General features: G+C 72.4%; 39 protein-coding genes and 1 pseudogene (1 of these 40 only partly in view). 15 read left to right on the forward strand and 25 right to left on the reverse strand.

The window, feature by feature from the left end; genetic code table 11:
• The first annotated feature begins 117 nt into the window (after window positions 1-117).
• Window positions 118-1,461 (forward strand): hypothetical protein, encoded by a 1,344-nt coding sequence (locus ACIGWZ_RS06795; protein ID WP_400061541.1) that lies wholly within the window; start codon window positions 118-120, stop codon window positions 1,459-1,461.
• On the opposite strand, the gene ACIGWZ_RS06800 is transcribed toward ACIGWZ_RS06795, so the two are convergent.
• Together ACIGWZ_RS06800 and ACIGWZ_RS06805 are read right to left on the reverse strand one after the other, a co-directional pair.
• Entirely contained in the window at window positions 1,418-3,565 is a 2,148-nt protein-coding gene (locus tag ACIGWZ_RS06800; protein WP_400061543.1) for a tetratricopeptide repeat protein, read from the reverse strand. The genes ACIGWZ_RS06795 and ACIGWZ_RS06800 overlap by 44 nt on opposite strands.
• Before the next feature lie 384 nt (window positions 3,566-3,949).
• The gene (locus ACIGWZ_RS06805; RefSeq protein WP_400061545.1) at window positions 3,950-5,260 is read right to left on the reverse strand and encodes an FAD-dependent monooxygenase; all 1,311 of its coding nucleotides are present in this window, start codon (window positions 5,258-5,260) and stop codon (window positions 3,950-3,952) included.
• Window positions 5,261-5,468: 208 nt separating this feature from the next.
• Between ACIGWZ_RS06805 and ACIGWZ_RS06810 the strand changes: the two genes are divergently transcribed.
• The gene (locus tag ACIGWZ_RS06810; protein ID WP_400061547.1) at window positions 5,469-6,251 is read left to right on the forward strand and encodes a TetR/AcrR family transcriptional regulator; all 783 of its coding nucleotides are present in this window, start codon (window positions 5,469-5,471) and stop codon (window positions 6,249-6,251) included.
• Window positions 6,252-6,516: 265 nt separating this feature from the next.
• Here the strand turns inward: ACIGWZ_RS06810 and ACIGWZ_RS06815 are convergent, their stop codons facing one another.
• On the reverse strand, window positions 6,517-7,641 hold the full coding sequence (locus tag ACIGWZ_RS06815) for a rod shape-determining protein (protein ID WP_400061549.1): 1,125 nt from the start codon (window positions 7,639-7,641) through the stop codon (window positions 6,517-6,519).
• Between the two features lie 151 nt (window positions 7,642-7,792).
• Window positions 7,793-9,916 (reverse strand): FUSC family protein, encoded by a 2,124-nt coding sequence (locus tag ACIGWZ_RS06820; RefSeq protein ID WP_400061551.1) that lies wholly within the window; start codon window positions 9,914-9,916, stop codon window positions 7,793-7,795.
• Between the two features lie 326 nt (window positions 9,917-10,242).
• Between ACIGWZ_RS06820 and ACIGWZ_RS06825 the strand changes: the two genes are divergently transcribed.
• Window positions 10,243-11,271 carry an alpha/beta hydrolase gene (locus ACIGWZ_RS06825; RefSeq protein ID WP_400061553.1) on the forward strand — a complete coding sequence of 343 codons (1,029 nt, stop codon included), beginning with the start codon at window positions 10,243-10,245 and terminating at the stop codon, window positions 11,269-11,271.
• Window positions 11,272-11,312: 41 nt separating this feature from the next.
• Here ACIGWZ_RS06825 and ACIGWZ_RS06830 read toward each other — a convergent pair whose 3' ends face one another.
• The 9 genes from ACIGWZ_RS06830 to iolC all read right to left on the reverse strand — a co-directional run bounded on the left by ACIGWZ_RS06830 (window position 11,313) and on the right by iolC (window position 23,290).
• Complete coding sequence (locus ACIGWZ_RS06830) at window positions 11,313-11,786, reverse strand: hypothetical protein (protein WP_400061554.1); 474 nt, start codon at window positions 11,784-11,786, stop codon at window positions 11,313-11,315.
• A 120-nt stretch (window positions 11,787-11,906) separates the two neighbouring features.
• On the reverse strand, window positions 11,907-12,767 hold the full coding sequence (locus ACIGWZ_RS06835; protein WP_400061556.1) for an ABC transporter permease: 861 nt from the start codon (window positions 12,765-12,767) through the stop codon (window positions 11,907-11,909).
• Window positions 12,764-15,472 (reverse strand): alpha/beta fold hydrolase, encoded by a 2,709-nt coding sequence (locus ACIGWZ_RS06840; RefSeq protein WP_400061558.1) that lies wholly within the window; start codon window positions 15,470-15,472, stop codon window positions 12,764-12,766. Before ACIGWZ_RS06840 ends, ACIGWZ_RS06835 begins: the two co-directional genes overlap by 4 nt.
• Window positions 15,473-15,620: 148 nt before the next feature.
• Window positions 15,621-16,748, reverse strand: a complete 1,128-nt coding sequence (locus ACIGWZ_RS06845; protein WP_400061560.1) for a hypothetical protein — start codon at window positions 16,746-16,748, stop codon at window positions 15,621-15,623.
• A 186-nt stretch (window positions 16,749-16,934) separates the two neighbouring features.
• On the reverse strand, window positions 16,935-18,428 hold the full coding sequence (locus tag ACIGWZ_RS06850; protein ID WP_400061562.1) for a CoA-acylating methylmalonate-semialdehyde dehydrogenase: 1,494 nt from the start codon (window positions 18,426-18,428) through the stop codon (window positions 16,935-16,937).
• Between the two features lie 37 nt (window positions 18,429-18,465).
• Window positions 18,466-20,349: a 3D-(3,5/4)-trihydroxycyclohexane-1,2-dione acylhydrolase (decyclizing) gene (iolD, locus tag ACIGWZ_RS06855; RefSeq protein ID WP_400061564.1), complete on the reverse strand. Its 1,884-nt coding sequence runs from the start codon at window positions 20,347-20,349 to the stop codon at window positions 18,466-18,468.
• Window positions 20,346-21,284: a 5-deoxy-glucuronate isomerase gene (gene iolB, locus ACIGWZ_RS06860; protein WP_400061566.1), complete on the reverse strand. Its 939-nt coding sequence runs from the start codon at window positions 21,282-21,284 to the stop codon at window positions 20,346-20,348. The genes iolD and iolB overlap by 4 nt, the downstream gene beginning before the upstream one ends.
• A gap of 57 nt (window positions 21,285-21,341) precedes the next feature.
• Entirely contained in the window at window positions 21,342-22,229 is an 888-nt protein-coding gene (locus ACIGWZ_RS06865; RefSeq protein ID WP_400061567.1) for a deoxyribose-phosphate aldolase, read from the reverse strand.
• Window positions 22,230-22,297: 68 nt separating this feature from the next.
• Window positions 22,298-23,290 (reverse strand): 5-dehydro-2-deoxygluconokinase, encoded by a 993-nt coding sequence (gene iolC / locus ACIGWZ_RS06870; RefSeq protein ID WP_400061569.1) that lies wholly within the window; start codon window positions 23,288-23,290, stop codon window positions 22,298-22,300.
• A 351-nt stretch (window positions 23,291-23,641) separates the two neighbouring features.
• Here iolC and ACIGWZ_RS06875 point away from each other — a divergent pair, with 351 nt between their 5' ends.
• The 5 genes from ACIGWZ_RS06875 to ACIGWZ_RS06895 all read left to right on the forward strand — a co-directional run bounded on the left by ACIGWZ_RS06875 (window position 23,642) and on the right by ACIGWZ_RS06895 (window position 28,776).
• Entirely contained in the window at window positions 23,642-24,562 is a 921-nt protein-coding gene (locus tag ACIGWZ_RS06875; protein ID WP_400061571.1) for a sugar phosphate isomerase/epimerase family protein, read from the forward strand.
• Window positions 24,563-24,792: 230 nt separating this feature from the next.
• Complete coding sequence (locus ACIGWZ_RS06880) at window positions 24,793-25,812, forward strand: Gfo/Idh/MocA family protein (RefSeq protein ID WP_400061573.1); 1,020 nt, start codon at window positions 24,793-24,795, stop codon at window positions 25,810-25,812.
• Between the two features lie 2 nt (window positions 25,813-25,814).
• Window positions 25,815-27,224, forward strand: coding sequence for a sugar porter family MFS transporter (locus ACIGWZ_RS06885; protein WP_400061575.1), 1,410 nt, complete (start codon window positions 25,815-25,817; stop codon window positions 27,222-27,224).
• Between the two features lie 329 nt (window positions 27,225-27,553).
• Complete coding sequence (locus ACIGWZ_RS06890) at window positions 27,554-27,760, forward strand: helix-turn-helix transcriptional regulator (protein ID WP_400061577.1); 207 nt, start codon at window positions 27,554-27,556, stop codon at window positions 27,758-27,760.
• A gap of 89 nt (window positions 27,761-27,849) precedes the next feature.
• Window positions 27,850-28,776: a 2-dehydropantoate 2-reductase gene (locus ACIGWZ_RS06895; protein ID WP_400061579.1), complete on the forward strand. Its 927-nt coding sequence runs from the start codon at window positions 27,850-27,852 to the stop codon at window positions 28,774-28,776.
• A gap of 58 nt (window positions 28,777-28,834) precedes the next feature.
• Here the strand turns inward: ACIGWZ_RS06895 and ACIGWZ_RS06900 are convergent, their stop codons facing one another.
• On the reverse strand, window positions 28,835-29,908 hold the full coding sequence (locus tag ACIGWZ_RS06900) for a LacI family DNA-binding transcriptional regulator (protein WP_400061581.1): 1,074 nt from the start codon (window positions 29,906-29,908) through the stop codon (window positions 28,835-28,837).
• 288 nt (window positions 29,909-30,196) lie between these two features.
• Here ACIGWZ_RS06900 and ACIGWZ_RS06905 point away from each other — a divergent pair, with 288 nt between their 5' ends.
• Complete coding sequence (locus ACIGWZ_RS06905) at window positions 30,197-31,255, forward strand: Gfo/Idh/MocA family oxidoreductase (protein WP_400061583.1); 1,059 nt, start codon at window positions 30,197-30,199, stop codon at window positions 31,253-31,255.
• A pseudogene (locus ACIGWZ_RS06910) lies at window positions 31,252-32,038 on the forward strand (TSUP family transporter). The gene ACIGWZ_RS06905 and the pseudogene ACIGWZ_RS06910 overlap by 4 nt, the downstream one beginning before the upstream one ends.
• A 116-nt stretch (window positions 32,039-32,154) precedes the next feature.
• On the opposite strand, the gene ACIGWZ_RS06915 reads toward ACIGWZ_RS06910, so the two are convergent.
• On the reverse strand, window positions 32,155-32,724 hold the full coding sequence (locus tag ACIGWZ_RS06915) for a GNAT family N-acetyltransferase (RefSeq protein WP_400061586.1): 570 nt from the start codon (window positions 32,722-32,724) through the stop codon (window positions 32,155-32,157).
• Window positions 32,725-32,764: 40 nt separating this feature from the next.
• Complete coding sequence (locus tag ACIGWZ_RS06920) at window positions 32,765-33,481, reverse strand: DedA family protein (RefSeq protein ID WP_400061588.1); 717 nt, start codon at window positions 33,479-33,481, stop codon at window positions 32,765-32,767.
• Between the two features lie 257 nt (window positions 33,482-33,738).
• Between ACIGWZ_RS06920 and ACIGWZ_RS06925 the strand changes: the two genes are divergently transcribed.
• Entirely contained in the window at window positions 33,739-34,059 is a 321-nt protein-coding gene (locus ACIGWZ_RS06925) for a heavy-metal-associated domain-containing protein (RefSeq protein WP_400061590.1), read from the forward strand.
• Between the two features lie 666 nt (window positions 34,060-34,725).
• On the opposite strand, the gene ACIGWZ_RS06930 is transcribed toward ACIGWZ_RS06925, so the two are convergent.
• From ACIGWZ_RS06930 to ACIGWZ_RS06950, 5 genes are all read right to left on the reverse strand, one after another.
• Window positions 34,726-36,015 (reverse strand): citrate synthase, encoded by a 1,290-nt coding sequence (locus ACIGWZ_RS06930; protein ID WP_400061592.1) that lies wholly within the window; start codon window positions 36,013-36,015, stop codon window positions 34,726-34,728.
• 176 nt (window positions 36,016-36,191) lie between these two features.
• Window positions 36,192-38,399, reverse strand: a complete 2,208-nt coding sequence (locus tag ACIGWZ_RS06935) for an ATP-dependent RecD-like DNA helicase (protein ID WP_400061594.1) — start codon at window positions 38,397-38,399, stop codon at window positions 36,192-36,194.
• Between the two features lie 246 nt (window positions 38,400-38,645).
• Complete coding sequence (locus tag ACIGWZ_RS06940) at window positions 38,646-39,530, reverse strand: sugar phosphate isomerase/epimerase family protein (RefSeq protein ID WP_400061596.1); 885 nt, start codon at window positions 39,528-39,530, stop codon at window positions 38,646-38,648.
• Window positions 39,527-40,612 carry a dihydrodipicolinate synthase family protein gene (locus ACIGWZ_RS06945; RefSeq protein WP_400061598.1) on the reverse strand — a complete coding sequence of 362 codons (1,086 nt, stop codon included), beginning with the start codon at window positions 40,610-40,612 and terminating at the stop codon, window positions 39,527-39,529. The genes ACIGWZ_RS06940 and ACIGWZ_RS06945 overlap by 4 nt, the downstream gene beginning before the upstream one ends.
• A complete protein-coding gene (locus tag ACIGWZ_RS06950) occupies window positions 40,609-41,760 on the reverse strand; it encodes a Gfo/Idh/MocA family protein (RefSeq protein ID WP_400061600.1) in 1,152 nt (383 codons plus the stop codon). Before ACIGWZ_RS06950 ends, ACIGWZ_RS06945 begins: the two co-directional genes overlap by 4 nt.
• Before the next feature lie 287 nt (window positions 41,761-42,047).
• Between ACIGWZ_RS06950 and ACIGWZ_RS06955 the strand changes: the two genes are divergently transcribed.
• Entirely contained in the window at window positions 42,048-42,887 is an 840-nt protein-coding gene (locus ACIGWZ_RS06955) for a sugar phosphate isomerase/epimerase family protein (protein WP_400061602.1), read from the forward strand.
• Between the two features lie 214 nt (window positions 42,888-43,101).
• Window positions 43,102-44,940, forward strand: a complete 1,839-nt coding sequence (locus tag ACIGWZ_RS06960; RefSeq protein ID WP_400061604.1) for a glycoside hydrolase family 3 protein — start codon at window positions 43,102-43,104, stop codon at window positions 44,938-44,940.
• Window positions 44,941-45,117: 177 nt separating this feature from the next.
• On the opposite strand, the gene ACIGWZ_RS06965 is transcribed toward ACIGWZ_RS06960, so the two are convergent.
• From ACIGWZ_RS06965 to ACIGWZ_RS06975, 3 genes are all read right to left on the reverse strand, one after another.
• A complete protein-coding gene (locus ACIGWZ_RS06965) occupies window positions 45,118-46,554 on the reverse strand; it encodes a S28 family serine protease (RefSeq protein ID WP_400061605.1) in 1,437 nt (478 codons plus the stop codon).
• Between the two features lie 106 nt (window positions 46,555-46,660).
• Window positions 46,661-50,659, reverse strand: a complete 3,999-nt coding sequence (locus ACIGWZ_RS06970; RefSeq protein WP_400061607.1) for an ABC transporter ATP-binding protein — start codon at window positions 50,657-50,659, stop codon at window positions 46,661-46,663.
• A gap of 353 nt (window positions 50,660-51,012) precedes the next feature.
• A complete protein-coding gene (locus ACIGWZ_RS06975) occupies window positions 51,013-53,832 on the reverse strand; it encodes a discoidin domain-containing protein (RefSeq protein WP_400061609.1) in 2,820 nt (939 codons plus the stop codon).
• A 346-nt stretch (window positions 53,833-54,178) separates the two neighbouring features.
• On the opposite strand from ACIGWZ_RS06975, the gene ACIGWZ_RS06980 reads away from it, so the two are divergent.
• Together ACIGWZ_RS06980 and ACIGWZ_RS06985 are read left to right on the forward strand one after the other, a co-directional pair.
• A complete protein-coding gene (locus tag ACIGWZ_RS06980; protein ID WP_400061611.1) occupies window positions 54,179-55,000 on the forward strand; it encodes an ATP-binding cassette domain-containing protein in 822 nt (273 codons plus the stop codon).
• Window positions 54,972-57,173 (forward strand): YhgE/Pip family protein, encoded by a 2,202-nt coding sequence (locus ACIGWZ_RS06985; protein WP_400061613.1) that lies wholly within the window; start codon window positions 54,972-54,974, stop codon window positions 57,171-57,173. Before ACIGWZ_RS06980 ends, ACIGWZ_RS06985 begins: the two co-directional genes overlap by 29 nt.
• Window positions 57,174-57,316: 143 nt before the next feature.
• Here the strand turns inward: ACIGWZ_RS06985 and ACIGWZ_RS06990 are convergent, their stop codons facing one another.
• Window positions 57,317-57,671, reverse strand: the end of a protein-coding gene (locus ACIGWZ_RS06990) for a thiamine pyrophosphate-binding protein (RefSeq protein WP_400061615.1). 1,313 nt of this gene lie beyond the right edge of the window; only the last 355 of its 1,668 coding nucleotides appear in the window; its start codon lies off the right edge, out of view — the gene reads right to left on this strand; the stop codon is at window positions 57,317-57,319.

The following is a 57,671-nucleotide window of genomic DNA, read 5'->3' on the forward strand; positions in this document are numbered from 1 at the left end:
CGGGGGCCGGGGGCCGGGGGCCGGGGGCCGGGGGCCGGGGGCCGGGGGCCGGGGGCCGGGGGCCGGGGGCCGGGGGCCGGGGGCCGGGGGCCGGGGGCCGGGGCGCCCGTGTTCGGGATGTCGAAGGAGTGGCTGCTCAGGGAGGACGGCACGCCCGTCGCGGACGCGATGGTGCTCTCGCACCCCGAACAGCTGGCGCGGCTGCGCATCGCCTGTCCGCCCGCCGTCCCCACTGCCGTACTCGCCGGCGACCCCTGCTTCGATCGGATGCTGGCCGCCCGCCCGCACCGCGACCGGTTCCGCCGGGCGCTCGGCGTACGTGACGGCCAGCGGCTGCTGGTCCTCAACTCCACCTGGAACCCGGAGTCGCTCTTCGGGGACGGCGGCGCCGAGGACCTGCTGCCCTCCCTCCTCCCCCGCCTGACCGGCGAACTTGCCGCGGACGAATACCGCCTCGCGGCCGTCCTCCACCCCAACATCTGGCACGGCCACGGCCCCGGCCAGATCAGGGCGTGGCTGCACCGCGCGCGGCGCGGCGGCCTGACCCTGCTGGACCCCCTGGAGGGCTGGCGGCAGGCGCTGATCGCCGCCGACGCGGTCATCGGGGACCACGGCTCCGTCACGTACTACGCGGCCGCGCTCGGCGCCCCCGTCCTCCTGGGCGCCGCACCGCTGACGGGGCTCGACCCGCGCTCCCCGGTCGCCGATTTCGTCCGCACGGCGCCCCGCCTCGATCCCCGTGCCCCGCTGGCCCGGCAGATCGAGACGCTGATCGCCCGGCACAGCCCCCTCCCCGGCCCCGCGGAACTGACCACGTCCTTGCCCGGCAAGTCCGCGGCGCTGCTGCGGGAGATGTTCTACGACCTCATCGAGATACCCGAGCCCCCCGAACCCGCGCTGCTCGCCCCCCTGCCCCTCCCCCCGTACGAACCACCGCTGCACACCGCCCCGCTGCGGGTCCTGACCTGGCCGCTGGCTGACGGCGGTATCGCGGTACGCCGGTTCGCCGAACCCGCCTACGAGCCGGACGACGACCCGCGGGACGGTGACCCACTGGGGACGGGCGGGGCGGTGCATCTGGCCGTGCACGAGGACCAGGCCGGTCATGACGCGGTGGCGCCGGCCGATGTGATCTTCCGCTACGGGGCGTCCGACGATCCCCGGCTGGGCCCGCCGGAGCGCTGGGGCGCGGAGGTCCTGGCGCAGTGGCCGCACTGCGCGCTCGCGGTGTACATCACGCACCCGGACGCCTGCACCGTACGCACCCGGGCGGGCGCGGTGCTCCGCCTTGCCGGGGCGCCGTCCGCCCCCGACCCGGCCGCCTGCGCCTCCGCGCTGGCGGGCGGCGCCGCGCTCGACGGTCTGGTGGCGGGCGGGCTGACCGTGCGCACCGGCCGGACCACCCACCGCGTGACGGTCACCCCGCTTCGCAGCGCCGGCGCAACGCCTCCAGGTGGGTGAGGTGGAAGGCGGCCCGCTCGTCACGGAGCAGGGATATCGCCTCGTCGACCGGCGGGCGCGCGGCGGTTGGATCACCGGCGTCGAGGTGCAGCTCGGCGAGGTCGGTGAGGGTGCGGGCGGTGTTGTACGCCTCGGCGCTGTCGCGGAAGAAGCGCAGGGCCCGCTCCAGCCGTTCCTGGGAGTCGGCCCAGCGGCCGAGGCCCCGGAGCGCCCGGCCCCGATGACGCTCCAGCAGCGCGCGGGCGCGCGGCACGTCGGCGGCGCCCTCGCCGTCCTCGCCGATGGCTGCCAGCAGGGCATCGGCCTCGTCGAACCGCTCATGGGCGTCCTGGAACCGCCACTGTCGCAGTCGTAGCAGCCCCAAGGTCTCCACGGCGGTGGCCCGGCCGCGGAGATGCCCGGCGCGCTCCTCGGCACAGGCGGCAGCGAGCAGCTCCGATTCCGCCTCCTCGTACCGGCGCACTTCCAGCAGTGCCAGGGCGAGTTGGGTGTGCATGCGGCCGGCCATCCGGAAGGCTTCGGCCGAGACGATGTCCGTGCCGGTGCCTGTGCGGGTGCCGGCGTCGGCGTCGGCGGCGCGGGTACCGGACCGGAGCGCGGGCAGCAGCTCGTCGTGGCGCCCGGCCTTGAGCTGCACCGACCACAGCGCCTCGCACAGCTGGACCACGGAGTCTCGGTCCTCGAACTCCTCGGCTGCGCGGACCGCTTCGAGGATCTGGCCGAGCTCGTCGCCGAGTGCGGCCAGTGCCTCGCCGGGGCCGGCGTACGGGCCCGGCTCCAGCTGGGCGTACAGCGGGCCGAGATGCCAGCGCTGGGGGAGCACGGCGCGGTCGGCGCGTACCGCGAAACGCAGGGCCCAGGCCACGCCGCGCGATACCGCGGCGGAGCAGGCGCCGATGCCGTCCTCCTGGGCGGCGGCCGTTTCGGCATGCCGCCGTACGGAGGGGCGGAAGCGGTAGCGGCCGGCGGCCGTGGTCTCCAGCAGCCGACGGTCGGCCAACTCGGTCAGCAGCGCCTCGGCTTCCGGCTCGCCGATCGCCGCGATGGCGGCCGCCGATGCCGCGCCGATGGCGGGCCAGGGACGCAGCGCCAGCAGCCGGTAGAGCCGCGCGGCGCCGGCCGCCAGCTCCTGGTAGGCGTCCTCGGCGGCATTCCGCACCGCGTCGACGGCGGGTTCGGTGGTGGGGTCGTCGGCGGGGTCAGTGGCGGGACCGTGGTGAGACACGACGGGCTCCTGGTCCGGACGGGGAGGCTCGGTCAGCCGCACCGCGGCGGCGCGCAGCGCGAACGGGGACCCGGCACACCTGGTCAGCACCCGTGGCAGTTCGGCGCCCGCCGCGGTCAGGGCTTCCTTCCCGGCGATCCGGCCGAGCAGAGCGCGGGCATCCTGGTGGGCCAGCGGCCCGACCGCGACCGGCACCGCATCCAGGCCGCTCAGCGGCCGCCGGGCCACGACGATCGTGAACACCCCGGGCGTCGACGTCAGCAGCGGCTGCACCTGCGCCGCGGACCGCGCATGGTCAAGGACAACGAGCAGCCGACGGTCCGCGACGGTGGTGCGATACAGATCCGCCCGGTCCTCGACGGCCGGCGGGATCTCCTCGTCCGCGAATCCCAGCTGCTGGAGCAAGCTACGCAGCACCGTGCCCTGGTCCAGCGTGCCGACCGCCGAGGCGCCGCGCAGATCCATGTACAGCTGCCCGTCCGGGAACCGGCCCGCATGCGCACTCCCCCAGTGCACGGCCAGCGCACTGGTCCCGATCCCCTCGGGGCCGTGAATCAGCACCACCCGCGGACGCCCGTCGGCCTTCCGCCTCGCCTCGCGGTCGAGATGCTTCAGCAGGTCATGACGGTCCGTGAAAAACCGTACGGAGCTGGGCAGCCGACGCGGCACCGCAGTGCCGCCGCCGAGCCGCGGGGCACCACGCACCCAGGCGTCCAGCGCTCGGGCATGCATCTGGTCGCGCCGCGCACCGTCCACCAGCAGCGCGGCCAACGCCTCACGCTCGACGCTCCCGACGGGCGCCGCCACCTCCCGCCCGGCGATCCGCCGGGCCAACGCCCCTACCGATTCCCAGGCGCGCTTCCCGGCTTCATTGGCCATGGAAGCCGTCACCGCCCCAAGAACCGCCGTAACCGCCCCTATCGATATGGGATCCACCATGCCGCCGCTCCCCCTTGGCTCCCGCCCGATCGCCGACCGCCCGGCCGCCTGACAGCCCAACTGCCCGGCCGCCCGTGCCCTGCCCCGCCGTCCACCCCACCGGTGGGATCAACGCTATCGCTCCCCTCCAGGTTCCGACGAGGTCGCAGGCGGCCGCCTCCCCGCGAAGGCCGATCCACTCCGATCCGTATCCCCTGATCCGCCCCCTCCCCCTGATCCGCCGCCTTCGCCCCCGTCCCGTCGGCGTCCCGTCCTCCCTCCTCGCTTGCGCGACTGATTTCCACGCCGATCAGGTCGGGGCAGGGCGCGGTCCGACACGATCGATCACGGGTGGCCGCTGGACCCGGAGGAGGCGGCGAGCAGGGACGGGTAGTCGGGGAGGGATATGGCGGCGGAGAGGGTGTTGCCCTGGTCGAGCATGGCCTGGACGGTGGCGGGGTCGTTCAGGGCTGCGTTGCGTGCGTTGATCGCCTCCTGGGTGGTCGGGGCCAGGAATTCGCCCGTTCCCCGGCCGCCTTCCTGGCAGGGGGTGACGTACGGGCGCATCCGTTGTTCGTAGCGGGCGAAGGCTTCGGTGTGGTCGCCGTCCGCCAGGGCCAGTTCGCCCGCCAGCACATAGGCGCCGACCAGCGCGGAACCGGTGCCCATGCCTCCTACCGTGGCGCCGTGGGCAGCGTCGCCGAGGAGCACGGTCCGGCCGGTCGACCAGTGCGGCACATCGACCCGGCTGATGGAGTCGAAGTAGAGGTCGTCCGCGGCCCAGAGGGTGTCGATGAGCTCCGGTGTCCGCCAGCCGGATCCCGCGTACGCCTCGGCTATCGCCTTCTTCCGGGAGTGCGGATCGCGTCGGTCACAGGGCAGTTCCCGGCCGGATGCAAAGACGCAGAAGGCCTCGCCCGCGTAGCCCGGGTCGTCCGCACGCCTGGGGGTACGGCCGACCGTTGCCAGTCGGCCTGGCTCCGAGTAGCCGACCGATCGGGCGCCGAGGTCGGAGGCGTCCTCGGGCAGGTCCCAGCCGGCCACGTAATAGCCGAGATGGCTGACGAAGTCCTCCTCCGGGCCGAAGGCCAGGCGACGGACCGTGGAGTGCAGGCCGTCCGCGCCGACCACGAGATCGAAGGTGCGCGGTGCCCCGTGGTCGAAGGTGACATGGACGCCGTCGTCGCCCTCGGTCAAGGACCTGATGGAGTCGCCGAAGACGTACTCGGCTGGGGACGCGGTCCCGCGTCCGGGAGGGCCGGCTTGGGCGGCGGGGGCGTGCAGGCTGTGGCCGTGGAGGATGCGGGAGAGGTCCGAACGGAGGATCTCGAGCTCACCACCCGCGAACTCCGGTGGCAATGCGGCCAGTTGGCACCCCTCTGCATCGATGAAGGTCATGGGGCTGCCGCCGGCGGCCCGGCGCCTGACGGCGTCCAGGACGCCCATCCGGTCCAGTACGGACACATGCGCCGCCCCTCGGAAGTCGACCGCGAAACCGCCGCCGCGCAGGGCCGGGGCCACCTCGATCACGGTCGGCCGGTAGCCGTAGCGCGCGAGCCAGTAGGCCAGGGCCGGGCCCGCCACGCTGGCACCGGAGATCAGGACCGTCCGCCGTCGCGCCGCGACCGCCCCGCGCCCGGTCGCGGTCCCGGTCATGGCGACGGCGGCAGGAGCAGTGGCTGCGGTCGTGGTTGCGGCTTCAGCTTCGGATTCGGGCGTTCGTTGCGCCATCACATACCCCCGTGCATGCGCCGGCCCTCGGCGGCCGACCTTCGTTCACGACACCGACAAGAAAAACTGTATCCGACGGACACTGATATGTGTACCTCGGAGACAGTTTTCCGCGCGGATCTAGTATGCGGAGGTGGCTGGAAACGAGGAGAAGCGCAGCGTATTCGGGGCTCAGGCGGGCAGCGTGGAGCTGCTGTGGGGTGGGCGCGAGCGACCCAGTCGCGGCCCCAAGCCGGCGCTGAGCCTGGAACGGATCACGCGTACGGCCATGGCCATCGCCGATATCGGCGGGCTGGGGGCAGTGTCCATGCAGCGGGTCGCGGGCGAACTGGACTTCACCAAAATGTCCTTGTACCGCTACGTCCCGGGCAAGATGGAGCTGGTGGCGCTCATGATCGACACGGCCATGGGCGAACCGCCGGCCCCGGCCCCGGCCGGGGGCGACGGCGGCTGGCGGCCCGCGCTGCGCGAGTGGGCCGAACAGCTCGCGGCGGCCTTCCGGCGACACCCCTGGCTGCTGAATGCGACCATCGGCCCGCGCGTCATGGGGCCCAACGAGCTCGGCTGGACCGAACGCGCCCTCAGCGCGCTCGCGGACACCAACCTCAACGGCGGCGAGCAACTGGACGCCGTGGTCGTCGTGGCCGGCCATGTCCGGGCCATCACACAGGTGTCGGCGTCGCTGGGGCTGGGCAGCGCGCAGGCCAAGGAGCCGGAGCAGGTGATGAGCGCGGCCCTGAACGAACTGCTGGTCGGGCGCTCCGACCGGTTCCCGGCCCTCACCGCCGCCCTCGCCTCCGCCGAGGAAACCGACTCCCGTGACCAGTCCCTGGAGTTCGGACTGGAGCGCATCCTGGACGGCCTGGAGGCGCATATCGCACGGCGGGCGGAGGCGGAGGCGGAGCGACGGCGCTAGGTGGTGTCCGCAAAGTCCCGCCTGGCTGGCGGCGCCTGGCACGCACGCTCGCTGCGTTGTCGGGATCGTCCACGTAGCCCGCTACGAGGACGACCCTCCGCCTTGCGATCGCACGCACCAGACGCCGCCAGCCCCGCCCTCCGGGCGGACGACGGGACTTTGCGGACACCACCTAGGAGCGCTGCACCACCGCCGGGGCGCGCCCGACGCCCCTCGGCGGTGCCGCGCTGCCGCAAGCCCGCAGCCCCCGTATCGCCCTGACCTCCTACAGCCGCACCGCCTTGCGCGGCCGTTCCTTTGCTCCCGTCAGCAGGCCATGCAGCGAGGCGAATTCGTCGACGCACTTGGCGGTGCCGTTGACGACGCAGTCCAGTGGCTGGTCGGCGACCGTCACCGGGACGCCCATCTCCTCCTGCAGCCGCAGGTCCAGGCCGCGCAGCAGGGCGCCGCCACCGGTCAGGGCGATGCCGCGCTCGATGATGTCGCCGGAGAGTTCCGGCGGGCAGGCGTCGAGGGTGTGGTGGACGGCGCGGACGATGGCGTCGACGGGTTCGGTGAGGGCTTCGCGGATCTCCTCCTCGGTGATCTCCTGGATGCGGGGCAGGCCGGTGACGTGGTCGCGGCCGCGGACGGTGAAGGAGTCGCGGCGATCCGGTTCGCCGTCCTCGTCGATGACGACCGGGGTCCAGGCCGCCGAGCCGATGGCGATCTTGATGTCCTCGGCGGTGCGTTCGCCGATGGCCAGGGTGTGCTTCTTCTTGATGTACGCGGCGATGGCGGCGTCCAGGGCGTCGCCCGCGATCCGTACGGACCGGGCGGTGACCAGGCCGCCCATGGAGACGACGGCGACCTCGGTGGTGCCGCCGCCGATGTCCACCACCATGCAGCCGATGGGTTCGTCGACGGGGAGGCCGGCCCCGATCGCGGCGGCCATCGGCTCCTCGATGAGGTGGACTTCGCGGGCGCCGGCGCCGCGGGCGGAGTCGATGACGGCGCGGCGCTCGACGCCGGTGATGCCGGAGGGCACGCAGATGACCACCCGCGGCCGGGCGAACCGGCGGCTGGGCAGGGCCTTCTTCATCAGGGCGCGCAGCATCTGCTCGGCGGCGTCGAAGTCGGCGATGACGCCTTCCCGCAGGGGGCGCATCGCGGTGATCCCGGAGGGGGTGCGGCCGATGGTGCGTTTGGCCTCCGCGCCGACGGCGATGACCTCGCCGGTGCCGTTGACGGCGACTACGGACGGCTCGTTCAGCACCACGCCCTTGCCGCGGGCGTACACCAGGGTGTTGGCGGTGCCGAGGTCGATTCCGATGTCGTAGGTGCCGGAGGAAACGGCGGACCTGTCGGCGGTCCTGCCGGACGACGTTCTCGTGGAAGTGCTGGACGCCATGGGGAGATCGGGTGCTCTCTCTCGACTGGACGACGATCGGCTGGATGCCGATCGACGGGTGACGATCTTCGGGCATTGTGGCGCAGAAGGAACCATTGACTCACCAGAGGCAAAGGCGTCCATCGGCATGCATTGCGGGCACTCAACAAGACTACTGGGCGGGCGGAATGGTTCCCTGCGCGCCCCGGCGAGCCGCCCGGTTCCGGCCGCCCCGGCCCCTGGAGAGCGCCTCGGCGAGCTCGTCGAGGGCGTCCAGCAGCAGATCCGAGGCACGCAGGGCGACGCCCTGGCTTGCGGATTCGGCGTCCCACCGCTCCCAGACGGTGCGCAGCGCGCTCCACTCCAGCCGTTCCCGTCGGCGTACGGCGTGGGCGGCGCGCTCCAGGGAAGGGCGCAGTTCGGCGGCGAAGGCGGCGGCGCCGGGGGACGGTTCGGCGTCCTTGTCGGGGAGATGGGCCTCCATGATCATCGTGACCCGGCCCATGGTGGCGAGGGCGGCGCCGGCGGCGGTGGCCGAGGTGCGGGAGAGGCCGCGGTGGCGTACGGGTTCCTTCTCGGCGCGGGCCTCGCTCGCCTCCCAGGCGGCGCGGGCCGCGCGGGCGTCCAGGAGGGCCTCGCGGACGTGCCGGGGACGGCGTTCGGCGGGCCGGGCGTGGCGGTCCAGGACCGCCAGCGCATAACGCCCGTTGGCCTCCAGCCATTCCGCGAGGCGGTCGCGCAGCCTGGGCGTTTCCCAGGCGGGGAACAGGGCGTAGGAAAGCATGGCGAGCAGTCCGCCCAGAAGGGTGAGTACGACCCGTTCCTCGACGGTCTGGGTCCACCCCTCCCCGGCGATGCCCAGCAGGAAGATGACATAGCCGGCCACGCAGGCCGAGGTGACCGAGACGCCGGTGCGCATCAGCAGATACATGAGGAAGACGAAGACGACGGCGAGCCCGGCGCAGACATAGCGGTCCGGGTGGGCAAGCGCCATGAGGGCGCCGCTGACGGCGACGCCGACGAGCGTGCCGCTGAAGCGGGCCACGCCGCGGGAGTAGGTCTGGCCGAAGTCGGGGCGCATCACCATGACGGAGGTGAGCGGCGCCCAGTAGCCGTGGCCGAAGGGGAGGGCGGTGCCCAGGAGATAGCCGAGGCAGGCGACGGCGCTGACCCGCAGGGCGTGCCGGAAGAAGCGGGAGGACCAGCGGGCCTCGCGGTGCAGGGCGCGCAGGGCCACGGGGACGAGCCGGGGGACGCTGGGGCGCAGCAGATGGCCGCGTTCGGCCGCGGTGGTGGGGCGGGTGGCCCGGACGGGCTCGTCGGTGAGTTCGACGGCATCGGCGAGCAGGGAGATCAGGCGGTAGGCGGAGCGGCGGGCGGCGCCGGTGAGCATCGGGCCGGAGGCGGGGACCTCCAGGGTGGCCATCGCCTCGGGCGGCAGGCGCACGGGGCCGGCGTGCCGGACGGCGTGCGCGACGGCGTCGAGGACCGCGCCCGCGGCCTGGAGGAGGTCGCGGACGCGGTCGCGTTCGGGGCCCTCGAGCGGGGCGCCGACGACGGGATCGGCGAGTGAGGCGAGGACGGGCCGGACGCGTTCGGCCAGGCCCCGGGGGCCGTGCAGCTGGACGGGGCGGCGCCTGGCCTGACGCGGCGTCATTTCGGAGGCGAGGCGGGCGTCCATGAGGGGCGCCGGGTCGAAGGGCGCCACCGGGTCGTGGCGCAGGCGGCGGGCGTAGTCGGCCTCGGCGGCCAGCGCGTCGGCGAGGGCGTCGCGCTGCACTCCCCAGGGGCGGACCGGGAAGACGATGATCAGCGCGGCTTGGACGAGGCCGCCGCAGAAGATCAGGGCGGCGTGTTCCAGGGCGCCGAGGACGGAGGTCGGCAGGGTGACGGTGACGAGCATGATCGCCACGGTCTGGGTGCCGGCCAGGCCGGAGACCGGCCCGATCGCCCAGGCCATGCCGGCGAGCAGGGTCCAGCCGGCGAGGAGCAGGACGAAGGCCAGGAGGTGGGCGGCGGCCAGGTAGCCGAGGAAGGTGGAGACGGCGAGCGCGGCGGCCACGGCGAGCGCCAGGACGGGGCGGGGCCGCATGCTGCGCTGGAAGGTGACGAGGCCGGAGGCGAAGGCGCCGAAGGCGGAGGAGACCGCGAGGGCGGGGTCACCGCGCCACAGGCACAGGCCGATGACGACGGCGACACCGGCCGCGCCGCGCACCGCGATCACCGGAGTGAGCTTGGCCCGCTCGATGGCCAGCCCGGAGCGGGCGGTCTCCTTCAGGGCGCGCGACCAGGTCATATCGAGAGAATACGGTCAGCGGGACGGGGGTTCCGGAAGGTCGCCACCGGGTCGCTCCCCGGGCTCGGACGGCCGCCGCCGAGGCGGCTGCGGGCGGCCCCGAAGGCCGGCCTCAGGCCCGTGCACACCACCCCCCGTATCGGGAAAATGACGGTAAACCCGGCTTCCGCTGTACGTAAACATCCCAGGTCAGGGCGGTGTGCCCGGATTCCGGTCGTCCGGTGCGACGAATCCGACACGTCGTACAGGAAACCTTCCCGTGGCGCCGTCCCCTCTTGGCGGACAGGCCGGGGCCTTCCCGGCCTGTCCGGCAAGGAGAAGGCGTCGTGCGCAAAGCCCTGTTCACCCCGGTGATCACCCTGATCACCCTGACCTCTCTCGCCCTTACGGCCGGCTGCGGCACGAGCGCGGCGACCAAGGCGGGGCCCGTACGGTTCGCCGACCCCGGGCCGGGCACCGCCTCGCACGCCTCCGCGCCGGAGAAGGAGAAGCGGTCGCTGGTGCGTTTCCCCACGCGTCCGATCAGCTTCGCGGAGGAGAGCCGGGTCGGCGGGGCCGGGGAGAACACCCCGATAGGCGTGACCACCCTGCACGGCCCGAAGTCGGGCTTCACCGGGAAGGTGTGGGTGTGGGCGCCGCCGGAGTACTACGACAAGCGCAACGCGAACAAGGGCTTCCCCGTGATGGAGGCGCTGCCCGGGTCGTACGGCTATCCGGTCAACTACTGGATCGGCTCGGACCTGAAGCTGGAGGAGAGCCTCGCGCAGTGGTCCAAGAACGGCACCAGCCTGCCGTTCATCCTCGTCATGCCCGTGCTCAACCCCAACGACAGGCAGTACTACGACGGCAGCGACATCCCCGGCCAGCCGAAGATCGGCACCTGGCTGAGCAAGGACGTGCCCGATCTCGTACGGCAGAACTTCCGCACCCTCAACACCCGTGACGCCTGGGCGATCATGGGTTCGTCATCGGGCGGGTTCGCGGCGCTGAAGAACGTGCTGCAGAACCCGGGCACGTTCAAAGTGGCCATCCCCAACGGGCCGGACATCGTGCCCGACTCGCCGCTGTGGAACGGCCACGCCCGGGAGGAGGCGGCGAACAACCCCGAGGTGCTGGCCCGGCGGCTGATAGCGCGCGGCGGACCGGAGGTCCTTCTGGCCTTCCAGGACGGCTCGAAGGAGAACACCGTGCTGCCCAAGGTGCGCAGGTTCATCGCGCAGTACGGGCACGGGCCGATAAGGACGCGGCTGGGGATCGTGCCGGACGGTACGCACAGCGCCGCCACCTATGTGCAGGGACTGGGCGAGGGCACGATGAAGTGGGTCAGTGACCATATGCAGGGGCCGACCGCCTGAGGGCCGGCCCCGGCGCCCGGCCCCGATCCACCGCACCGGCCCTACGACGCGCAGTCGACGTCCTGGAGCTCGATGGGCTGCGAGTCGAGGCCCACATAGGCGGTGAAGGACTCGCGGGCCCCGCCGTCCCAGAAGGTGGTGACGGTCGCCCAGCCGACACCGGCGGACTGGGCCGTGGTCACCTTGCCGACGGAGATCTCGCGGGGCGCGTTCTGGGCGCACAGCAGCAGGTCGTAGCCCTCGGTGTGGGCGGCGCGGTCCTTGAGGTAGTCCGAGACCTGGTGCTCGCGTGCCCAGCCGGTGGGGCCGTGGTGGCCGTAGAAGGCGGTCAGGAAGCGGCGGATGTCGGTGGCGTCGTGCCGGCCGTTGGGGTCGGTACGGACGGCGCCCGCGGCCGGGCCGGCCGATTGCCGGGCGGCGGCGGGAGCGGCGGTGGCCGGGACGGCGGCGAGGGTCAGGGGCAGGGCCACCCCGAGGGCCGCGACGGCGGCAGCACGCGAAACGGTACGGAGCATGTGATGTCCTCAACTTCCGGAATTACCGCTGTATGAACGCTGTGCACGTCTAGACACCGGTGCCCGCCGAATGGTTGCAACACCTCGCCGCAGGACGGCCGTCCGCCGCTCCGTACGCCCCTACGACACCACGTCCTTGCGCGCGAACCCCCGGAACGCCACCGCCACCAGCACCAGCGCATACGCCACCGACACCGCCGCCCCCTGCACCATCCCCGACCACTCCATCTGGGGCTGGAGGGCATCGGCCCAGGAGAACTGCCAGTGGGCGGGCAGCACCTCGCGCCAGGCACCCAGGGCGGTGACCTGGTCGAGGACGTTGCCGACGATGGTCAGTCCGACGGCGCCGCCGACCGCGCCCAGCGGCGCATCGGTCACCGTCGACAGCCAGAACGCCAGGGCCGCGGTGACCAGCTGGCTGACGAAGAGATAGCCGACCACCACCGCCAGCCGGGGCACCGCATCGGCCGCCGACAGCGCGCCGCCGGTGGGCAGTTGGAGCGGCCCCCAGCCATAGGCGGCGGTGCCGACACCGAGCGCGACCAGCGGCAGCAGCACCATCGCGGCGGCGCTGAACGCCAGCCCGACGGTGAGCTTGCTCAGCAGCAGCCGCGCCCGCGGGACCGGCGCGGCAAGCAGATAGCGCAGCGAGGACCAGCTCGCCTCGGAGGCGACGGTGTCGCCGCAGAACAGCGCCACCGGGACGACGAGGAGGAAGCCCGCGGAGACGAACAGGACGGTGGCGGCGAAGTTCGCGCCGGAGGCGGTGGCCGTGTCCATCAGGGTGATCCGGCCGTTGCCGCGGCCGGCCGGGTCGCCGCCGATCGCGAACGCGGCGACCAGCACGAACGGCAGCAGGGTCAGGATCGCGGCGATCACCAGGGTGCGGCGGCGCAGCAGCTGGCGCCGGGCCTCGACCCGGAGCGGGAGCGTGCGGCGCGGGCGGTAGCCGGGCGCCGCCGCCGTGGGGGTGGCGGTCATCGGGCGTCGCCTCCGATCAGGGTGAGGAAGGCGTCCTCCAGGCGGCGGTGCGGGCCGATGCGGTTCACCGGGATCTCCAGCTCGATGAGGCCGGCGAGGAGCGCGGGGGTGCCGTCCGGGTCGGTGACGCGGATCAGCAGGCCCTCGTCGGCGCGGACGGCGGAGGCGACGCCGGGCAGCGCGGCGGCCTTCTCCACGAGGGCGTCGGAGAGCGGCAGGGCTCCCGCGACGCCGACCAGCAGGGTGTCCCCGGAGCCGATGATCTCGGCGACCGGACCGGCCTGGACGAGCCGCCCGCGGTCCATGACGACCAGATGCGTACAGCTCTGTTCGACCTCGGACAGCAGATGGCTGGAGACGATGACGGTGCGCCCGGCCGCCGCGTAACGGATCATCACGTCGCGCATCTCGCGGATCTGCGGCGGGTCCAGGCCGTTGGTGGGCTCGTCGAGGATCAGCAGATCCGGCAGGCCGAGCATGGCCTGGGCGATGGCCAGGCGCTGCCGCATGCCCTGGGAGTAGGTGCGCACCGCGCGCTGCAGGGCGTCGCCGAGGCCGGCGATCCGAAGGGCCTCGGCGAGGTGCGCGTCGGCGGCGGGGCGGCCGGTGGCCTGCCAGTACAGCTCGAGGTTGGCGCGGCCGGACAGATGCGGCAGGAATCCGGCGCCCTCGACGAACGCGCCGACCCGGGACAGCACCGGCGCGCCGGGCCGGACGGCCTGTCCGAAGACCCGGATCTCGCCCTCGTCGGGCCGGATCAGCCCCATCAGCATCCGCAGCGTGGTGGTCTTGCCCGCACCGTTGGGGCCGAGCAGGCCCAGGACCTGCCCCTTCTCGACGCGGAAGGACAGCTCCCGTACCGCATAGCGGTCGGTGGACCCGGCGTAGCGCTTGCTCAGGCCGCCGATCTCCAGCGGGACATCGGCGAGCGCCGGGTCGGGGGCGGGCGCGGCGGTGCGGCGGCGGGCGGTGAGCAGCAGCAGCGCGGCGAGGACGGCGGCCGCGGCGGGCAGCGCCCAGGTCCAGGCGGGCAGGGGGGCGGCGGCGCTGCGTACCTGGGGTGCGGTGGGCACGGCGAGCGCGCTCTCGAGGGAGACGGTGTACGTGGCGGGCCGCGCGGGTGAGGCGTAGCCGAGGTCGGTGGCGGCCAGCACCAGCCGCATGCGGTGCCCGGCCGCGAACTCGTGGTCCACGGCGGGAAGTCGGAGGCGTACGGTCCGGCCGTCCCGGGCGTCCTGGATGCGGTACGGGGTGACGAGCTGGGACGGCAGCACCTGGCGGCGGCCGTCGGGGGCCACGTCGTAGACCTTGGCGAAGAACACCGCGTCCGGGGTGGTGGACCGCACCCGGACGGTGGCGGTGGGGCTGCCGGTGAGATGGACGGGGGCCGGCAGCGGCTTCGAGTCGAAGCGGGCGTTCTGGCCGGGGAAGTCGAGGGAGAGGCCGGCGCCCGCGGAGGACAGGCCGCCGAGCGCGCCGATGCCGGGCACCGTGGAGATGGCGGGCGGTCCGGCGCCGGCCGGGTTGGCGAAGCGCTGGGTGCGTCCGGCCAGTTGGACGCGCCGGGGGTCGTTGTCCAGGCCGGGGTAGCGGTCGCCGCTCGCGCCGCGCAGCCGCAGGGACCCGTTGGTGGAATCCACGCCGCCGCTGCGGCTGATGCGGAACGCGGGCCCGGTGTCGGCGCCCTTGTCGCCCTTCAGATAGCGGTCGAACCAGGCCTTCGTACGGGCCGCGACCCGCGCGCTCTCGCGGTCGCCGCCGTCGTGCCCGCCGGCGATCCAGTCGATGTCCACCGGCGCACCGTTCCTGCGGATCGCCTTCGCCATGGCGTCGGCCTGGCCGAGCGGGAAGAGGGAGTCCTGCCGGCCCTGGATGATCAGGGCCGGCACCTTGATGCGGCCGGCCACGGCGGACGGGCTGCGGGCGGCGAGGAGCCGTCGGGCGGCGGCGTCCGGTTTGCCCGCGACGGCGACCCGCTCGTACATCGCGCACAGTTCCGCGTCGAACTTCCCGCAGCCGCCGGACGCCCCGGTTGCCGTGCCGGGTGCGGCGGGCGTGCCGGGCGTGGCGCCGGCCGCGCCGGTGGTGAAGAAGATGCCGGCCCACAGCTTCTTGAAGACACCGTTGGGGAAGAGGGCGTCGGCGAGGTTCCAGTAGGTGATCGCCGGGGCGATCGCATCCACCCGACGGTCGTATCCGGCCGCGAGCAAAGAGATCGCGCCACCGTAGGAGGCACCGGCGACGCCGACCCGGGGATCGCCGGCCGCATCGAGCCGGACCTCGGGCCGCTTCGCCAGCCAGTCGATCAGCCGGCTGACATCGGCGACCTCGCGGTCCGGGGCGTTCAGCCCGATCTTCCCGGTGGACCTGCCGAAGCCGCGGGCCGACCAGGTCATCACCGCATAGCCGTCCCGGGCCAGTTGCTCGGCCTGGGTGCGGACATCGGCCTTGCTGCCGCCGAAGCCGTGGCCCAGCAGGACCGCGGGGCGGCGGCCGGACGAGGAGCCCGCCGTGAAGAAGGAGGTGTCGATGCGCGCCTCCTTCGCCTTGCTGCCCGGCTTGCCGTGCACCGTCACGAACCGGTCCTCGCGGTGCACTGCGGGCGCGGCACCGGAGGAGGCGGCCGCCCAGGTGCCGCCTCCTATGAGGACGGCCAGGGCGCCCGCGGTCGCGTACAGGCGCCGCCCGCGCAGTCGGAGATCCATGGTCGAATCCTAGGCAGGGCACGCCCGCGGGCGCCCCGTCCCCCGGGCGGAACCCCGTGACCTCCCAGGGAAGTAGACAGGCCGGGGCCCGTACCACGGCTGCGGTACGGGCCCCGTGCGCAGGGCGGGGCGGTCGGCCCCGGGCGGCTCAGTACGGCGGGGGGCCGAAGCCGCCCTGGGGCGGCGGCATCGGCGGGTTCTGCTGGGGCATCGGCGGGCCGGGCGGCGGTGCCATGGGCGGGCCGGGCGGGGGCTGCCAGCCGGCCGGGGGCGGACCCTGGGGGCCGGGCGGCATGAAGCCGGGGGCGGCGAACTGCGGTGCCTGGGCGGGCGGGTACCAGGCGGGGGCGACGGGCTCGCCGCGGCCCATCAGGGCGAGCAGGGCCAGCGAGCCGAGCAGGTCCAGCAGGAGCTGGACGTGGTTGAGGACGTCCATGCCCGGCATGTCGTCGCTGAACTTGAACAGCCTGTCATGGCTCGCCATCGCGATGACGGTCAGCAGGGCGCCGGGGAACAGCACGATGCCCAGGCCGATGCCGAGGCCGCGGGCGGCGCTGCCCCGCATCAGGCTGTTGAGGCCGGCCGCCGCGGTCAGCAGGAGGAAGACGAGGGAGGCCCAGCCGCCGGCCAGGGCCGTCAGGGAGGTGAGCGTTCCCCGGCCGAGGTAGTACGCGGTGAAGAAGTCGCCGTCGAACTGCACCAGCACATAGACGTGCCCGATGACGTAGCACAGCGCCATCGCGCCCAGCAGCAGTCCGCCGACCGCACCCGCCGCCTTGAGCGGCCGCTTGGGCGGATCGCTGGGCCTGCGCTGTGGCCAGGCGCGCATCCCGGCGAGCAGCACGATCCCCGCGATGACGGCGAACAGGGTCAGCAACAGACCGCTGAGGAAGACGCCCTCGAACGTCGACGAGGAGTTGTCGGCGTTGACGAACCAGCGGTCGTCGCTGGTGTGCTGGCCGACGCTGACCAGGATCTGCACGGCGGTGGCGAAGGTGAGGGCGGTGGCGACCGCGAGCAGTCCGCCGGCCGACCGCCGCCCGGCGAAGGCCGCGAAGACCGCCGTCAGCTGCAGGACGGCGAGGCCGAGCTGAAGGGGATTGGTGACCTGGTCCTGGCCGGGGGCGTGCCGGCCGGTCCAGGCACCCCACAGGCCGTCGATGCCGAATGCGCCGAGGTCGACGACGATCCAGGTGGCGGTCCACAGGAAGAACAGCAGGCAGAAGATCCCGCCGGTGATACGGGCGCCCTTGGCGAGCGCCATGGATTGTCGCATGTGGGTCCCCCGTTGTGTCGGCGCTCCGCCGGTTGTGTCGGTGCTCTGCCAAGGGAGCACGGTAGCAACGGGACCGTCCGCGGTCTCCCCCGCACCTGGGCCGGACCTGCGCGAACACGGCGGCCCCCCGGACGGCGAGGAGCCGTCCGGGGGGCCGTACGGGGCCGGGCGGATCCCGGCGCGGTGTCAGTGGTTGCTGGGGAAGCCCAGGTTGATGCCGCCGTCGGACGGGTCCGGCCAGCGGGTGGTGACGACCTTGCCGCGGGTGTAGAAGTGCACGCCGTCGTTGCCGTAGATGTGGTGGTCGCCGAAGAGCGAGTCCTTCCAGCCACCGAAGGAGTGGTAGCCGACGGGGACCGGGATCGGGACGTTGACGCCGACCATGCCGGCCTCGACCTCCAGCTGGAAGCGGCGGGCCGCGCCGCCGTCCCGGGTGAAGATCGCGGTGCCGTTGCCCCACGGCGAGTTGTTCATCAGGGCGATGGCCTCGTCGTAGGTCTCGACGCGGACCACGGACAGCACCGGGCCGAAGATCTCGTCGCGGTAGGCGTCCATCTCGGGCGTGACGTTGTCCAGCAGCGAGACGCCGATCCAGTGGCCGTCCTCGTAGCCCTCGACGGTGTAGCCCGTGCCGTCGATGACGACATCGGCACCCTGGGCCGCGGCACCGGTGACGTACGAGGCGACCTTGTCGCGGTGGACCTTGGTGATCAGCGGGCCCATCTCGGAGGCCGGGTCGTCGCCGGGGCCGATGCACAGCTTGTCGGCGCGCTCCTTGATCTTGCCGATCAGCGGGTCGGCGGTGTCACCGACCGCGACGACGACGGAGATCGCCATGCAGCGCTCGCCCGCCGAGCCGTACGCGGCGTTGATGGCGGAGTCCGCGGCCAGGTCGAGGTCGGCGTCCGGGAGGACCAGCATGTGGTTCTTGGCGCCGCCCAGCGCCTGGACGCGCTTGCCGTTGGCGGTGCCGGTGGTGTGGATGTAGCGGGCGATGGGGGTGGAGCCGACGAAGGAGACCGCGGCGATGTCCGGGTGCTCCAGGATGGCGTCGACGGCCACCTTGTCGCCGTTGACGATGTTCAGCACACCGTCGGGCAGGCCCGCCTCGGCCGCCAGCTCGGCCAGCTTGAAGGCGGCGCTGGGCACCTTCTCACTGGGCTTGAGGAGGAAGGTGTTGCCGCAGGCGATGGCGAGGGGGAACATCCACATCGGCACCATGGCGGGGAAGTTGAACGGCGTGATGCCGGCGACCACTCCCAGGGACTGACGGATGGCGGCCACGTCCACCCGCGTCGACACCTGGGTGGACAGCTCGCCCTTGAGCTTCTCGGGGATACCGCAGGCCAGCTCGACGATCTCCAGACCGCGGGCGACCTCGCCGAGCGCGTCGGAGTGCACCTTGCCGTGCTCGGCGGTGATCAGCGCGGCGATCTCGTCGCGGTGCGCGTCGATCAGCTCGCGGTACTTGAACAGCACCGAGGTGCGCTTGGCCAGGGAGCTGGTGCCCCAGCTCTTGAAGGCTTCCTTGGCGGCCTTGACCGCGGCGTCGACCTCGTCCACGGAGGCGAAGGCGACCTGCTTCTCCTGGGCGCCGGTGGCCGGGTTGTAGACCGGACCGTAGTTGCCGGAGACACCCTCGACGGGCTTGCCGCCGATCCAGTGGTTGATGGTCTTCATAACGAGGGCCTTTCGTACGTGAAGCGGCGAGCGGAGGTCAGAGGTGGCGACGGCGGCCGGCGGCGTGGCGGTCGTACGCTGCGCGGGCGGCGACCGCCGCCGGACGCGTCGCGGTCTCGGCAACAGGTACATCCCACCAGGCCTGGGCCGCGGGCGCGCCCGGCACAGTGTCGGCCGTTTCGGTCTCGACATAGACACATGTGGGCCGGTTCGCGCCACGCGCCTCGGCCAGCGCGGCACGCAGCTCGGCGACCGTGGCGGCGCGGATGACGTGCATGCCGAGCGAGGCGGCATTCGCGGCGAGATCCACCGGCAGCGGCGCGCCGGTGTACGCGCCGTCCTCGGCGCGGAAGCGGTACGCCGTGCCGAAGCGCTCGCCGCCCGTCTCCTGCGACAGGCCGCCGATGGAGGCATAGCCGTGGTTCTGGACGAGGACGATGTTGATGTTGATGCCCTCCTGGACCGCGGTGACGATCTCGGTGGGGTTCATCAGATAGGTACCGTCGCCGACGAGCGCCCACACCGGCCGGTCGGGGGCGGCGAGCCGGACGCCGATGGCGGCCGGGATCTCGTAGCCCATGCAGGAGTAGCCGTATTCGAGGTGGTACTGCCGACGGGACCGGGCGCGCCACAGTTTGTGCAGGTCACCGGGGAGGGAACCGGCGGCGTTGATCACGATGTCGGTGTCGTCGACGAGGGCGTCCAGGGCGCCGAGGACCTGCGTCTGGGACGGCCGCACGGACGCGTCCGCGGCGCCGTACGCCGCGTCCACCCGCCGCTCCCATGCCTCCTTCGCCGCCCCGTAGGCCGCCTCGTACGCCTCCTCCACGCGGTGCCCGGACAGCGCCCGGGTGAGCGCTTCGAGTCCCGTGCGGGCGTCGGCGACCAGGGACGTGGCGCCGAGCTTGTGGGAGTCGAAGGAGGCGATGTTGAGGTTGAGGAAGCGCACGCCCGGGGCGGCGAAGAGGGTGGCGGAGGCGGTGGTGAAGTCGGTGTGGCGAGTGCCGACGCCGATGACGAGGTCGGCCTCGCGGGCCAGGGCGTCGGCGGTGGCGGTGCCGGTGTGGCCGATGCCGCCGATGTCGGCGGGGTGGTCGTGGCGCAGCGAGCCCTTGCCGGCCTGGGTGGAGGCGACGGGGATGCCCGTGGCCTCGGCGAACACCCGCAGCGCGTCCTCGGCCTCGGAGTGGTGGACGCCGCCGCCCGCGATCAGCAGGGGACGGCGGGCCGTACGGACGGCGTGCACCGCCTCGGCGAGGGCGCCGGTGTCGGGGGCGGGCCGGGTGACGCGCCAGACCCGGTCGGCGAAGAACTCCTCCGGCCAGTCGTACGCCTCGGCCTGCACGTCCTGCGGCAGGGCGAGGGTGACCGCGCCGGTCTCCACCGGGTCGGCGAGCACCCGCATGGCCTGGAGCGCGGCCGGGATCAGCGCCTCGGGGCGGGTGACCCGGTCGAAGTAGCGGGAGACCGGGCGCAGTACGTCGTTGACGGACACATCGCCCGCGGAGGGGACTTCGAGCTGCTGGAGGACGGGGTCGGCGGGCCGGGTCGCGAAGACGTCGCCGGGCAGCAGCAGCACCGGCAGGCGGTTGACCGTCGCGAGGGCGGCGCCGGTGACGAGGTTCGTGGCGCCGGGCCCGATGGAGGTCGTCACGGCCTGCGCGGAGAGCCGGTCGCACTGGCGGGCGTACCCCACAGCGGCGTGCACCATGGCCTGTTCGTTACGGCCCTGGAGGTAGGGGAGCGCGTCGCCGGACTCCAGGAGGGCCTGGCCGATGCCGGCGACGTTCCCATGGCCGAAGATGCCCCAACAGGCGTTGATCAGCCGCTGCTGCCGGCCGTCCCGCTCCGTGTACTGGTGGGCGAGGAACTCGATCAGGGCCTGCGCGACCGTCAGTCGGCGTGTCGTCGGGGCATTCATCGGGCGTCTCCTGCGGGTGCTTCGTAGAGGGGGAGGCGGGGGTCGACGGGCTGGTCGGGCCAGGTGTCGCGGATCCAGCCGTGGTCGGGGTGGTCGCAGATCAGCCACTCGCGCGTCGCACCGGGCCCGGCCATGACGTTGAGGTAATACATGGTGTGCCCGGGGACGGCGATGGAGGGGCCGTGCCAGCCGTCGGGGATCAGGACCGCGTCGCCGCTGCGCACCTCGGCGAGGACGTCCGTGCCGCGGCCGTGGCCCGACGGCGTGACGCGCTGATAGCCGACGCCTTCCTTGCCGTGGGCGGCGTCGATCTCGTAGTAGTAGATCTCTTCGAGCTCCGACTCCTGCCCCGGGCGGCACTCGTCGTGCTTGTGCGGCGGATAGGAGGACCAGTTGCCGCCGGGCGTGAGGACTTCCACCGCGATGAGCCGGTCGCACGCGAACGTCCCGGCGGCGGCGAAGTTGTTGACCTGGCGGGAGCAGTTGCCGGAGCCGCGAAGCTCCACGGGGACGGCCGGGGCGGGGCCGTAACGCGCCGGCAGGCGGCGTTCGCAGCGGGCGCCGGTGAGCGCGAAACGGCCGCCCGCCCCGCTGGTGATCTGCACCTGCGCATCACGGGGCACATACGCGAAGTCGGTGACGCCGCTGAACACGCTCTCCCGTCCGGCCAGTTCAAAGGTCTCGGCCGTATCGGTGACGACCGTGCAGCCGCCGGACAGCGGCAGCACGATCCATTCGCTGCCGCCGGTGGCGAAGGAGTGCCGGCCGCCGGGCGGCAGGTGGAGGACCCGCAGCGAGGAATATCCCCAGCCGGCCCGCTCCGGGTCGATGTCCAGGGCGTACGGGCCCCCGGCCGCGCGCCCCGCCTCGAGATGGAAATCCGTGAAAGCCGGGCGGCCCGGCGCCTTCGCGTCATCCGTGAACTCGTCGCTCATGACTGCAAGTCTCCTCCTCGCCACTGACAGTTACCCGAAACCGGCCCCGACCGGCCGCTACAGCAGGCCGACGGCGGTGTCGACGGCCGCCGCCACGTCCCCGTCGGCCGGGTAGAGCAGCGAGCGGCCCACGACCAGGCCCTGCACGGTCGGCAGCCGCAGCGCCTTGCGCCACTTCTCGTACGCGGCCTCCTGGTCCTGGACGGTGCGGCCGATGTCGCCGCCCAGCAGGACGGTGGGCAGCGTCGAGGTCTCACAGACCCGGGCCATCGCTTCGGGGTCGTCGGTGACCGGGAGCTTGAGCCAGGTGTAGGCGGAGGTGCCGCCGAGGCCGGAGGCGATGGCCACGGATGTGGTGACCGCCTCGGGGCTCAGGTCGTTGCGGACCTCGCCGTCGATCCGGCGGGAGAGGAACGGCTCGACGAAGGTGGGCAGTTCCAGGGCGGCCATCGCGTCGATGGCGCGGGCGGCGGACTCCAGGGTGGTCAGCGAGCCGGAGTCGCCGTAGTCGATGCGCAGCAGCAGCTTGCCGGCGTCGAAGCGGAGCCGGGCCAGGTCCTGGGGACGGTGCCCGGTGAACCGGTCGTCCATCTCGAAAGAGGCGCCCGCGATGCCGCCACGGTTCATCGACCCCATCACGACCTTGCCGTCGAGGGCGCCGAGGAGCAGCAGGTCCTCGAGGATGTCGGCGGTGCCGAGGACGCCGTCCACGCCGGGCCGCGAGAGCGCGAGGACGAGGCGTTCGAGCAGGTCGAGGCGGTTGGCCATGGCGAGCCGCCGGTCGCCGACGGCGAGCGCGCCGCGGGCGGGGTGATCCGCAGCGACGATCATCAGCCGGCCGCTGTCGCCGAGGAGCGGGCGGCGGGTGCGGCGGGCGGCGGCCTCCGCGACGGCTTCGGGATGCCGGGCCCGCAGCGCCGGGAGGTCGCTGATCCGAGGAGTCAAGGCTCAACTCACCTTCTTGAGTGCACACATGGGACGGGATGGCCGCGGGGCGGACGCGGCCGAGGGGGTCATCTCTCGGCGAGGAACGTGTCGACCTCGTCGGCCGTCGGCATCGCGGAGGAGCAGGCGAGGCGGGAGGCGACGATGGCGCCGGCGGCGTTGGCGTAGCGCATCATCGGCTCCAGGTCCCAGCCGGCCAGCAGGCCGTGGCAGAGCGCGCCGCCGAAGGAGTCGCCGGCGCCGAGGCCGTTGACGACCTCGACGGGGGTGGGCGGGACCTCGGCGGTGCGCCCGTCCCGATGGACGGCCAGCACCCCCTTGGGGCCCTGCTTGATGACGGCCAGCTCCACGCCCTTCTCCAGCAGCGCCCGGGCGCAGGCCTCGGGGTCGCGCAGGCCGGTGGCGACCTCGGCCTCGTCGACGTTGCCGACGGCCACAGTGGCGTGCCGCAGGGCTGCTTCGTAGTACGGGCGGGCGGTGGCCATCGCCGCGGCGCCGCTCGCGCCGCCGTCCCCGGAGGCGCCGCCTTCGCCGCCCCAGAACATCGGCCGCCAGTCGAGGTCGAAGACGGTCGCGCCCGCCTTGGCGCGGGCCTCCAGCGCGGCGAGGGTGGCGCCGCGGCTGGGCTCCTCGCACAGCCCCGTACCCGTGACCCAGAAGATCCGGGCGGCCGCGACGGCGTCCAGGTCCAGTTCCTCGGCGTGGATGACCAGGTCGGGGGCCTTGGGGCGACGGTAGAAGTACAGCGGGAAGTCGTCCGGCGGGAAGATCTCGCAGAAGGTGACGGGCGTCGGGTAGGCCTCCACCGGGCTCACCCAGCGGTCGTCCACGCCGAAGTCGCGCAGCGCCTGGTGGACGTAGTCGCCGAACGGGTCGCGTCCGGTGCGGCTGATGACGGCGCTGCGGCGGCCGAGCCGGGCGGCGGCGACCGCGACGTTGGTGGCGGAGCCGCCCAGAAACTTCCCGAAGGTCTCCACTTGGGCCAGCGGCACGCCGGTCTGGAGCGGGTAGATGTCGACCCCGATGCGGCCCATCGTGATCAGGTCGTACGGCTCGGTCATGAGCGCCCCTTCGGGTCGGCCGGCGCGGCGGGTTGGGCGGTCGGGCTCTGAGGAAAGGTCTAACGGTGAGCATCAGACCCTGTCAACAGTTTGTCCTTACATTCTGACGTCAACGGAGCAAGGTGGCCGATATTCCATGGAACGGCGAGCGGCGAGCCGACGGCCGGGCCGCCACGCGCACCCCGGCGCACACGCCGGACGCACGCCCGCTCTCGCTACAAAGTCATTAAGTCCTTATGTCAGGACGAAGTCTTGACACTCTCCGGGACGCCAGAGAGGCTGTGCCCCACAACTCCCCGACCACCCCAGCGCCTCCCGGTCACCGCCGACCGGCGAGAGGAGAGCCGCAGCATGTCCACACCCCGTGCCGCCTCGCCCGTTCTGGACCGCATCCGCGTCGGTTCCGCCCCCGACTCCTGGGGAGTCTGGTTCCCCGACGACGACCAGCAGGTCCCCTGGCAGCGCTTCCTGGACGAGGTCGCCGAGGCCGGCTACGAGTGGATCGAACTCGGCCCGTACGGCTACCTGCCCACCGACCCCGCCGTCCTCCGCGACGAGATCGCCCGGCGCGCCCTCAGCGTCTCGGCCGGCACGATCTTCACCTCCCTCCACCACGGCCCCGACGTGTGGGACAAGACCTGGGCGCACGTCAGCGAGGTCGCCACCCTCACCCGGGCGATGGATGCGAAGCACCTCGTCGTCATCCCCTCCTTCTGGCGGGACGACAAGACGGCCGAGGAGCTGGAGCCGCGCGAGCTGACCCTCGAGCAGTGGAAGCACCTGACGACCGGCATGCAGTGGCTGGGCAAGCGGGTACGGGACGAATTCGGCCTCGACATCGTCGTCCACCCGCACGCCGACACCCACATCGACACCGAGGAACACGTCGCGCGCTTCCTGGACGGCACCGACTCCGACCTGGTCAACCTCTGCCTGGACACCGGCCATTACGCGTACTGCGGCGGCGACAGCGTCAAGCTGATCCGCACCTACGGCGAGCGGATCGGCTACCTCCACCTCAAGCAGGTCGACCCCGACATCCTCGCCGACGTCGTCGCCAAGGGCACGCCGTTCGGACCGGCCGTCCAGCAGGGTGTGATGTGCGAGCCGCCGCTCGGCGTGCCCGCGCTGCCGCCCGTACTGAAGGCCGCCCAGGAGCTCGACGTCGACCTCTTCGCCATCGTCGAGCAGGACATGTACCCCTGCCCGCCCGACCGGCCCTTCCCGATCGCCGAGCGCACCCGGCGCTTCCTGCGGTCCTGCGGCGCCTGAGCCGCGACGCCCCCGCCGCCCGACCGGCGTCACCCGGACGGCCGGACGACCACCGCGCCGCCAAAGCTCCGCGTGTGCCCACCTCCTGACACTTCGTGGCGCCTCGTGACGCCTCCTTGCCTCCCGACAACGATCACGGAGAGTAATTGATTCCCGGCGTACATCACACTCTGCAGTACGTACTCCGAAGCACGTGACCCACGTGCAGCGCGTAAGGACTTGAGGACGACATGACTTCGTACGGAACCCTGGGCGTGGCGGTCATCGGCACCGGCCGGATGGGCGCCGACCACGTACGCCGGATCAATGAGGTGATCAGCGGCGCCCGGGTGGCGGCCCTGGCCGACCTCGATGCCGACCGGGTCAAGCATCTCGCCGACGGCATCGAGGGATGCACCGCCTACATCGACCCGGCCGCCGCCATGGCCGACCCCGCGGTGGACGCCGTGCTGATCGCGTCCCCCGGCCCGGCCCACGAGGCGGCGCTGCTGGAGGCCTTCGCCCGCGATCTGCCCGTCCTGTGCGAGAAGCCGCTGACCCCGGACCCGGCCTCCGCGCTGCGCGTCGTCCGGGCCGAGCAGGCGCTGGGCCACCGCCGCGTCCAGGTGGGCTTCATGCGCCGCTACGACGCCGACTACCGCACCCTCAAGTCGCTTCTGGACCAGGGGACATACGGCCGCCCGCTGATGCTGCACAACAAGCACCGCAACGCCGACACCCCGCCCGGCTTCACCGACGCGATGACCATCCACGACTCCGTGGTGCACGAGATCGACGTGACCCGCTGGCTGCTGGACGAGGAGATCACGGCCGTACGGGTGGTGCGCCCGACCCCTTCCGGGAAGGCGCCCGAAGGGCTCAGTGACCCGCAGCTGATCCTCTTCGAGACGACCGGCGGCCAGGTCGTCGACACCGAACTCTTCGTCAACTGCGGCTTCGGCTACCAGGTCAGCTGCGAGGCGGTCTGCGAGGGCGGCACCGCCAGGATCGGCGACGACCACGGCGTGTTCACCAACACCGCGGGCCGCTGGGGCGGCGCCATCACCCCCGGCTTCGTGGAGCGCTTCGAGGAGGCGTACGACCGGCAGGTGCAGCGGTGGGTCGACGCCACCCGCCGCGGCGAGGTCGAGGGCCCCAGCTGCTGGGACGGCTATGCGGCGGCCGCGGTGTGCGCGGCGGGCGTGCGTGCCCAGGAGACCGGCGAGCGAGCGGCCGTGGAACTCGTCGAGCGGCCGGCACTGTACCGCTGACGATGACGACCCCGACCCACCAGGCGGCGTCCGCCGGGCCGCGCGCAAGCGCCCCGGCCCGCACCGCCCAACGCTTCCTCGTCGGCATCGCTGCCATAGCCGCCCTCGGCGGCGCCCTCTTCGGCTACGACACCGGAGTCGTCTCCGGCGCCCTTCCCTTCATGGAGCGGCACTTCGGCCTCAGCTCCCTGAGCGAGGGCGTCATCACCAGCGCGCTGCTGATCGGCGCCGCCTTCGGGTCGCTGGCCGGCGGCCGGATGTCCGACGCGCTCGGGCGGCGCAACTCCCTGCTGTGGGCGGGCGCGGTGTTCATCGGCGGGGCGCTGGCCGTCGCGCTCGCCCCCACCGTGCCCGTCATGGTCGTGGCCCGCTTCGTCCTGGGCCTGGCCGTCGGCAGCGCTTCGGTCATCACCCCGCTGTATCTGTCGGAGATCGCGCCGCCGGCCATCCGCGGCCGGCTGGTCTCGTTCAACTCCCTGATGATCGTCAGCGGCCAGCTGCTCGCCTACCTCGTCAACGCCGTCCTCGCCCACTGGGAGGCCTGGCGCTGGATGCTGGGCCTGGCCGCGCTGCCCGCGGTGGCCCTGTTCGCCGGTCTGTTCTTCCTGCCGGACACCCCGCGCTGGTATCTCAGCAAGGGGCGGCGGGACCGGGCGGCCGAGGTGCTGCGCCGTACGCTGCCCGCCGACGACATCGACGCCGAGCTGGCCCGTATCGACCACGCCCGCAGCCTGGAGGCCGATGTCCGGCGGGGCGCCTGGCAGGAACTGCGCACCCCCTGGGTGCGGCGGCTCCTCCTGGTCGGCGTCGGGCTGGCGATCGTCCAGCAGATCACCGGCGTCAACGCCGTCATCTACTTCGCGCCCAAGATCCTCGCCGCCACCGGCCTGGGCACCGACGCCGCGATCACCGCCACCATCGCCATCGGCGCGATCTCCGTGCTCGCCACCGCCCTCGGCATGTCCCTGATCGACCGGGTCGGCCGCCGCCCCCTGCTGATCTCCGGCCTGGCCGGCATGGCGCTGGCGCTCGCCCTGCTCGGCGCGGCCTTCCACCTCCCCCACTCCCCCGCCGTCAGCTTTCTCGTCCTCGGCCTGATGGTCCTCTACATGGCCTTCATGCAGGCCACCTTGAACACCGGCGTCTGGCTGCTGCTTGCCGAAATGTTCCCGCTCAGGGTCCGCGGACTGGCCATGGGCACCGCGGTGTTCGCGATGTGGCTGGTCAATTTCGCGGTCGCGCTGGCCTTTCCGGTACTGCTCGATGCGATCGGCGCGGGCACCACGTTCTGGTTCTTCGGGGTGATGTGCGTACTGTCCCTGCTCTTCTGCAAGCGGTACGCGCCGGAGACCAAGGGGCTGGCACTGGAGGATCTGGAGACGGAGCTGCGGCGGGCGGCGACGGCCCGCTGATCGCCGGGCTGCTCACCGGTCCGGCATCCGCGGCCGAACACCGTCCGCGGTCGGCGCGGCGCCCGCATGTCGCAGGTGCAGTGCCCGCCGGCGAACCGCCGCTGCGCCGCGCCGCCCTTGCCGCCTCACCACCCTTCCGTCACAGCCGTTCCGTCACCGTCACGGCTGTCACCGTTACGCGGGTCTTCCGTCACAGCCGATCAACAGGCCCTCCCCGCCGCTCACTGGCTGTCGTTGACCGGGCACAGGCTGAGTAGCCGTCAAGCCGTACGCAGCCCCCGCCGGCTTCCGGGCCGACCCTGCAGACGGCGCCAAGGAGGTGCGCAGAGATGACCGACCGAAGGCTCTGGTCGTACAAGGAGATCGCCGCACATATCCAGGTGCAGCCGGACACCGTGCGCTCGTACCGCAAGCACGGACTGCTGCCGGAGCCGGACCTGGTGGAGGGCGGCAAGCCCTACTGGTTCGCCGATACGGTCAGAGCCTGGGTGGCGCGCCGGCCCGGTCACCGGGGCCGGCGCGAACGGGCGGAGTGAACCGCCCCTGCCACCACCTGTGGTGACGGCGGGTCCGACACGGATCCGCGGCTCGTGGGCCCCGCCGGCGCGGGGCCTACGATCAGGGGATGACCCGCCCGATAGCGCAGGATCCGCAAGGCCCCTCCCCCGCCCGGATCGCGGTGATCGGCGCCGGTGCGATCGGCGGCTACACCGCCGCCCTCGCCCGGTGGGCCGGCCTCGACGTCACCGTGTGCGTACGCACCCCCCTGGACGTCCTCACCGTCGAGAGCGGCGGGGAGACGCGCACCGCCCCGGTACGGATTGCCACCGAGCCCGCGCAGGTCACGCCCGTCGACTGGGTGCTGCTGACCACCAAGGCGCAGGACACGGCGGGCGCCGAGGGCTGGCTGCGGCGGCTGTGCGGCCCCGGTACGGCCGTCGCGGTGCTGCAGAACGGCGTCGGTCACCGTGAGCGGGTCGCGCCGTACGCGCCGGACGGCACGGAAATCCTGCCCGTCCTGGCGTACATGTCCGCGGAGCGCACCGGGCCCGGCCGGATCCGGCATCACGTCGCCAGTGAACTGCACGTGCCCGAGGGGCCGTTGGCCGACCGGTTCGCGGCCCTGCTGGCGGACAGCGAACTGACGGTGCGGTCGGTCGGTGACTTCACCACGGACGCCTGGCGCAAGCTGCTCGTGAACCTTGCGGCCAACCCGATCACCACGCTGCTCCAGCAGCGCATCGGCGTCTTCGCCGACCCGGAGATGGCCGCGCTGGCCCGCGACCTGCTGCGCGAGGCGGCCGCGGTGGCGTGCGCCGAGGGTGCCGACATCGGCGAGGCGGACATCGCCCACACCCTGGACCTGTACGCCATGGCACCACCCGACGGCGGCTCCTCGATGCTCTACGACCGCCTCGCGGGCCGTCCCCTGGAGCACGAGTACATCACCGGCGCGGTCGTCCGGGCCGGTGAACGGCACGGCATCGCCACGCCGTTGAACGGCATGCTGCTCACCTTCCTGCGGGCGGTCGACCGCGAGCTGCGGGGCTGAGCGCGTACCCGCCGCCGGGAGCCGGAGCCTGCGGCACCGGGTGGACGGCTGCTGACAGCTACTGGCGGAGGGGTGCCGCGGAGCCGCGGATCTCCAGCGAGGGAACCACCAGCCGGCGGTCGGCGGGCCGGTCGGGGCGCTCCATACGGTCCAGCAGGCACTGCGCGGCCCGGCGTCCGACGTCGTAACTGGCGTTGTTGACGGTGCTCAGCCACAGGTGCCGGATGCGGGCGAGGTAGGTGTTGTCGCAGCCGATGAGGGAGAGGTCTCCGGGCACCTCGAGGCCCAGCTCCTGCGCGGCCGACAGCACGCCGACGGCGGAGATGTCGTTGAACGCGAAGACGGCGGTGGGGCGTTCGCGGCGCCCGCCCCCGCCCGTACCTGCACCCGCGCCTGCACCCGGCTGTCCGCTGAGCAAACGGACGGCCGCCCGGTAGCCGCCCTCCTCGGTGGCGTCGCTCGGCTCGACCGTCATCCCGGCGCCGAGCCCGTGCGCCCGCATCGTTGCCTCGAAGCCGCGTCGTCGCAGCTCACCGACGCTGCCGCGGCCGGCGATATGGGCGATCCGGCGGTGGCCGAGCCCGATGAGGTGCTCGGTGGCGAGCCGGGCGCCGCGCTCGTCGTCGTTGGCGACGGTGTCCACCCGGGGCAGCCGCGGATCGTGGCTGCCCGCGACGACGGTCGGCAGCCGCTCCGCGACCTCGGCGAGTGCGGCGGTGTCGGGCAGCGTGCCCACCGCGACCAGCCCGTCCACCCGCAGCTCCAGGAACGCGCGGGTGAAGTCCTCGCCGGTACGGCGGCCCAGTCTGCCGTCGGCCATCAGCATGCGCAGGCCATGGGCGTGCAGTACGGAGTTCAGGCCGTCCAGCAGCTCGACGAACCAGGGGTTGCGCATGTCGTTCAGCAGGACGCCCACGGTGTGGGTACGGCGCGCCACCAGGCTGCGGGCGGCGGCGTTGGGGCGGTAGCCGAGCTCCTCGATCGCCTCGAGTACGGCCTGCCGCTTGGCGTCGCTGACCCGCGGCGAGCCCTGCAGGACGAGGGAGACCAGCGATTTGGAGACGCCGGCGCGCTCGGCCACGCCGCGGATCGTCGGAGGCCGGTCCGCGGGTCTCTGATTGGACCGTTCCATGGACGGAATCCTTCCATCGGGCCACCTGGGCGTCAACGCTCGGCCTCACGTCGCCCCATTACTGCCGCGCGCAAGGGTTGACATGCGGACATCCGGACCTGCAGGGTGCCGGGGAAGTCGGGAGTTGGACCGTTCCAATTTTCATCGCCTCCCATGCCTCCCTGCCCTCCGATGCCCGTCGCCTCGGTGGCCCTCACCTCGAACTCCCTGCATCCCCCCTCCCCTGGTCCTCCCCCGACTCCCCTCGAAACCCCTGCCTCCTGCAAGCTCCTGGAAAGGAACCGACGCATGAAAATCGGGCTGATCGGCACCGGGCGCATCGGCGCGTTCCACGCCACGACCCTCCGGAACGTCCCGGGCGTCACCGACCTCGTGGTCGCGGATGTGGATACCGCGCGCGCCTCCTCGCTGGCGACGTCGCTCGGCGTACGGGCCGCCGCGGGCATCGAGGAGCTGTACGCCGAGGGGCTGGACGGCGTGGTGATCACCGCCGCGACCAGTGCGCATGCCGCGCTCATCCATCAGGCGCTGGACGCGGGGGTGCCGGTGTTCTGCGAGAAGCCGGTGGCTCCGGACGTTCCCGGCACCGTCGGCGTGGTGGAGCGGGCGCAGGCCGGCACGGTGCCCGTGCAGATGGGTTTCCAGCGCCGCTTCGACGCGGGCTACCGCGCCGCCCGGGAGGCGCTGCGCTCCGGCGAGCTGGGCTGGCTGCACACCCTGCGCGCCTGCACCAGCGACCAGTCGCCGCCGCCGGCCGGCTATATCCCCACCTCCGGCGGGCTGTTCCGGGACTGCAGCATCCATGACTTCGACATCCTGCGCTGGCTGACCGGCCGCGAGGTGGTCTCGGTCTACGCCCAGGGGTCCAATCGCGGTGCGTCCTTCTTCGCCGACGGCGATGACGTCGACACCTGTGCGGCGCTGCTGCGGTTCGACGACGACACCCTGGCCACCGTCACCGCGACCCGCTACAACGGTGCGGGCCACGACGTCCGGCTGGAGGTCTGCGGCTCCGAAAGCGCCCGCTTCGTGGGCCTGGACGACCGCGCGCCGCTGCCGTCGGCGGAGGCGAAGCTGTCGTGGCAGCGGTCGGCCGCCCCGTACGCCACGTTCATGGAGCGCTTCCACGACGCGTACGTCGCCGAGCTGGGCGTTTTCGCCGAGGTCGCGGCGGGCCGGGCGGCGAACCCGTGCTCGCCCGCCGAGGCGCTGGAGGCGCTGTATGTCGCCGAGGCGTGCGACCGTTCCCGCCGGACCGGCGAGCCGGTCGCCGTCGCGGACGTCCGCGCCGCCGCCGTCGACGGCCCGGCCGCGGGCGGCAGCGGCGCTGCGGCGCCGGGCGCGTGACCGGTCCCGGGCTCATAGGCCTGGGGGTGCCGGCGCTCGCCGCGCTGCTGGTGGGGTTCTCCAAGACCGCCATCAGCGGCGTGGGAGCGGTCGGCGTCGCGCTGTTCGCCGCCGTACTGCCCGCCAAGGAGTCCACCGGCGCGCTGCTGCCGCTGCTCCTCGTCGGCGATGCGGTGGCGGTCCGCGCCTCCCGCCGGCATGCCGACCGGCGCACTCTGCTGCGGCTGTTGCCCTCGGTCGCGGTCGGCGTCGCGCTCGGCGTCGCCTTCATCGCCCGCACTGACGATGCCGTCGTCCGCCGCACCATCGGTGCGCTGCTGCTGACGGTCGTGCTGCATCACCTGTGGCGGCGGGCGCGGGAGCGGCGCGCGGTCGGGCCGGCGGAGGGCGGACGGCAGGCGTGAAGACGGCCGCGCCCGCCCGCCGCCAGGGGCCTGTACGGGCAGTGGTCTTTGGACTGATCGCCGGTTTCGCCACCATGGTCGCCAACGCCGGCGGCCCGGCCATGCCCCTCTCTCTGCTCGCCTCCGGTTTCTCCCTGCTCGGGTTCCTGGGGACCGGGCCTGGTTCTTTCTGATCGTCAATCTCTTCAAGCTGCCGTTCAGCCTCGCGCTGGGACTGATCACGCCGCGCGCCCTGGCGCTGGATGCGGCGCTCGCCCTGGTGGTACTCGTCGGCGCCCTCCTCGGGCGCGCGTGCGTGCACCGCATCGACCCGGTCTTCTTCGAACGGCTGGTGCCGGCCTTCACCGCCCTTTCCAGTCTCCCTCTGCTTGTGCGGTGAGGGAGTCGGCGGCTCGACGGCTCCTTCGGCTTCCGGGCTGTCGCGCCCGTGGGTGCGCCCGTGGCCCCGCGCCCCGCATCCCCGGGACCGTATCCCCGGGCGCCCCCGTCATCGGCTCACCGGGTCAGCTCCACCCGCCAGTTGTTGGCCCGCATCCGGTGCCCCTTGGGGTACTCGATTTCGCACTCCTGACGGAAGCCGAATCCCGCCTTCCGGCACACGGCGTTGGACGCGTGGTGCTCCACCGAGGGGAAGGCATGCAGATACCGGTGCCGCCCGCCGGTCCGGGCCGCGGCTATGACGGCCCGCGCCGCGGCCGCCGCGATGCCCCGCCCCTGGAACTCCGGCAGCACGCCCCACCCCGTCTCGTACGCCCGCGCGCCTCGCCAGGTGAGCTCCCAGTAGCCGACCGACCCCACCACCGTCTCCCCGGAGCAGTCTCCCGGCTCGTCGCCGTCCGTCTCGTCCCCCGTCGCCCCGTCCCCCGTCGTCAGCACCACCCGGAACATCTGCCCCGTCCCGTCGAGCCCGAGATAGCGCCCGTGCCGGGCGGCCAGCTGCGCCTCGGTCTCCGGGCCGCCGAGGTGCTCGGTCATCTCCGGCGTGTTGAGCCTGTGCAGCAGGTCGATGTCGTCCGCCGTCCACTCCTCGATCCGCACCCGCGGTGCGCCTGTTCCCCTCGTCATGCAGTCAACGGTAGGACCTGCCACTGACAATCGGCCGCCACTAGGACAGCGGGCTGCGGGTGCCGCCACCGCGCCCTTCGGACGCGCCAACGTCCTTGGCCGGTGCGGTCGTTGGGATGCTCCGGCGACCGTGCCCGGCCGGCCCGTTCGCGCCTCCTTCACCCTCCCCGGCGCCCCGCACCGCCCCGCCGCCACCGCGTTCCGGGAACCGCAGGGCGCGGCGGCGGGCGGCCCACTGGATGCCCGCGCCCGCCGCGGCGACCGCGCAGGAGACGCCGATGCCGATGCCCGCGGCGTAGAGCGGGTCGCCCGCGGCGGCGCTGCCCATGTAGCCGAGGCCGACCGAGTAGGTCGCCCACAGCACCTCGGAGCAGGCTGCGCCGATCACGTAGGTGCGCCGGGGGTAGCGCAGGACTCCGGACGCCAGCGCGCCGGCGACCCGTCCGCTGGGCAGGAACCGTACGCCGATCAGGAAGGGCAGGCCGTAGCGCTGGATATGGGCGGAGGTCCACTCCAGCAGCGCCCGGCGGCGCGGGCGGCGCTGCATCCAGGTCCGTACGGGCCCGCCGAACCGTCGCGCGACGAGGTACATCAGGACGTCCCCCAGCAGCGCGCTGCCCGCGACGACCAGCAGGATCAGGGGCAGGAACGCATCGCCCTGGGCAGCGAGTACTCCGGCCGTGACAAGCAGCGCGGAATTGGGGACCAGCGGTGGCAAGGTGGTGAGCGCCAGCAGGCCGTAGGCGAATACATCCATGCGGCCGCCTCCTCGGATCCGCCCCGAGTCCGTACCCCCAAGGCTGACGCGTGGCGGGGCGCACGGCAACGCGTGGCGCGCCGAGGCTGGATTGATACCCCCTAGGGGTATAGAGTGACGACATGGGGAGGCGCCGGCCGTCATCGGCGCCCCTCCCGGCATTTCGGCACCACCCTGCGTGACGCACGGAATCCACAGCTCGCACAGACGGCGCATACAGAACGCACGGCACATACCGGCACCACGAGGAGAAACCCATGACTGCCACGTCTGCCACCTCCGACGCTTCCGCCACGGCGACGAACGGCTCCTGCTGCAGCCCCGAGGGCTCCTGCCACTCGGGGGCCGATGCCGCCCGGGCCGGCGAGGTGACCACCACGTACAAGGTCACCGGCATGACCTGTGGCCACTGCGAAGGTGCCGTCTCGTCCGAGATCGGCGAGATCGCGGGGGTGAGTTCGGTGCAGGCGGTCGCCGCCACCGGACTGGTGACCGTCACCTCCGCCGCCCCCCTCGACGACGAGGCCGTGCGCGCGGCCGTCGACGAGGCCGGCTACGAACTCGTGGGCCAGGCCTGACCCTCATGACCGGTTCCGGCGCACAGGCGCAGGCCGCGCTCGCGATCGGCGGGACGGCCTGCGCCTGTGCGCCGTGCGGGCCGCAGGACGGCTGACGGCGCTGCGGCCTGCACCCCGTCGGCGGCCGGCCCGCCGAGCCCGATGATCACGGGTGCCGCAACGCCCTTCACCATCGACCTTTGCGGTCATCGACGCCCTACTGCGCGAACCTTCACATAGCTCTCACAACTGGCACAACACCCATACGCGAGAGCGTCGATCCGCAACTCGTTCCTCTTGACCGCATTCGTCCTTTATGGCAAGAGACCCAGATCACACTCATGGGAACGTAACCATTGAGGGGGGTCGTGAGTCTAACCGTGCGGTGCAAGCACCCCGGCGGCGCTTGCACTGCACCAGCCGTGCTGATCTTGGGGGATCGTGCCCGGCTACGCGTGGCCGGGGCGACGCGCCCGGGGAGCTTTGAGCGGCCCTCCCGAATGTGCGCGTCCCGGCAGATCGCGGTGCTACCCGGAACGCCCGGACGGATCCCGTGGGGGGAATCCAACCGGGACATGGGAAGCGCCCCGCGCTCTGGACCCGTGGGGGGATCCGGAGGCGGGGCGCTTTCTTTCTGCGCTCAGCGGCCGTCGCGGCGCTCAGCGGCCTGCCGTCAGGGCGCGACCGTCAGCGCTCCTCGACCGGCACGAAGTCGCGCTCGACGACGCCGGTGTAGATCTGCCGCGGGCGGCCGATGCGGGAGCCGGGCTCCTTGATCATCTCGTGCCACTGGGCGATCCAGCCGGGCAGCCGGCCGAGCGCGAAGAGCACCGTGAACATCTCGGTCGGGAAGCCCATGGCCCGGTAGATCAGACCTGTGTAGAAGTCGACGTTCGGGTAGAGCTTGCGCGAGACGAAGTAGTCGTCGGAGAGCGCGTGCTCCTCCAGCTTGAGGGCGATGTCCAGCAGCTCGTCGGACTTGCCCAGCGCCGAGAGGACGTCGTGCGCCGCCGCCTTGATGATCTTTGCCCGGGGGTCGAAGTTCTTGTAGACGCGGTGCCCGAAGCCCATGAGCTTCACGCCGTCTTCCTTGTTCTTCACCTTGCGGATGAAGGAGTCGACGTCGCCGCCGTCGCGCTGAATGCCCTCGAGCATCTCCAGCACGGACTGGTTGGCGCCGCCGTGCAGGGGGCCCCACAGCGCGTTGATGCCGGCCGAGATCGAGGCGAAGAGGTTCGCCTGCGAGGAGCCGACCAGGCGCACGGTGGAGGTCGAGCAGTTCTGCTCGTGGTCCGCGTGCAGGATCAGCAGCTTGTCCAGGGCGCTGACGACGACCGGGTCCAGGTCGTAGTCGGCGGCGGGCACCGAGAAGGTCATCCGCAGGAAGTTCTCGACGTACCCGAGGTCGTTGCTCGGGTAGACGACCGGGTGGCCGACCGACTTCTTGTAGGCGTACGCCGCAATCGTCGGAAGCTTGGCCAGCAGCCGGATCGTGGAGATATGGCGCTGCTTCTCGTCGAACGGGTTGTGGCTGTCCTGGTAGAAGGTCGACAGCGCGCTGACGACCGACGACAGCATCGCCATCGGGTGGGCGTCCCGGGGGAAGCCGTCGTAGAAGCGCTTCACGTCCTCGTGGAGCAGGGTGTGATAGGTGATGTCCTGCTTGAAGCCCGCCAGCTCATCGACGGTGGGCAGCTCACCGTTGATCAGAAGATACGCGGTCTCGACGAACGTGCTGCGCTCTGCGAGCTGCTCGATCGGATACCCACGGTAACGAAGAATTCCCTGTTCACCATCGAGATAGGTGATCGCGGATTTGTATGCCGCGGTGTTGCCGTAACCGGAATCCAGGGTCACCAGACCGGTCTGGGCGCGCAGCTTCGAGATGTCGAAGCCCTTGTCGCCGACACTGCTGTCGACGACCGGGTAGCTGTATTCGCCGTCCCCGTAACGCAGTACTACAGAGTTGTCGCTCACGTCATCCCTCACCGACGTTGTGCCTCTTCTTCGAGGTGCCCTGACTGCCTATACCTTCCCCCATTTGGACCTTGGATGTGCACTCGGGGTCGGCCATAGGGCCCTATCGCGGCACTCAGTGCCGCGACTCTGTCCATCCTGCTCCCCTTCGCCCCGATTGGGAAAGAGGGGTGACCTCACATCGCACCGGCGAGCCGGTGATCGAGCGCGGTACACCGCCGACCGGCGGATACGGTGCGGACGGCCTGCCCCAGAGCCTTCCGGGAGCCGACCAGCACCACCAGGCGTTTCGCCCGGGTCACGGCGGTGTAGAGCAGATTGCGCTGGAGCATCATCCACGCTCCGGTCGTGACCGGAATCACCACCGCTGGATACTCACTACCCTGCGAGCGGTGGATCGTCACGGCGTAGGCGTGTGCCAATTCGTCCAATTCATCGAAGTCGTAAGGGACCTCCTCGTCCTCGTCGGTGAGCACGGTCAGCCGCTGGTCGTCGACGTTCAGGTCCGTGACCACGCCCACCGTGCCGTTGAAGACGCCGTTGAGGCCCTTGTCGTAGTTGTTCCTGATCTGGGTGACCTTGTCGCCCACCCGGAAGACCCGGCCGCCGAACCGGCGCTCGGGCAGATCGGGACGGGCCGGGGTGACGGCCTGCTGGAGCAGGCCGTTCAGGGCGCCCGCACCGGCCGGGCCGCGGTGCATCGGGGCGAGCACCTGGACATCCCGGCGGGGGTCCAGGCCGAACTTCGCCGGGATCCGCCGCGCCACCACGTCCACCGTCAGCCGCGCGGCCTCCTCGCCGTCCTCCTCGGCGAACAGGAAGAAGTCCTTCAGCCCGGTCGTCAGCGGCGGCACGCCGGAGTTGATGCGGTGTGCGTTGGTCACCACCCCCGACTGCTGCGCCTGACGGAAGATCCTGGTCAGACGCACGGACGGCACCGGGCCCGGCTCGGCGAGCAGATCCCGCAGCACCTCGCCCGCGCCCACCGACGGCAGCTGGTCGACGTCCCCGACCAGCAGCAGATGGGCGCCCGGCGGCACCGCCTTGACGAGCTTGTTGGCCAGCAGCAGATCCAGCATCGACGCCTCGTCGACGACCACCAGATCGGCGTCCAGCGGCCGGTCCGCGTCATAGGCGGCGTCCCCGCCGGGCTTGAGCTCCAGGAGGCGGTGGACCGTGGAGGCCTCCGCCCCGGTCAGCTCCGAGAGCCGCTTGGCCGCCCGGCCGGTGGGCGCCGCCAGCACCACCTTGGCCTTCTTGGCGCGGGCCAGCTCCACCACGGAGCGGACCGTGAAGGACTTGCCGCAGCCGGGCCCGCCGGTCAGCACCGCCACCTTCCGCGTCAGCGCCAGGCGCACCGCCGCCTGCTGCTCCGGCGCCAGCTCGGCCCCCGTACGCCGGGCCAGCCACGCCAGCGCCTTGTCCCAGGCCACGTCCCCGAACACCGTCATCCGGTCCTCGTCGGTCCGCAGCAGCCGGGTCAGCCGCCCGGCCAGCGAGATCTCCGCACGGTGGAACGGCACCAGATAGACCGCGGTGACCGGCTCGCCGTCCTTGTCCGGGACCTGCTCGCGCACCACTCCCTCGGGGTCCTCGGCCAGCTCCCCCAGGCAGTCGATGACCAGGCCGGTGTCCACCTGGAGCAGCTTGACGGCGTCCGCGATCAGCCGCTCCTCGGGCAGGAAGCAGTGCCCCTGGTCCGTCGACTGCGACAACGCGTACTGCAGGCCCGCCTTCACCCGGTCCGGGCTGTCGTGCGGGATGCCCACCGACTGCGCGATGCGGTCGGCGGTCAGGAAGCCGATGCCCCAGACGTCGGCGGCCAGGCGGTAGGGCTCGTTGCGGACGACGGAGATGGAGGCGTCGCCGTACTTCTTGTAGATCCGCACCGCGATGGACGTCGAGACGCCGACGCCCTGGAGGAAGACCATCACTTCCTTGATGGCCTTCTGCTCCTCCCACGCCGCGCCGATCATCTTCGTCCGCTTGGGGCCCAGGCCCGGCACCTCGACCAGCCGCCCGGGACTCTCCTCGATGACGTCCAGGGTGTCGGTGCCGAAGTGCTCGACGATGCGGTCGGCGATCCGCGGGCCGATGCCCTTGATCAGGCCGGAGCCCAGATAGCGGCGAATGCCCTGGATCGTGGCCGGGAGGATGGTGGTGTAGTTCTCGACGGTGAACTGCTTGCCGTACTGCGGATGGGAGCCCCAGCGCCCCTCCATCCGCAGCGACTCCCCGGGCTGCGCGCCCAGCAACGCCCCGACCACCGTGAGGAGATCGCCCGCGCCGCGGCCGGTGTCGACCCGCGCGACCGTGTAGCCGTTCTCCTCATTGGCGTAGGTGATCCGCTCGAGGACCCCTTCCACCACTGATGCGTTGACCATGCCCCGACCGTACCGCCGGGGTCCGACAACGCGTCCGGCCCGGCCGGTCCCCGGTATGCGATCGAGGGGCCCGCCTGATGGCCGGGCCCCTCGATTCCCCCCCTGCTCGCCGGCCTCCGGATCCCCCCGGATTCCTCCCCCGTTGAGACCGACGCCTGCTATGACCTCTGTGGGCCGCCTACGGTTGCGCTTCCGTTGCGTTATTTCCCGGCTACCGAAGGTGTCGCCGTGCGGGGCGCCCCGGCGTCACTCCACATGCGCCGCGAAGCGCTCCACGATCTCGGCCAGCACCTGTGCCCCGTCCCGTTCCCACAGGGCCGGGCTGAAGATCTCCACCTCGATGGGCCCCCGGTAGCCGGCCGCGTCGACGCGCTCGCGGAACCACCGCAGATCCACCGACCCGTCGCCGAGTTGTCCGCGCCCCAGGAGGACCCCTTCGGGCAGCGGGGTGACCCAGTCGGCCAGCTGGAAGGCGGCGATCCGCGACCCGCCCCCGCCGTCGCCGCCCGCGCGGGCGATCCCCTCGCCGACCGTGTCGTCCCACCACAGGTGGTAGGTGTCCACCACCACTCCCACCCGGTCGGCGGGGAACCGCTCGGCGAGGTCGAGGGCCTGGGCGAGCGTGGAGACCACGCAGCGGTCCGCCGCGTACATCGGGTGCAGCGGTTCGACGGCCAGCCGCACGCCCCGCTCCGCGGCGTAGGGCGCCAACTCCGCGAGCGCGTCCGCGATCCGCTCCCGGGCGCCGGGCAGGTCGCGGCTGCCGGGCGGCAGCCCGCCGGAGACCAGGACGAGGGTGCCGGTGCCGAGCGTCGCGGCCTCCTCGATGGCGGCCCGGTTGTCCTTCAGGGCGGCCGCGCGCTCCCCGGGGTCCTCGGCGGTGAAGAAGCCGCCCCGGCACAGGCTGGTGACCTCCAGCCCGGCATCCCGTACGAGCCGGGCGGCCGCCGCCACCCCGTAGTCCTGTACCGGCGCGCGCCACAGGCCCACGCCCCGCACGCCCGCCCGCGCACACCCGTCCGCCAGCTCCGGCAGGGACCACTGCCTGAGGGTCTCCTGATTGAGGCTCAGCCGGGACGGCGGGCCGTCGCCGCCGGGGTGCGGGCGGGAGCGGATGTTGTCGTCCCTCATGCCTCCTCCGCCCCGTACACCGCGAGCAGCTTGCGCATCCGGGCGGCGGCGAGTTCCCGGTCGGGGAACAACCCGAGCCCGTCGGCCAGTTGGTGGGCGCGCCGCAGATGCGGCAGCGAGCGGGCGGACTGGAGGCCGCCGACCATGCTGAAGTGCGACTGGTGCCCGGCGAGCCAGGCCAGCAGGACGACGCCGGTCTTGTAGTAGCGGGTGGGTGCGCCAAAGAGGTGCCGGGAGAGGGCGACGGTCGGATCCAGGGCGGCCCGGAAGCCCGCCCGGTCCCCGGCGTCCAGGAGGCGTACGGCGTCGGCGGCGAGAGGTGCCAGTGGGTCGAAGACGCCCAGCAGGGCGTCGCTGAAGCCGTGGTCGTCGCCCGCGATCAGTTCGGGGTAGTGGAAGTCGTCGCCGGTGTAGCAGCGCACCGACTCGGGGAGGCGGCGGCGCAGTCGCACCTCCCGGCCGGCGTCCAGGAGGGAGACCTTGACGCCGTCCACCTTGCCGGGGTGCCCGGCGACGATCTCCAGGAACGTCTCCGTGGCGGCGTCGAGGTCGCCGCTGCCCCAGTAGCCCTCCAGCGCCGGGTCGAACATCGGGCCCAGCCAGTGCAGGATGACCGGTCCGGCGGCCTGGCGCAGCAGGTGGCCGTAGAGCTCCAGATAGTCGTCGGGGCCGGTGGCGGCCGCGGCGAGCTGCCGGGACGCCATCAGGACGGGGCGCCCGCCGGCGTCCTCGACGAGCCCGAGCTGTTCCTCGTAGGCGGCCCGGACGTCCGGCAACGAGGCGCCGTGCGACGGGAGTTGGTCGGTGCCGACACCGCAGGCCAGGAGGCCGCCGACGGCGCGCGCCTCGGCGGCGGAGCGGCGGATGAGCCCGGCGGCGGCCGGCCAGTCCAGGCCCATGCCGCGCTGCGCGGTGTCCATCGCCTCGGCCACCCCCAAACCGTGCGACCACAGATGGCGGCGGAAGGCGAGGGTGGCGTCCCAGTCGAGGACGGCCGGGCCGCCGGGGGTGGTGTCGGCGTGCGGGTCGGGGACCACATGGGCGGCGGCGAAGACCGTACGGGAGACGGCGGCCGGCCTCACAGGGCCAGTTCCGGAACGTCCAGGCGGCGGCCCTCGGCCGACGATTTCAGGCCGAGTTCGGCGAGCTGGACGCCCCGGGCGCCCGCCGCCAGGTCCCAGTGCCAGGGCTCGTCGCGTACGACATGCCGCAGGAACAGCTCCCACTGCGCCTTGAAGGCGTTGTCGAACTCGCCGTTGTCGGGTACCTCCTGCCACTGCTCGCGAAAGCGCCCGTCCACCGGGAGGTCCGGGTTCCAGACCGGTCTGGGGGTGCCGGAGCGGTGCTGGACGCGGCAGCCGCGCAGGCCCGCGACCGCCGAGCCCTCGGTGCCGTCCACCTGGAACTCGACCAGTTCGTCGCGGTGCACCCGCACCGCCCAGGAGGAGTTGATCTGCGCGACGACCCCGCCGGCCAGCTCGAAGATGCCGTACGCGGCGTCGTCGGCGGTGGCGGCGTAGGGCGCGCCCGACTCGTCCCAGCGGCGCGGGATGTGCGTGGTGATGTGCGCCTGCACGGTTTTGACCGGCCCGAACAGCTCGTGCAGGACGTACTCCCAGTGCGGGAACATATCGGCCGCGATGCCTCCGCCGTCCTCGGCGCGGTAGTTCCAGGAGGGCCGCTGCGCCCGCTGCCAGTCGCCCTCGAAGACCCAGTAGCCGAACTCGCCCCGTACGGACAGGATGCGGCCGAAGAAGCCGCCCTCCACCAGCCGGCGGAGTTTGCGCAGTCCGGGCAGGAAGAGCTTGTCCTGGACGACGCCGTGCTTGATGCCCGCCTCCCGGGCCGTGCGGGCCAGTTCCAGGGCGCCGGACAGGCCGGTTGCGGTGGGCTTCTCGACGTACAGATGCTTTCCGGCGGCGATGGCCTTCTTCACCGCCTCGGCACGGGCGGCGGTGACCTGGGCGTCGAAGTAGAGGTCGATGCCGTCGTCGGACAGCACGGTGTCGAGGTCGCAGCTGAAGTCCCGCAGCCCGTGGCGTTCGGCCAGCGCCCGCAGCTTGTGCGCGGAGCGGCCGACGAGCACCGGTTCGGGCCAGATGACCGTCCCGTCCCCGAGGTCGAGGCCGCCCTGTTCGCGCAGGGCGAGGAGGGAACGGACCAGATGCTGGCGGTGACCCATGCGTCCGGTCACGCCGTTCATGGCGATGCGTACGGTCGTGCGTGTCACGGTCGGGCCCCTCTCGGGATGGGATCCTTGCTCCCTGCGTCCTGGTCACGCCCCCTGCCTGAGCCGGAGCTTAGCCCCGCGCTTCGCGCAAAGCAGCAGAGCCGCGACGGACCCGCGCCGTCCGTGGCCGCGGCGGGCCGGCTGAAACGTCCGTCGGCGGGCCGGATCCGGGCCGGTCGGCGCGTCGGAACCCCGCGGCCGCGGGCAGGACCTGATAGGCCGGGACCGGCGTCCGGTGCGGTGGCGCCGGGGACGGCGTGGGCGGCGAGGGGCGGCTGGGAGGCGGCATGGTGAGCGATCCGGGCGGGGCGGTGCGGTTCGCGTTCTCGACGCTGGGGGTGCCGGGCATGCCGGTGGCCGATGTACTGCGGCTGGCCGCCGGCGCCGGGTATCAGGGCGTGGAGCTGCGCGCGCATCCGGAGGAGCCGGTGCATCCGCTGCTGGGGATGCGGGAACGGGCCGCGGTGCGGCGGCAGTTCGCCGACGCCGGGGTCGCGATCCTGGCCGTCGCCGGATATCCGCAGGTCGCCGCCGCCCGGGACGGGGCGGGCGAGGGGGAGCTGGCGCAGCAGCTGACCGAGCTGGTGCTGCTCGCCGCCGATCTGGGGGCGCGGTACGTCCGGGTCTTCCCCGGTGGCGGCGACCGTCCGGCGGCCGCGGCGGACGCGGATGCCGCGCGCCGGCTGGCCGCGGTGGCGCCGCTCGCCGGTGACCGGGGCGTCCGCGTCCTGCTGGAGACCCATGACTCGCACCGTACGGGCGCGGCCGCCGCCCGCATCCTGGACCGCGTGGGGCATCCCGGGGCCGGCGCGCTGTGGGACGTGCTGCACAGCTGGCTCGGCGGCGAGCGGCCCGCCGACACCCATGCCGCGCTCGCCCCGCATCTGGGCTATGTCCAGGTCAAGGACGTCGCCTCGGCCCAGGACACCACTCCCCTGGCGCTCGGTGCGGGGCAGCTGCCGCTCGCGGACGTCCTGGCCGCGCTCGGGAACGGCTCCGGACCTGGCGGCTGGCTCTGCTGGGAGTACGAAAAGCGCTGGTACCCCGGGGCAGCCGAGCTCCCCGCCCTCCTGGCGCCGGGTCGTGCCCACCTCCAGGAGCTCCTCGACGCCGACCGGACTCCCTGACGGGGCCCGCCGCGCGGCCGCGGCACGCCCCCGCGCCGTCCGCCCCTCACCCACCCGGCCGCCCCGTCCCCGCCCCTCACACATCCCCCGCCGCCCCGCAATCCCTGAGCGCCACCACATTCCCAGTCATTGACCGGCACTAGTTTTCCGGCTATCCGTGTCTCCTTGGAAGTTTCCTTCACTTCGCCGAGGAAGCCCTCCGGAAGGAGCGCACATGCACTCCAGACGTACCGTCCTGACCACCGCCGCGGCCGCGTCCGCCGCCTGCGCCACCGGCGCCGCCCCCGCCCGGGCCGCCGGGGCGGGAACCGGGCGCCGGCCCGCCTCCGACGCCGGCACCCCCGCCACCGAGACCCGGCTGCGCCGGCTCATCTCCCGTATGACGCCGGAGGAAAAGGTCGGCCAGCTCTTCGTGATGCGCGTCTACGGGCACTCCGCGACCGATCCCGACCCGGCCGATGCCGCCGCGAACCAGCAGGAGATCGGGGTCTCCAACGCCGCCGAGCTGATCGCCAAGTACCACGTCGGCGGCATCATCTACTTCGGCTGGGCGCACAACACCCGCGAGCCGCACCAGATCGCCGACCTCTCCAACGGCATCCAGAAGGCCGGCGCCGCCCAGCCCGTGCCCGTACCGCTGCTGATCTCCACGGACCAGGAGCACGGCATAGTGGCCCGGATCGGCGCGCCCGCCACGCTCTTTCCCGGGGCGATGGCGCTGGGCGCGGCCGGCTCCCGCGACGAGGCCCGTACGGCGGCGCGGATCGCCGGCGAGGAGCTGTATGCGATGGGCATCCGGCAGGACTACGCGCCGGACGCGGACGTCAACGTCAATGCCGCCAACCCGGTCATCGGGGTGCGTTCCTTCGGCGCCGATCCGCAGGCCGTGGCACGGATGGTCGCCGCGGAGGTGAAGGGCTATCAGGGCGCCGGGGTCGCGGCCTGCGCCAAGCACTTCCCCGGGCACGGCGACACCGACACCGACAGCCATGTCGGGCTGCCGTACATCCACCACACCGCCGAGGAGTGGGAGCGGCTGGATGCGCCCCCGTTCAAGGCCGCGATCGCCGCCGGCATCGATTCGATCATGACGGCGCACATCGTCGTCCCCGCCTTCGACGCCAGCGAGGACCCGGCCACGCTCTCCCGCCCGATCCTCACCGGCATCCTGCGCGAACGCCTCGGCTACAACGGTGTGGTGGTGACGGACTCGCTCGGCATGGAGGGCGTACGGGTGAAATACGGCGACGCCCGCGCGCCGGTTCTGGCCCTCAAGGCCGGCGTCGACCAGCTCCTCAACCCGCCGGACCTCTCCGTCGCGCACGGCGCCGTCCTCAAGGCGCTGCAGGAGGGCGAGCTGTCCTGGCCCGACATCGACGCCAAGCTGCTGCGCATCCTGCTGCTGAAGGACCGGCGCGGGCTGTTCACCAACCCGTTCACCACGCACGAGGAGGTGGACCGCGTCGTCGGTATACGCCGTCATCTCGAATCCGCCGACCGGATCGCGGACCGCACCACCACCCTCCTGCGCAACGAGGGCGGCGTGCTGCCGCTGTCCCGGCTCCGCGAGAACAAGGTGCTGGTGGTGGGCGTGGACGCGGCGCCGCCGTCGGGCACCGGAGGGCCGCCGACGACGGTGCTGACAGAAGCCCTCGGGGGGCTCGGCTTCACGGCCACCGCGCTCTCCACCGGGCTGACGCCGCCGCAGACGCTGATCGACCAGGCGGTGGCGGCGCTCCACGACCGGGACGCGGCCGTGGTGGCCACCTACAACGTCACCGCGGACTCGCCCCAGCGGCAGCTGGTCACCGCGCTGCTGGAGACCGGGAAGCCGGTGGTGCAGCTGGCGGTCCGCAATCCGTACGACATCGCGCAGCTGGACGGCGTCAAGGCGGCGCTGGCGAGCTATTCCTGGACGGATGTGGAGCTACGGGCCGCGGCGCGGGTCATCGCCGGCCGGCAGAAGCCGACGGGGAAGCTTCCGGTTCCGGTGATGCGGGCGGATGCCCCGGGCACGGCGCTGTACCCGATAGGGCATGGGCTGACGTACTGATGCGCTGCTGACCGAAACGGCGAGAGGCAAACGGCGAGAGGAATGTGGCGAGAGGGAAAGGGCGCGCCCCCGTGCGGGAGCGCGCCCTTTCCGTACTGCGGATCCGTACCGGCGATCCGTACCGCCGATCCGTGAGCCGTGCCGCTTTCGCGGGTTCGCGGTTACCCGGTTACCCGGTTACGGCTGGAGCATCGGCATCCGGCGGATTTCCTGCCGGTCCAGCTTCTTGTCGTACGGGGCCAGTGCGGTGGGCTTGCCGCCCGGGGCGCGGACGCCGGCCCAGTCGAGGAGTTCGGCGGTGGCCTCGGTCCGGTCGGCGTCCTTCAGCTTGGCGATGTTCGAGCCGTGATTGCCGCCGGGCACGGTGAACACGTAGGAGTCCCGGGCACCCTTTCCGAGGTGGAAGTGCTCCGAACTCCACGGGTCGTACTGGCCGTTGACGAACATCATTCGCGTGGCGTGATGACGCACCCAGCGGTCGACATCGGGCATCGCGCGACGGTCGAAACGCATCGGGATGTCCTTCGGCACGAACGTCCGGGAATTGTTGATCCCCGGGTACTTCAGCAGATCCTTCAGCTGCGGGTAGCCGTAGCCGGGCTCTCCGAGCTGGGTGCCCGCCTGGTAGTAGTACGGGGTGTACGACTCCATGCCCTGGTCGGTGTAACCGGCGAAGCCGCCGACCTCGTCCATCCACTTCCACAGCTCGTCCGTGGAGACGGTCGGCTTGGGCACCGCGGGGCAGGCGGTCTCGGCCGGCTGGTACTGCCAGAACCCGAACACCAGGTCCGTGACCATGACTTCATAGGCCCGGTCGGCGCTGCCGACGGTCGTGAAGGTCTGCTTCTCCTTCTCCGCCCACGCCGCGAACCGCTTGACCATCTCCTCCCGCCGCACCAGCGCCTCGCGCTCGATGGCGGCGAGGTCGGCCCGGCACTGCGCGGTTCCGACAGTCGTGAAGAACCGGTCGTACGCCGAGTCCTCGTCGTTGTTGACGTCATTGGGCGCGACATAGGCGACGGTGCCGTTCATGTCGTGCGGGAAGAAGCGGCGGTAGTACGTGGCGGTCATGCCGCCCTTGCTGCCGCCGGTGGCGATCCAGTTCTTACGGTAAATGCGGTGCAGCGCGGTGAAAATACGGTGCTGATCGGTGGCCGCCTGCCGGATGTCCAGCTTTTTCCAGTCCGTGGGCTTCGGCCGCGACGGTGTGAAGTAACGGTATTCCAGCGAGACTTGATTGCCGTCGATGATTTTCGTGGGCTCGCTGCGCGTCGCCGTGGTGCTGACGTTGTAGCCGGAGGTGAAGAAGACCGTCGGGCGGTCCACCGACTTGTGCAGCAGAGTCAGCCGCTGCTGGAAAGTCCCCTTGGAGTGGTCCCGATGGTCGGTCCACTGGGTGTAATTCAGGACGAAATAGCGATAGCCGTCGACCGGCTTCTCCTCGACAAGGCTCATCCCCGGAATCGCAAGTATCCGGTCCTTGATGTCCTTGTCCTCTTTGACGGTTGCGCTCTTCGGCTCGGCGGCGGTGGCCGCTCCTGCCGAGGCTCCGCCGACTCCTGCCGTGCCTATGAGCACGACGAGCGACAGCAGCCATCTGAAGGTTTTGCGCATGCACCCTCCCCTTGGGATAGCAAAGGTCGGGCTGAACCTATCGGCGCAACGGGGCCGCCACCAGCCCCCTTTGTCCACTCGCGGAGAGCCGGTGGCGGGGCGCTGCTCAGACGGCGACCGACTCCTCCCCTGCCGTCGACGGGGAGGCCGCCGCCTCGCCGGTGAAGGTGCGCCACAGTTCGGCGTACCGGCCGTTCCGGCCGAGGAGCTGGGCGTGGGTGCCGTCCTCGGCGACGCGGCCCTGGTCCATCACCACGACACGGTCGGCGCGGGCCGCGGTGGTGAGGCGGTGGGCGACGACGAGCGTCGTACGGCGGCCGACGAGGCGGTCGGTGGCCTGGTTGACGACGGCCTCCGTGGCGAGGTCCAGGGCGGCGGTGGCCTCGTCCAGCAACAGCACGTCGGGGTCGACGAGTTCGGCGCGGGCCAGGGCGAGCAGCTGGCGCTGGCCCGCGGAGAGGTTGCGGCCGCGCTCGGACACCTCGTGGAGGTAGCCGCCGTCGAGCGTGGCGATCATGGCGTGGGCGCCGACGGCGCGGGCGGCGGCCTCCACCTCGGTGTCGGTGGCGTCGGGACGGCCGTAGGCGATGGCGTCCCGGACCGTGCCGGCGAAGAGATACGGCTCCTGGGGGACGACGCCGAGCCGGCGGCGGTAGTCGGTCAGGTCCAGGTCGCGCAGGTCGGTGCCGTCGACGCGGACGGCGCCCGAGGAGGGGTCGTAGAACCGCGCGACCAGTTTGACGAGCGTGGACTTGCCGGCGCCCGTCTCGCCGACGAAGGCCACGGTCTGACCTGCGGGAATGGTCAGATCTATGCCGGCCAGCGCCTGCTCGTCCCGGTCGTCGTGGGTGCCGTACCGGAAGTGCACGGCGTCGAAGGTGATGTCGCCGCGCAGGGCCGGCACCTCGCGCGGCCGCTCGGCGGCCGGGGTGGTGGTCGGCTCGCGCAGCAGCTCCTGTATGCGGCCGAGGGAGACGGAAGCCTGCTGGTAGCCGTCGAAGACCTGGGAGAGCTGCTGCACGGGGGCGAAGAACAGGTCGATGTAGAGCAGGTAGGCGACCAGCGCGCCGGCGGTGAGCGTGTGGGAGCCCACCCGGTCGGCGCCCACGATCAGCACCAGGGCCGCGGCGACGGACGACAGCAGCTGGACGAACGGGAAGTAGACGGATATCAGGAACTGCCCACGGATCCGGGCCTGGCGGTAGGCGGTGCTGCGGGAGGCGAACCGCTCGGCGCCGCGCCGCTCACGCCGGAACGCCTGGACGATCCGCAGTCCGGCGACGCTCTCCTGGAGGTCGCCGTTGACGACGCTGATGCGCTCACGGGCGAGTTCGTAGGCCTTGACGCTCAGCTTGCGGAAGAAGTACGTGCCGATGATCAGCGGCGGGAGGGTGGCGAAGACGACCAGGGCCAGCTGGACGTCGATGGCGAGCAGGGCGACGAGTATCCCGAAGAAGGTCAGCAGCGACACCACGGCGGTGACCAGGCCGGTCTGGAGGAACGTGGACAGGGCATCCACGTCCGTGGTCATCCGGGTCATGATCTTGCCGCTCAGCTCGCGCTCGTAGTAGTCGAGTCCGAGGCGCTGGAGCTGGGCGAAAATCTTGAGGCGGAGGGAGTAGAGGACCCGCTCGCCGGTGCGTCCGGTCATCCGGTTGGAGCCGATCTGGGCGGCCCACTGGGCGAGCACGACGACCAGGGCGAGCACCGCGGCCGTCCAGACGCCGGCCAGCGCGCCACGGCGGACGCCCTCGTCGATGCCCTGCCGGATGAGGATCGGGACGAGCAGACCCGCGAGGGCGTCCACCGCGACCAGTGCGAGGGCGATGAGCAGCGGCCCGCCGAAGCCGCGCAGCAGCCTGCGCAGGCCGTAGGAGCGCTCGGGGCGCACGGCCAGGTCCTCGTCGATGTCCGGTTGGTCGGTGGCCGGCGGCAGCGCCTCGACCTTGGCGAGCAGCTCGGGCGTGGCGGGCATACCGGCCAGCGCGGCGCCGAAGCTGGGCCCGCCCGCCGGGGCCGCCGCGGCGTCCGGGCCGTCCGGGTGTGCCTCGGCGGGCTGCCCGCGGCGGATCCACAGCTCGGGGGTGATGCCGGCCGGCCGGGTCCGGTCGGGCGCGCCGTCGGCCGCGGCGTGCTCGGCCGGGTCCGCTGCGACTTCGTCGGCCTCGAACTCGTCCACCCCGAGCGCGTCCGCCTCGAATTTCAGCAGGCCGGTGGCCGCGTACTCGCCGTTGAAGGCGCCGGCCGTCTCGCCCGCCGGATCGTGCCGGACGTCGCCCAGCTCGTCGGGGTCCGTCAGCAGCCTGCGGTAGAGCGGACAGCGGAGCTCCAGCTCCTCCTGGGTGCCGATGTCGACCAGCCGCCCGCCGTCGAGCACGGCGACCCGGTCGGCGAGCGCCAAGGTGGAGGCGCGGTGCGCGATGAGCAGCGTCGTACGGCCCGCCATCACGCCCCGCAGCGCCTCGTGGATCTCGTGCTCGACGCGGGCGTCGACCGCCGAGGTGGCATCGTCCAGGACCAGCAGCCGGGGGTCGGTGAGGATGGCGCGGGCCAGGGCGACGCGCTGCCGCTGGCCGCCGGAGAGCGCCAGGCCCTGCTCGCCGACCTTGGTGTCGTACCCGTCGGGCAGCTCGGATATGAAGCCCTCGGCCTGGGCAGCGCGGGCGGCGGCGCGCACCTGCTCGTCGGTGGCGTCCGGGTGGCCGTAGGCGATGTTGTCGCGTACGGAATCGGAGAACAGGAAGCTGCTCTCGGGAACGAGGCCGATGGCGGCCCGCAGCGATTCCAGGGTCAGATCGCGCACGTCGTGGCCGCCGACCAGGACCCGGCCCGCGGAAACGTCGTAGAAGCGGGGCAGCAGCAGCGAGACGGTGGACTTGCCGCTGCCGGAGGTGCCGACGACGGCGACCGTCTCACCGGCTTCGATCCGCAGCGAGAAGTCGTCCAGGACGGGACGGAGAGCGGCGGGGGCGGTCGCCGCGTCGGGGGCGGTACGGGTTTCGGCGTTCTCGGCGTTCTCGGTGTTCTCGGTGTTCTCGGACTGCGCCGGTGCATAGCCGAACGTCACCGCGTCGAACTCGACGGTGGCCGGGGCATCCGCGGGCAGCTCGTGTGCGCCCGCCCGCTCCTTTATCGACGGCTCGGTGTCGATCAGCTCATAGACCCGCTCCACCCCGGCGCGCGCCTGCTGGCCGACGGTCAGCATCATCGCCAGCATCCGGACCGGCCCGACGAGCTGGGCGAGATAGGTGGAGAAGGCGACGAAGGTGCCCAGGGTGACCTGCCCCTGGGTGGCCATCCAGCCGCCCATGGCCAGCATCGCGACCTGGCCGAGCGCCGGTACGGCCTGCAGGGCGGGGGTGTAGCGCGCGTTGAGGCGGACCGTCCGCAGCCGTCCGGCGAACAGCCGACGGCTGACCTCGCGCAGCTTGCCCGTCTCCTGCTCCTCCTGTCCGAAGCCCTTCACCACGCGGACGCCGGTGACCGCGCCGTCCACCACACCCGCCACGGCGGCCGCCTGGCCCTGGGCGTACCAGGTGGCGGGAAAGAGCCGGGCACGGCTGCGCTTGGCGATGTACCAGAGGGCGGGGGCGACGGCCAGCGCGACGACGGTGAGCAGCGGCGAGAGGACCGTCATCACGACGAGAGAGATCAGGAAGAGCAGGACGTTCCCGATCATCATCGGGACCATGAAGAGCAGGCCCTGGATCAGCTGAAGGTCGCTGGTGGCACGGCCGACGACCTGGCCGGTGCTCAGCTCGTCCTGTCGTCGGCCGTCGAGCCGTGCGAGGGCGGCGAACATCCTGGTCCGCAGATCGTGCTGGGCGTCGAGCGCGAGGCGGCCGCCGTAGAAGCGGCGGACATAGGTCAGGACGTAGACGACGACCGCGGCGACGATGAGCAGGGTGGCCCAGGGCGCGAGGGACCGGTCGTGGTTGACGATCACATCGTCGATGATCAGCTTCGGTACGAGCGGGACCAGCGCCATCACGGCCATCCCGCCGAGGGACGCGCCGAGCGCGAGCAGCACGTCTTTTTTGTACTGCCAACAGTCGCGCGTCAGCCGCCGCGCCCAGCTCTGTCGTCCCTCTTGCGTCCCCGCCACCGATGCCTCCCGCACCTCGACCTCTACCAACAGTCAAGAACATCGCGAGCGGCGGATTTCATCCCGCTGCAACAATCCCGGCCCGAGATGGGGGATTCCCCTGATCCGGCGTCGGGGGCGTCCCAGGGTCGGATGCGGGTCATCCCTGATGGTCTCGAGACCGCGCACTGGTCACGCTGAGTGACATGAAGCAATGGATTCGTCACCGATTCGCGGCGGCACTCGCAGGCCCTGCACCTTCCGCTCGTATGCGGAGCCGGCGGTGGGCCGGCGGAAGTGCCGCCCAGGCCCGGTCGTTCGCCCGCAGGGCGGGCGGGCGTCTCCGTCCATGTCCCGCCCCCGTGGGTTCCGGACTACGGATCACCGGCGGCGGTGCGGACGGTCAGCTCCGCGATGCCCGGGTGCTCGGGCGCCTTGCCGTTGCCCGGTCCGGCCTTTTCGCCGTGCAGCACGATCCGGACGTACCGGGCCGGGGTGCGGCCTCCGTAGCCGGTGCCCGTCCAGTGCCTGCCGTCCTGGGAGACCTGCGCGACGTAGGACTTCGGGCGGGTGGCGGTCCAGTGCGGGGTGATCTGGCCGACGGTGGTGGTCCGGCCGAGGTCGACGGTGAGGGTTGCGGTGGGGGTGTCCGGGGTCCAGGCGGTGGCGGAGTTGCCGTCGACGGCCGCGGCCGCGTACAGGCCGGGTTCCTCGGAGGTCGCCCTGGCGGCGGCGCAGCGGGCGGCGTCGGAGGTCGCGGCCAGGTCGGGGCGGCGGGTCTTGAGGACCGCGGGCAGGCCCCGGCTCACCACCTTCTCGCCCTCGGGGGTGGCGATCCGCATCGGCGCTCCGGCGGTCAGCCGCACGGTGGTGTGGTGCGCGCCGATCGCGATGTCGTAGGTCCGCCCCTGCCAGCGCAGCCCGCGCAGGGTGACGCCGTCGGACAGCTGGGGCGGCAGCATCGGGTCCAGGCGCACCTCGTCCTCCGCCATCTCCAGGCCCGTCAGTCCGTGGGTGAAGGTCTGCAGGAAGCCGCCCTTGCCGGTGAGGAAGTCCTGCGCGGGCCGGCCGGCGTGCGGGTCATCGGCGCCCGCCTTGTCGCCGCGCGCCTCGGAGAACTGCGCGAACGGGCCACGGACGAACGGTTTGATGGCGCGCAGCAGGTAGGTGTAGGTCGAGCAGCCGGCCTCGCCGAGGCCGGCGGCGTCGATGGCGTGCACGGAGTCCGTCATGGCCGGGCCGTCGGGGTCGGTGTGGGCGGCGTAGTAGTCGAGGGTGCCGGCGGCCTGCCGCTGCGACATGGGCCAGTGCAGCGGGTACATCAGCAGCACGGTGTCGGCCTGCTTGATGGTGGTGCCGCGGTAGCCGGCGTACTGCTGGAAGACCTTGTTGTGCGCGTCGTAGGGGATGCGGAGCCGGTCGGCGATGGTCTTCCAGGAGGCCGGGGCGGGTTCGCCGAGCAGGGCGGCGGCGCGGGTGGCGTGCCGCAGGGCGGTGGCGGCGCCGGCGTTGGTGAAGGCTCCGTCGGTGACGCCGTTGCTGTACTCGTCGGGTCCGGCGACGTTCTTGATGGAGTAGCTGCCGTCGGGGTTGCGGGTGGCGCGCGAGGCCCAGAACGCGGCGATGCCCTTGAGGACCGGCCAGCCGCGCGAGCGCAGCCAGGCGGTGTCCTTGGTGGCCAGGTAGTACTGCCAGGTGGCGAGGGAGATGTCGCCCATGAGGTGGTTCTGGGTCCTGCAGTGCGGCGGGTCCCAGCTGTGGCACTCGTTCCACAGGTCGCCCTTGCTGCCGCTGGTCCAGGGATAGAAGAGGCCGTCGTAGCCGAGTTTCCGGGCGTTGGCGCGGGCGCCGGCCATGGTCCGGTAGCGGTAGTCGACGATCGACCTGGCGAGCCGGGGGTGGCCGGCGAGGAGGCCGGGGTACATCCAGGTCTCGGCGTCCCAGAAGATCTCTCCGGCGTAGTTGTCGCTGGTCAGGCCGGTGGGGCCGATGCTGTTGCGGTTGCCGGCGCGGGTGCTGGAGAACAGTCCGTACTGCGCGGCCCGCACCCACGACTGCAGCTCGCGCCGCCCCTTCACCTCGATGTCGGTGCGCCACAGCCGCCGCCAGGCCGCGGTGTGCCGCGCGAACAGGGCGTCCCAGCCGCGGTCCGCGGCCCGCAGAGAGGCGGTGTGCGCGGCGGCGCGGGGGGAGCGGGTGGTGAGCGCGGTGTCCACGCCGACGTACTTCGTCAGTTCGTACGGGCGGCCGCCGTGCACGGGGAAGGTGACGCTTTGCCGGTTGCTCAGCGGGGCGGGCCGGTCGGCCCGGCGGGCTCCGGTGGCGTGGATGCCGGGGCCGGGGCGCAGCGTGGAGGCCACCGCGCCGTAGGTCCGCGTGCCGTTGGTACGGAAGGCGACGTCCATGGTGCGGCCGTCGGTGGCGGCATTGGTCCGGGTCATCCGGCGGGCGCCGCGGCCGTCGAGGATGTCGGTGACGGTGGCGGTGCCGGTCCAGTGGGGCGTCATCCGCAGGCGTACGGCGCCGGTGTGGGGGTCGTTGCGGTCGGCGAGGACGTCGTAGACCAGGTCGGTGGTGCGGCCGTCGGCGGCCGTCCAGGTGAGGGAGGTGCGCAGGAAGCCGCAGCGCAGGGAGAGCGTCTGGCGGTAGTGGGAGATCCGGCCGGGTGCGGTGGCGGCGGAGAACGTCTCGGGGCGGGGGCCGTCGGCGGTCACGTCGAGCGTGGTCCAGGTGGGGATCGCGGCGATGGCCTGGCGTCCCTCGACGCTCTTCGGCCCTTCGGCGTAGAGGCCGGAGACAAAGGATCCGTCGTATGCGGGGGTCTTGAGCGGCCAGCCGGTTGTGCCGCCGGGGGCCGCATATCCGGTGCCGTTGGGCGGTACCCGCTGCCCCAGGTAGCCGTTGCCGAGGAAGGCGTGGTGGGTGTCCTGGGGGTCGATGCGGGTGGCGGTCGCCGTCCAGCCGGGGTCCGAGCAGGGGGCAGGCGGTGCCGGGCGCCCGGCCGCTGCCGGGGACGACACGGTGTCCGCCCCGGTGTCCGGGACCGGCGCCGCGGCCGGCGCCAGCACGGCCACCACCGCTCCGGCGACCAGCGGAGCGACCAGGTTGCGCGTCCGTCGGCCCGCGGACCGGGGCGGCCGTCGCCGCACCGGGGCCTGCGAGGACGCCTTCACGGGGTGGGGGGAGTGATCCATGGTCCTCCGTCGTACGTGCGTGACCGCCCGTACCCATGTTCCGGCACAAACGGTCCGGACACCGCCTCGGACCGCGCGAAGCCGGGCCCGCGGACACGGCTGCGGGCGGGGCCCGGGAGCACGGCGGCGCGGCCGTCGGCACGCGGGCCGCCGGGACCTCGCACGAACATCGGAGCACCTCAAGACCCCTCCTGCGCCCGGGGAAAACCGTCGGTCACCCCGGTCGGTCGCGCCGTCGGCCACCCCGTCGTCCGCGCCGGATCGCGCGCCAAAGCGCTCCGATTGGTCAATAGGGCCACACTTACGGCACACTTTTAGACTGACCAGTCAGAACAAAGGAGGGGTTGTGGACACCACCCGTCAGGGGGCGGCGGTCAACGCCAGGGGAATCGGAGTGGAGGGCCCACGGGGGTGGGCATTCAGAGGTGTCGACATCTCCGCGGACCCGGGCGCGCTGATCGCCGTCCTGGGCCCCTCGGGATCCGGCCGCACGTGTCTGCTGCTCGCGCTCGCCGGGCGGATGCGGATCACCGAAGGGCAGGCGACGGTCGCCGGATTTCCGCTGCCCAAGCGGATGGGGGCGGTGCGCGGCCGTACGGCGATCGCGCACGTACCGGGCGTCGCCGATCTCGAACCGGCCCTCACGGTCGGCGAACACCTTCAGGAACAGGCCCTGTTGGGCCACCGGCTCAAGGGCTCGCTGCCCTGGGGACGCCGCCACAAGGAGGCCGTCCGGGCCCGGGTCGACGCCGCGCTGACGGCGGCCGGACTCGACGCGGACACCCTGCCCAAGGGTCTGCGGACGACCGTCCGCGATCTGGAGCGGCTCGAGGCGCTGCGGCTGTCCATCGCGCTCGCGGTGATGCACGGCCCGTGGCTGCTGGCCGTCGACGACGTCGACCTGAAGCTGTCCCCGCCCGAACGCGCCCAGGCCTGGCAACTGTTGCGGGATCTCGCGCGGGCGGGCACCACCGTCGTCGCCGCGGGCAGCGACGCACCCACGGACGCGCTGATCGTCCGTACCGCGCCCCTCGACACCGAGCGGACCGCACGCCAGGCCGCCCGCACCGCACCGGCCGCCGACACCGATGCCGACAAGCCCCAGAACTCCGGGAACCAGGACAAGGAGGAAGCACCGCATGCGTTCGCCGAAACTGGCCGCGCTTGAGCTCAGGCGTTTCGGCAGGGGAAAGCTTCCCCGGCTGGGCCTCGTCGCCCTGATGCTGATCCCCCTGCTGTACGGAGCGCTGTACCTGTGCTCCTTCTGGGACCCCTACAGCCGCCTCGACAAGATCCCGGTGGCGCTCGTCAACGCCGACCGGGGGGCCACCGCCGACGGCAAGAAGATCACCGCGGGCGCCGATCTGGCGAAGAACGTCAAGGACAGCGACACCTTCGACTGGGAGGAGGTCAGCGCCGCGGACGCCGCCAAGGGCGTCGAGAACGGCACGTACTACCTCTCGCTGACCGTCCCGAAGAACTTCAGCGAGCGGATCGCCTCCAGCTCCGGCGACTCCCCGCAGACCGGTGCGCTCCAGGTCCGGACGAACGACGCCAACAACTACATCGTCGGCTCCATCTCGAAGACGGTGTTCTCCGAGATACGGGCCAAGACCTCGGCAAAGTCGTCGCGGGCCTTCCTCGACAAGATCTTCGTGTCGTTCTCCGATCTGCACGACGAGACGGCCAAGGCGGCGGACGGCGCCGGGAAGGTCGACAAGGGCCTGGGCACCGCCAAGGACAAGACCGGTGAACTGGCCGACGGGCTGGGCAAGCTGGACCAGGGCTCCGGTGACGTCAGCAAGGGCGCGGGCGACGTCAGCAAGGGCGCGGGCGACCTGAGCAACGGTGCGCACAAGCTCAACAAGGGCGCCTCGCAGGCCGTCGGCAAGGCCCGGCAGCTCAGCCAGGGCGCGGGCCAGGTCGCGGACGGGACCCAGCAGCTGGCCGAGAAGGTCCAGGGGCTCGCCAAGAAGGACCTGCCCTTCCTCAGGGAGCACGGCGCGGAGATCGGCCGGAAGGCGCGCCTGGTCGCCGACCTCACCCAGGATCTCGACGAGGACCTGAGCAAGCTGCCGGACAACTCCGCCCGGGCCGCCGCCCAGGCACGGCAGAACGCCGACAACGCCGCGAAGCTGTACCGGGAGCGCTGCGGCGCCCTCGGCACCGACCCCGACTGCCCCGAGCTGAAGGGCATCGCGGACGGCACCGAACTGGCCGCCGACGCGGCGGAGAAGGTCAACGACACCATCGCCCACACGGACTTCGGACAGCTGCGCACCAAGCTGCGGGAGCTGCACGAGGGCGCCGTGATGGTCGCCGACCAGGCACCGGGCATCGCCGGCCGCGCGGACACCGCGATCGGTCAGATCAACCAGCTCAACGCCGGTGCCCACAAGGTCTCCCAGGGCGCGGTCCGGTTCGCGGACGGCATCGCCACTCTCGCCGACGGCAGCGGTGACCTGGCCGACGGCGCCGGCAAGCTGTCGGACGGTGCCGGCAAGGTCGCCGACGGCGCCGGCAAGGTCCACAGCGGGCTCGGTGACGCCAAGGAAGGCGCCGAGAAGCTCACCGGCGGCCTGTTCAAGCTCAAGGACGGCTCCAACCAGCTGGCCGACGGGCTGCACAGCGGCGTCGCCAAGATCCCGGACTACGACAAGACGGACCGCGACGCCCGCACCGAGGTGATGGCCGACCCGGTGGAGCTGGCCGCCAAGTCGATGCACAAGGCGCCCAACTACGGCACCGGCCTGGCGCCGTACTTCATCCCGCTGTCCCTCTGGGTCGGCGCGATGGTCGCGTTCATGCTGCTCCAGCCGCTGGGCAAGCGCGCGCTGGCGGCCGGTGCGCCGGGCTGGCGGATCGCGCTGGGGTCCTGGCTGCCGGCCTTCGCCATCGGCGTCGTCCAGGTGCTGGCCCTGATGGCCGTGCTCCACTGGGGCCTCGGCCTGGAGATGGCACGCTCCGCCGCCACCATCGGCTTCCTGCTGCTGGCGACGGCCGCGTTCACCGCCATCATCCAGTTCTTCGGGGCGCAGTTCGGCCCGGCGGGCCGGGTGCTGACCCTGGTGGTGCTGATGCTCCAGCTGACCTCGGCCGGCGGCACGTACCCGGTGCAGACCAGCCCCGGTTTCTTCGCCGCCATCCACCCGTTCCTGCCGATGAGTTACGTCGTCGACGGCCTGCGCCGGCTGATCACCGGCGGCGACCTCGGCGTCGTCTGGCAGGGCTCGGCGGTCCTTGCGGTCTTCACCCTCGGCGCGCTGGCGCTCACGGCGCTGACCGCGCGCGGCCGGCAGGTCGTCCGGATGAAGGATCTGCATCCGGAGCTCAGCCTGTAGCCGGAGCGGAAACAGCAGAGCGAAGGGGGCGGCGCCACACCAGGCGCCGCCCCCTTTCGGCTGCCCGTGGCGGGCCGGCCCGCCAGGGCCCGGCCGGTGGATCGGGGCCCAGGGCGCGACGCCGCGGAGATCCGTCAGAAGCCCTAGCCGCCCAGATGGGTCGGCGCGAACATCCGCAGCCGGGCCGGGAGGACGACCACGGAGGGGCCGGGCGAGGCCAGCGCCGCCGCCAGGTCCGTGCGCAGCCGCTCGGGGTCCGTGCGCACCGCCGGCACCCCGAAGGACCGCGCGAGGGCGACGAAGTCCGGCCGCGCCAGTTCCGTGGCGCTGGCCTCGCCGAAGGCGTCGGTCATGTACTCGCGGAGGATGCCGTAGCCGCCGTCGTCCACGATGAGCCAGGTGACCGGCAGGTCGTACTGCCGGGCGGTGGCCAGTTCGGCGAGGGAGTACATGGCGCCGCCGTCGCCGGAGACGGCGAGGACCGGCCGCGCGGGGTCG

The sequence above is a fragment of the Streptomyces sp. NPDC053427 genome (assembly GCF_044544985.1).
Taxonomy (GTDB): domain Bacteria; phylum Actinomycetota; class Actinomycetes; order Streptomycetales; family Streptomycetaceae; genus Streptomyces.

Excerpts from the sequence above, each read along its gene's own strand:
- ACIGWZ_RS06845 (WP_400061560.1), bottom strand. The coding sequence starts at position 16,748 with ATGCGACAATCCATGGCGCTCGCCAAGGGCGCCCGTATCACCGGCGGG.
- ACIGWZ_RS06880 (WP_400061573.1), top strand. The coding sequence starts at position 24,793 with ATGACTTCGTACGGAACCCTGGGCGTGGCGGTCATCGGCACCGGCCGG.
- ACIGWZ_RS06795 (WP_400061541.1), top strand. The coding sequence starts at position 118 with ATGTCGAAGGAGTGGCTGCTCAGGGAGGACGGCACGCCCGTCGCGGAC.
- ACIGWZ_RS06850 (WP_400061562.1), bottom strand. The coding sequence starts at position 18,428 with ATGAAGACCATCAACCACTGGATCGGCGGCAAGCCCGTCGAGGGTGTC.
- ACIGWZ_RS06955 (WP_400061602.1), top strand. The coding sequence starts at position 42,048 with ATGGTGAGCGATCCGGGCGGGGCGGTGCGGTTCGCGTTCTCGACGCTG.
- ACIGWZ_RS06895 (WP_400061579.1), top strand. The coding sequence starts at position 27,850 with ATGACCCGCCCGATAGCGCAGGATCCGCAAGGCCCCTCCCCCGCCCGG.
- ACIGWZ_RS06815 (WP_400061549.1), bottom strand. The coding sequence starts at position 7,641 with ATGGCGTCCAGCACTTCCACGAGAACGTCGTCCGGCAGGACCGCCGAC.
- ACIGWZ_RS06925 (WP_400061590.1), top strand. The coding sequence starts at position 33,739 with ATGACTGCCACGTCTGCCACCTCCGACGCTTCCGCCACGGCGACGAAC.
- ACIGWZ_RS06840 (WP_400061558.1), bottom strand. The coding sequence starts at position 15,472 with ATGGATCTCCGACTGCGCGGGCGGCGCCTGTACGCGACCGCGGGCGCC.
- ACIGWZ_RS06890 (WP_400061577.1), top strand. The coding sequence starts at position 27,554 with ATGACCGACCGAAGGCTCTGGTCGTACAAGGAGATCGCCGCACATATC.
- ACIGWZ_RS06920 (WP_400061588.1), bottom strand. The coding sequence starts at position 33,481 with ATGGATGTATTCGCCTACGGCCTGCTGGCGCTCACCACCTTGCCACCG.
- iolD (WP_400061564.1), bottom strand. The coding sequence starts at position 20,349 with ATGAATGCCCCGACGACACGCCGACTGACGGTCGCGCAGGCCCTGATC.
- ACIGWZ_RS06885 (WP_400061575.1), top strand. The coding sequence starts at position 25,815 with ATGACGACCCCGACCCACCAGGCGGCGTCCGCCGGGCCGCGCGCAAGC.
- ACIGWZ_RS06805 (WP_400061545.1), bottom strand. The coding sequence starts at position 5,260 with ATGACCGGGACCGCGACCGGGCGCGGGGCGGTCGCGGCGCGACGGCGG.
- iolC (WP_400061569.1), bottom strand. The coding sequence starts at position 23,290 with ATGACCGAGCCGTACGACCTGATCACGATGGGCCGCATCGGGGTCGAC.
- ACIGWZ_RS06985 (WP_400061613.1), top strand. The coding sequence starts at position 54,972 with ATGCGTTCGCCGAAACTGGCCGCGCTTGAGCTCAGGCGTTTCGGCAGG.
- iolB (WP_400061566.1), bottom strand. The coding sequence starts at position 21,284 with ATGAGCGACGAGTTCACGGATGACGCGAAGGCGCCGGGCCGCCCGGCT.
- ACIGWZ_RS06900 (WP_400061581.1), bottom strand. The coding sequence starts at position 29,908 with ATGGAACGGTCCAATCAGAGACCCGCGGACCGGCCTCCGACGATCCGC.
- ACIGWZ_RS06975 (WP_400061609.1), bottom strand. The coding sequence starts at position 53,832 with ATGGATCACTCCCCCCACCCCGTGAAGGCGTCCTCGCAGGCCCCGGTG.
- ACIGWZ_RS06875 (WP_400061571.1), top strand. The coding sequence starts at position 23,642 with ATGTCCACACCCCGTGCCGCCTCGCCCGTTCTGGACCGCATCCGCGTC.
- ACIGWZ_RS06800 (WP_400061543.1), bottom strand. The coding sequence starts at position 3,565 with ATGGCCAATGAAGCCGGGAAGCGCGCCTGGGAATCGGTAGGGGCGTTG.
- ACIGWZ_RS06830 (WP_400061554.1), bottom strand. The coding sequence starts at position 11,786 with ATGCTCCGTACCGTTTCGCGTGCTGCCGCCGTCGCGGCCCTCGGGGTG.
- ACIGWZ_RS06915 (WP_400061586.1), bottom strand. The coding sequence starts at position 32,724 with ATGACGAGGGGAACAGGCGCACCGCGGGTGCGGATCGAGGAGTGGACG.
- ACIGWZ_RS06905 (WP_400061583.1), top strand. The coding sequence starts at position 30,197 with ATGAAAATCGGGCTGATCGGCACCGGGCGCATCGGCGCGTTCCACGCC.
- ACIGWZ_RS06935 (WP_400061594.1), bottom strand. The coding sequence starts at position 38,399 with ATGGTCAACGCATCAGTGGTGGAAGGGGTCCTCGAGCGGATCACCTAC.
- ACIGWZ_RS06940 (WP_400061596.1), bottom strand. The coding sequence starts at position 39,530 with ATGAGGGACGACAACATCCGCTCCCGCCCGCACCCCGGCGGCGACGGC.
- ACIGWZ_RS06960 (WP_400061604.1), top strand. The coding sequence starts at position 43,102 with ATGCACTCCAGACGTACCGTCCTGACCACCGCCGCGGCCGCGTCCGCC.
- ACIGWZ_RS06820 (WP_400061551.1), bottom strand. The coding sequence starts at position 9,916 with ATGACCTGGTCGCGCGCCCTGAAGGAGACCGCCCGCTCCGGGCTGGCC.
- ACIGWZ_RS06965 (WP_400061605.1), bottom strand. The coding sequence starts at position 46,554 with ATGCGCAAAACCTTCAGATGGCTGCTGTCGCTCGTCGTGCTCATAGGC.
- ACIGWZ_RS06835 (WP_400061556.1), bottom strand. The coding sequence starts at position 12,767 with ATGACCGCCACCCCCACGGCGGCGGCGCCCGGCTACCGCCCGCGCCGC.